The organism is Chitinophagales bacterium, assembly GCA_020636495.1.
Lineage (GTDB): Bacteria > Bacteroidota > Bacteroidia > Chitinophagales > Chitinophagaceae > UBA5543.
In genome coordinates this window covers 2882766-2940436 of sequence record JACJXQ010000008.1, presented here as the reverse complement: position 1 = coordinate 2940436, position 57671 = coordinate 2882766, and the positions used below count along the sequence as shown (strand labels likewise).

Annotated in this window: 58 protein-coding genes (2 of these 58 cut by a window edge); 29 read left to right on the top strand and 29 right to left on the bottom strand. The window is 43.9% G+C overall.

All coding sequences use genetic code 11. From position 1 onward, the window contains the following. A protein-coding gene (locus H6550_13100; GenBank protein ID MCB9047064.1) for a T9SS type A sorting domain-containing protein crosses the window boundary here: on the top strand, positions 1–1988 show its 3' portion. 1777 nt of this gene lie to the left of the window's left edge; the window shows 1988 of its 3765 coding nt (coding positions 1778–3765); its start codon lies off the left edge, out of view; its stop codon occupies positions 1986–1988. A gap of 353 nt (positions 1989–2341) precedes the next feature. On the opposite strand, the gene H6550_13095 is transcribed toward H6550_13100, so the two are convergent. Further along, the gene (locus H6550_13095) at positions 2342–3001 is read right to left on the bottom strand and encodes a DUF4294 domain-containing protein (GenBank protein MCB9047063.1); all 660 of its coding nucleotides are present in this window, start codon (positions 2999–3001) and stop codon (positions 2342–2344) included. A 154-nt stretch (positions 3002–3155) separates the two neighbouring features. On the opposite strand from H6550_13095, the gene H6550_13090 reads away from it, so the two are divergent. The 7 genes from H6550_13090 (at position 3156) to H6550_13060 (ending at position 10797) form a co-directional block, all read left to right on the top strand. After that, complete coding sequence (locus H6550_13090) at positions 3156–3389, top strand: hypothetical protein (GenBank protein MCB9047062.1); 234 nt, start codon at positions 3156–3158, stop codon at positions 3387–3389. Positions 3390–3413: 24 nt separating this feature from the next. After that, positions 3414–3839, top strand: coding sequence for a thiol-disulfide oxidoreductase DCC family protein (locus H6550_13085; GenBank protein ID MCB9047061.1), 426 nt, complete (start codon positions 3414–3416; stop codon positions 3837–3839). 37 nt (positions 3840–3876) lie between these two features. Next, positions 3877–5331 (top strand): hypothetical protein, encoded by a 1455-nt coding sequence (locus H6550_13080; GenBank protein MCB9047060.1) that lies wholly within the window; start codon positions 3877–3879, stop codon positions 5329–5331. Positions 5332–5346: 15 nt separating this feature from the next. After that, positions 5347–6330 (top strand): hypothetical protein, encoded by a 984-nt coding sequence (locus H6550_13075; GenBank protein ID MCB9047059.1) that lies wholly within the window; start codon positions 5347–5349, stop codon positions 6328–6330. A 24-nt stretch (positions 6331–6354) separates the two neighbouring features. Then, positions 6355–7041 (top strand): phosphoribosylformylglycinamidine synthase I, encoded by a 687-nt coding sequence (purQ, locus tag H6550_13070; protein MCB9047058.1) that lies wholly within the window; start codon positions 6355–6357, stop codon positions 7039–7041. A 116-nt stretch (positions 7042–7157) separates the two neighbouring features. Beyond that, on the top strand, positions 7158–9182 hold the full coding sequence (locus H6550_13065; GenBank protein MCB9047057.1) for a thioredoxin family protein: 2025 nt from the start codon (positions 7158–7160) through the stop codon (positions 9180–9182). A 61-nt stretch (positions 9183–9243) separates the two neighbouring features. Beyond that, positions 9244–10797: an FAD-dependent oxidoreductase gene (locus H6550_13060; GenBank protein MCB9047056.1), complete on the top strand. Its 1554-nt coding sequence runs from the start codon at positions 9244–9246 to the stop codon at positions 10795–10797. Here H6550_13060 and H6550_13055 read toward each other — a convergent pair. The 7 genes from H6550_13055 to H6550_13025 all read right to left on the bottom strand — a co-directional run bounded on the left by H6550_13055 (position 10787) and on the right by H6550_13025 (position 15283). Continuing rightward, positions 10787–11251 carry a hypothetical protein gene (locus H6550_13055; GenBank protein MCB9047055.1) on the bottom strand — a complete coding sequence of 155 codons (465 nt, stop codon included), beginning with the start codon at positions 11249–11251 and terminating at the stop codon, positions 10787–10789. The genes H6550_13060 and H6550_13055 overlap by 11 nt on opposite strands. A 79-nt stretch (positions 11252–11330) precedes the next feature. Continuing rightward, positions 11331–11816 (bottom strand): DNA starvation/stationary phase protection protein, encoded by a 486-nt coding sequence (locus tag H6550_13050; GenBank protein MCB9047054.1) that lies wholly within the window; start codon positions 11814–11816, stop codon positions 11331–11333. 131 nt (positions 11817–11947) lie between these two features. Then, positions 11948–12565: a DUF1361 domain-containing protein gene (locus H6550_13045; GenBank protein ID MCB9047053.1), complete on the bottom strand. Its 618-nt coding sequence runs from the start codon at positions 12563–12565 to the stop codon at positions 11948–11950. Continuing rightward, a complete protein-coding gene (locus H6550_13040; protein MCB9047052.1) occupies positions 12525–12920 on the bottom strand; it encodes a diacylglycerol kinase family protein in 396 nt (131 codons plus the stop codon). Before H6550_13040 ends, H6550_13045 begins: the two co-directional genes overlap by 41 nt. Further along, positions 12920–14260, bottom strand: a complete 1341-nt coding sequence (creD, locus tag H6550_13035; GenBank protein ID MCB9047051.1) for a cell envelope integrity protein CreD — start codon at positions 14258–14260, stop codon at positions 12920–12922. The genes H6550_13040 and creD overlap by 1 nt, the downstream gene beginning before the upstream one ends. Positions 14261–14315: 55 nt before the next feature. Continuing rightward, positions 14316–14615, bottom strand: coding sequence for a transcriptional regulator (locus H6550_13030; GenBank protein MCB9047050.1), 300 nt, complete (start codon positions 14613–14615; stop codon positions 14316–14318). An 8-nt stretch (positions 14616–14623) separates the two neighbouring features. Beyond that, on the bottom strand, positions 14624–15283 hold the full coding sequence (locus H6550_13025; GenBank protein ID MCB9047049.1) for a hypothetical protein: 660 nt from the start codon (positions 15281–15283) through the stop codon (positions 14624–14626). Positions 15284–15393: 110 nt separating this feature from the next. Here H6550_13025 and H6550_13020 point away from each other — a divergent pair, with 110 nt between their 5' ends. Further along, a complete protein-coding gene (locus H6550_13020; GenBank protein ID MCB9047048.1) occupies positions 15394–16371 on the top strand; it encodes a hypothetical protein in 978 nt (325 codons plus the stop codon). A 51-nt stretch (positions 16372–16422) separates the two neighbouring features. Here H6550_13020 and sucC read toward each other — a convergent pair whose 3' ends face one another. Further along, on the bottom strand, positions 16423–17637 hold the full coding sequence (gene sucC, locus H6550_13015; protein ID MCB9047047.1) for an ADP-forming succinate--CoA ligase subunit beta: 1215 nt from the start codon (positions 17635–17637) through the stop codon (positions 16423–16425). Positions 17638–17719: 82 nt separating this feature from the next. Then, entirely contained in the window at positions 17720–18640 is a 921-nt protein-coding gene (locus tag H6550_13010) for a DUF72 domain-containing protein (protein MCB9047046.1), read from the bottom strand. Between the two features lie 94 nt (positions 18641–18734). Between H6550_13010 and H6550_13005 the strand changes: the two genes are divergently transcribed. Then, on the top strand, positions 18735–18899 hold the full coding sequence (locus H6550_13005) for a hypothetical protein (GenBank protein MCB9047045.1): 165 nt from the start codon (positions 18735–18737) through the stop codon (positions 18897–18899). A 2-nt stretch (positions 18900–18901) separates the two neighbouring features. Here H6550_13005 and H6550_13000 read toward each other — a convergent pair whose 3' ends face one another. After that, the gene (locus H6550_13000) at positions 18902–19303 is read right to left on the bottom strand and encodes a DUF983 domain-containing protein (protein MCB9047044.1); all 402 of its coding nucleotides are present in this window, start codon (positions 19301–19303) and stop codon (positions 18902–18904) included. A 583-nt stretch (positions 19304–19886) separates the two neighbouring features. Here H6550_13000 and H6550_12995 point away from each other — a divergent pair. Continuing rightward, entirely contained in the window at positions 19887–21542 is a 1656-nt protein-coding gene (locus H6550_12995; protein MCB9047043.1) for a T9SS type A sorting domain-containing protein, read from the top strand. A gap of 36 nt (positions 21543–21578) precedes the next feature. Here the strand turns inward: H6550_12995 and H6550_12990 are convergent, their stop codons facing one another. From H6550_12990 to H6550_12970, 5 genes are all read right to left on the bottom strand, one after another. Further along, positions 21579–21929, bottom strand: a complete 351-nt coding sequence (locus tag H6550_12990; GenBank protein ID MCB9047042.1) for a hypothetical protein — start codon at positions 21927–21929, stop codon at positions 21579–21581. A gap of 176 nt (positions 21930–22105) precedes the next feature. After that, a complete protein-coding gene (locus tag H6550_12985; protein MCB9047041.1) occupies positions 22106–23245 on the bottom strand; it encodes a hypothetical protein in 1140 nt (379 codons plus the stop codon). An 83-nt stretch (positions 23246–23328) separates the two neighbouring features. Then, positions 23329–24981 carry a hypothetical protein gene (locus H6550_12980; protein ID MCB9047040.1) on the bottom strand — a complete coding sequence of 551 codons (1653 nt, stop codon included), beginning with the start codon at positions 24979–24981 and terminating at the stop codon, positions 23329–23331. A gap of 5 nt (positions 24982–24986) precedes the next feature. Then, complete coding sequence (locus tag H6550_12975; protein MCB9047039.1) at positions 24987–28070, bottom strand: tetratricopeptide repeat protein; 3084 nt, start codon at positions 28068–28070, stop codon at positions 24987–24989. 15 nt (positions 28071–28085) lie between these two features. After that, a complete protein-coding gene (locus H6550_12970) occupies positions 28086–30485 on the bottom strand; it encodes a TonB-dependent receptor (protein MCB9047038.1) in 2400 nt (799 codons plus the stop codon). 146 nt (positions 30486–30631) lie between these two features. On the opposite strand from H6550_12970, the gene H6550_12965 reads away from it, so the two are divergent. From H6550_12965 to H6550_12955, 3 genes are read left to right on the top strand one after another with little or no spacing between them, the layout of a single operon-like run. Continuing rightward, on the top strand, positions 30632–32476 hold the full coding sequence (locus H6550_12965; protein ID MCB9047037.1) for a T9SS type A sorting domain-containing protein: 1845 nt from the start codon (positions 30632–30634) through the stop codon (positions 32474–32476). A gap of 51 nt (positions 32477–32527) precedes the next feature. Beyond that, on the top strand, positions 32528–34030 hold the full coding sequence (locus H6550_12960) for an NAD(P)H-hydrate dehydratase (GenBank protein ID MCB9047036.1): 1503 nt from the start codon (positions 32528–32530) through the stop codon (positions 34028–34030). 2 nt (positions 34031–34032) lie between these two features. Beyond that, positions 34033–34614: a class I SAM-dependent methyltransferase gene (locus H6550_12955; protein MCB9047035.1), complete on the top strand. Its 582-nt coding sequence runs from the start codon at positions 34033–34035 to the stop codon at positions 34612–34614. 15 nt (positions 34615–34629) lie between these two features. Here the strand turns inward: H6550_12955 and purD are convergent, their stop codons facing one another. Next, complete coding sequence (gene purD / locus H6550_12950) at positions 34630–35913, bottom strand: phosphoribosylamine--glycine ligase (protein MCB9047034.1); 1284 nt, start codon at positions 35911–35913, stop codon at positions 34630–34632. 120 nt (positions 35914–36033) lie between these two features. Here purD and H6550_12945 point away from each other — a divergent pair, with 120 nt between their 5' ends. The 7 genes from H6550_12945 (at position 36034) to H6550_12915 (ending at position 43274) form a co-directional block, all read left to right on the top strand. Further along, positions 36034–37629: a peptide MFS transporter gene (locus tag H6550_12945; protein ID MCB9047033.1), complete on the top strand. Its 1596-nt coding sequence runs from the start codon at positions 36034–36036 to the stop codon at positions 37627–37629. A 121-nt stretch (positions 37630–37750) separates the two neighbouring features. Then, positions 37751–39292: an MFS transporter gene (locus H6550_12940; protein ID MCB9047032.1), complete on the top strand. Its 1542-nt coding sequence runs from the start codon at positions 37751–37753 to the stop codon at positions 39290–39292. 105 nt (positions 39293–39397) lie between these two features. Further along, entirely contained in the window at positions 39398–40894 is a 1497-nt protein-coding gene (locus H6550_12935) for a peptide MFS transporter (GenBank protein ID MCB9047031.1), read from the top strand. A 112-nt stretch (positions 40895–41006) separates the two neighbouring features. Further along, the gene (locus H6550_12930) at positions 41007–41339 is read left to right on the top strand and encodes a winged helix-turn-helix transcriptional regulator (GenBank protein ID MCB9047030.1); all 333 of its coding nucleotides are present in this window, start codon (positions 41007–41009) and stop codon (positions 41337–41339) included. Positions 41340–41396: 57 nt separating this feature from the next. Then, complete coding sequence (locus H6550_12925) at positions 41397–42239, top strand: arsenite methyltransferase (GenBank protein MCB9047029.1); 843 nt, start codon at positions 41397–41399, stop codon at positions 42237–42239. A gap of 1 nt (position 42240) precedes the next feature. Beyond that, complete coding sequence (locus H6550_12920; GenBank protein ID MCB9047028.1) at positions 42241–42888, top strand: aquaporin; 648 nt, start codon at positions 42241–42243, stop codon at positions 42886–42888. Beyond that, complete coding sequence (locus H6550_12915) at positions 42885–43274, top strand: arsenate reductase ArsC (protein ID MCB9047027.1); 390 nt, start codon at positions 42885–42887, stop codon at positions 43272–43274. Before H6550_12920 ends, H6550_12915 begins: the two co-directional genes overlap by 4 nt. Positions 43275–43313: 39 nt before the next feature. Here H6550_12915 and H6550_12910 read toward each other — a convergent pair whose 3' ends face one another. The 6 genes from H6550_12910 to H6550_12885 form a co-directional block, all read right to left on the bottom strand. Next, positions 43314–43709, bottom strand: a complete 396-nt coding sequence (locus H6550_12910) for a hypothetical protein (protein MCB9047026.1) — start codon at positions 43707–43709, stop codon at positions 43314–43316. 24 nt (positions 43710–43733) lie between these two features. Next, positions 43734–44504 (bottom strand): hypothetical protein, encoded by a 771-nt coding sequence (locus H6550_12905; GenBank protein ID MCB9047025.1) that lies wholly within the window; start codon positions 44502–44504, stop codon positions 43734–43736. Positions 44505–44553: 49 nt separating this feature from the next. Then, on the bottom strand, positions 44554–44955 hold the full coding sequence (locus tag H6550_12900; GenBank protein MCB9047024.1) for a hypothetical protein: 402 nt from the start codon (positions 44953–44955) through the stop codon (positions 44554–44556). Positions 44956–44966: 11 nt separating this feature from the next. Then, positions 44967–45890, bottom strand: a complete 924-nt coding sequence (locus tag H6550_12895; GenBank protein MCB9047023.1) for a hypothetical protein — start codon at positions 45888–45890, stop codon at positions 44967–44969. A 109-nt stretch (positions 45891–45999) separates the two neighbouring features. Further along, entirely contained in the window at positions 46000–46377 is a 378-nt protein-coding gene (locus tag H6550_12890; protein ID MCB9047022.1) for a hypothetical protein, read from the bottom strand. Between the two features lie 100 nt (positions 46378–46477). Next, positions 46478–46924: a hypothetical protein gene (locus tag H6550_12885; protein ID MCB9047021.1), complete on the bottom strand. Its 447-nt coding sequence runs from the start codon at positions 46922–46924 to the stop codon at positions 46478–46480. Between the two features lie 194 nt (positions 46925–47118). On the opposite strand from H6550_12885, the gene H6550_12880 reads away from it, so the two are divergent. Beyond that, on the top strand, positions 47119–47613 hold the full coding sequence (locus tag H6550_12880) for a hypothetical protein (GenBank protein ID MCB9047020.1): 495 nt from the start codon (positions 47119–47121) through the stop codon (positions 47611–47613). Here the strand turns inward: H6550_12880 and H6550_12875 are convergent, their stop codons facing one another. After that, entirely contained in the window at positions 47614–47763 is a 150-nt protein-coding gene (locus H6550_12875) for a hypothetical protein (GenBank protein ID MCB9047019.1), read from the bottom strand. A 361-nt stretch (positions 47764–48124) separates the two neighbouring features. On the opposite strand from H6550_12875, the gene H6550_12870 reads away from it, so the two are divergent. The 7 genes from H6550_12870 (at position 48125) to H6550_12840 (ending at position 53662) form a co-directional block, all read left to right on the top strand. Next, positions 48125–48685, top strand: coding sequence for a hypothetical protein (locus H6550_12870; protein ID MCB9047018.1), 561 nt, complete (start codon positions 48125–48127; stop codon positions 48683–48685). Positions 48686–48791: 106 nt separating this feature from the next. Next, positions 48792–49496, top strand: coding sequence for a hypothetical protein (locus H6550_12865; GenBank protein MCB9047017.1), 705 nt, complete (start codon positions 48792–48794; stop codon positions 49494–49496). A gap of 62 nt (positions 49497–49558) precedes the next feature. After that, complete coding sequence (locus tag H6550_12860; protein ID MCB9047016.1) at positions 49559–50938, top strand: T9SS type A sorting domain-containing protein; 1380 nt, start codon at positions 49559–49561, stop codon at positions 50936–50938. A gap of 35 nt (positions 50939–50973) precedes the next feature. Then, on the top strand, positions 50974–51975 hold the full coding sequence (locus tag H6550_12855) for a tetratricopeptide repeat protein (protein ID MCB9047015.1): 1002 nt from the start codon (positions 50974–50976) through the stop codon (positions 51973–51975). 18 nt (positions 51976–51993) lie between these two features. Continuing rightward, positions 51994–52416, top strand: coding sequence for a hypothetical protein (locus tag H6550_12850; protein ID MCB9047014.1), 423 nt, complete (start codon positions 51994–51996; stop codon positions 52414–52416). Between the two features lie 14 nt (positions 52417–52430). Continuing rightward, on the top strand, positions 52431–53186 hold the full coding sequence (locus H6550_12845) for a hypothetical protein (protein ID MCB9047013.1): 756 nt from the start codon (positions 52431–52433) through the stop codon (positions 53184–53186). A 182-nt stretch (positions 53187–53368) separates the two neighbouring features. Further along, entirely contained in the window at positions 53369–53662 is a 294-nt protein-coding gene (locus H6550_12840; GenBank protein MCB9047012.1) for a hypothetical protein, read from the top strand. A 42-nt stretch (positions 53663–53704) separates the two neighbouring features. On the opposite strand, the gene H6550_12835 is transcribed toward H6550_12840, so the two are convergent. The 5 genes from H6550_12835 to H6550_12815 all read right to left on the bottom strand — a co-directional run. Then, positions 53705–54250, bottom strand: coding sequence for a hypothetical protein (locus H6550_12835; GenBank protein MCB9047011.1), 546 nt, complete (start codon positions 54248–54250; stop codon positions 53705–53707). 102 nt (positions 54251–54352) lie between these two features. Next, positions 54353–55756 (bottom strand): TlpA family protein disulfide reductase, encoded by a 1404-nt coding sequence (locus H6550_12830; GenBank protein MCB9047010.1) that lies wholly within the window; start codon positions 55754–55756, stop codon positions 54353–54355. A 95-nt stretch (positions 55757–55851) separates the two neighbouring features. Further along, entirely contained in the window at positions 55852–56256 is a 405-nt protein-coding gene (locus tag H6550_12825; protein ID MCB9047009.1) for a hypothetical protein, read from the bottom strand. Between the two features lie 66 nt (positions 56257–56322). Further along, a complete protein-coding gene (locus H6550_12820) occupies positions 56323–56724 on the bottom strand; it encodes a hypothetical protein (protein ID MCB9047008.1) in 402 nt (133 codons plus the stop codon). 367 nt (positions 56725–57091) lie between these two features. Beyond that, positions 57092–57671, bottom strand: the 3' portion of a protein-coding gene (locus tag H6550_12815) for an ABC transporter permease (GenBank protein ID MCB9047007.1). The gene runs 164 nt beyond the window's last position; only the last 580 of its 744 coding nucleotides appear in the window; the start codon falls outside the window, past its right edge; its stop codon occupies positions 57092–57094.

Sequence of the window (57671 nt, the reverse complement as noted above, 5' to 3'; positions counted from 1 at the left end):
TCAATGCCGCCGGTACACGCCAGTGGGGTACTTATTACAATGGCACAAGGACATCCTTTACTGCTGCGGCTGTAGCTGACGGGGATATTATAGTAACATCTATGTCGCAAGTTACCGGGTTGGCTACATCTGGCGCTTATCAAACAAGCCTTAATGGCAGCAATGATGGTTTTTGGGCAAGATTCACCCCGACCGGGCAACGTACCTATGCTACTTATTTTGGAGGTAACGGGATTGAAAATGTTAACTATTCTAATGTCGGAAGAAATACTATAGCAATGGCGGATAAATACCTCTATATCTGTGGTTCTGCTGGCAACAGCACCGGGCTTACAACTACAGGGGCGCACCAGCCTGCTGCCAGCGGCTCTGTAGGAGATTTCTTCCTGGTGCAGTTTGAGCTGGAAGATACATTGGTATTTATACCTAAAACCTTTAATGTGCTGCACGCCTGCGCTACAGATACCCTGCATGTACCCTTGGGGGTCACCAGGAATTTCGGCAGCAGTAACAACTTCATAGTACAGCTCAGCAACAGCAGCGGCAGCTTCGCCAGCCCTGTAACGCTGGCTACGGTAAACAGCAATACAGCAGGTACCATAGCCTGCTACCTGCCGGGCTCCATACCCGATGGTACAGGCTATAAATTGCGTGTTATTGCAACGGCCCCGGCTGATACATCATTGCCTTCTGATGTGGATATAGCCATATACCGTTACCCGGCATCCTTTACCTCTGGCAGCAACAGCCCTGTGTGTACAGGCAAAGACCTGCAGCTCAACAGCGGCACCACAACTACGGGTGTGAGCTATGCATGGACGGGTCCCGGTAGTTTCAGTTCATCTTCAGAAGATCCGATGCTGCCCAACTCGACCCTTGCTATGACAGGGGATTATTATATCACAGTGAATAACAATGGTTGTATGGTAAGGGATACGGTAAGCGTTGTAGTAAACCAGACACCAGAGAACGTGATGGCGGCAGGTGGGTCGACATCGTTGTGTACAGGCGATACGCTGAAGCTGACCTCATCGTCCACAACGAGTGGTGTGAGCTATGCATGGACGGGTCCTACTAATTATAATACGCAGCAGGTAAATAAACCCAATGTGCAACTGAATGATGCGGGAACCTACAAAGTAACAGTTACCCTGGGCAACTGTTTTGATACGGCAAGCACAACTGTAACTGTAGACCAATCGGCCACTGTGAATGTAGTGCCATTATCAGGTACATCTGTATGTGCGGGCAGCAATGCTTCATTTGCCTCATTTGTACAGTTTGCAGGTACAGGCCCACAGTTGCAATGGATGATCAATGGTGTGGATGTGCCGGGAGCTACAAACCAGAACTTTAACACAAGTACGCTGAATGATGGTGATAAGGTAAGTATGAAGGTAACCCCTAATACTACGTGCCCAGGAACGAGGGTAAGTAATGATATTCCTATGCAGATCATGCAACTGAAGGCCCCAAGCGCTACCATAACAGCAGATGCGGGACCTTCTTTATTCCCCAACGAGCCGATCAACTTTACGGCTGCAACACAGGATGCGGGAACTAATCCGAAGTACCAGTGGAAACGCAACGGGCAGAGTGTAGGCGGCGCCACGGGCAAAACATGGGGCGCCAATGCTAACTTCCTCACCAATGGTGATAATATCTGCGTACTGATTACCAGCGATTATGCCTGCCCGAACCCCGATACAGCCTTGAGCAACTGCATAAAGCTGGAAATTAGACTGGGCGTGGAGGATATTGTCCGTGACAATAATATCCGTATTTATCCTAACCCGACCAGTGGTACTATTACAGTTACTTCATCTGCCATCATAGAACAACTCATGCTGACCGACCTGCTTGGTCAGCAGGTGCTGAGCCAAACCGGCGGCGGCAAAACAGTTGATGCCGATATGAGCAACCTTGCCGCAGGTGTGTACATCATTAAAGTGAATGGCAGTGTTGCGGGGAGGGTTATTAAGAAGTAAGTCCCCCTATCCCTCTCCCGCCTGGCGGGATGATATTCCGGGGAGACTAAAATAATATCCAGGTTTTTGCGAGCAGAGAAGCATGTCTGAATCAGGATTCACAGGATTGGAGGATTTTATTTTTTTGTGCTGCCCTTTGGATGAGTGGATAAATGCAGCTTATTGCAAGTTCTATGGGGATGTCTCTCTGCGTTCGACATGACGGCTTTGATATGGGCTGATCGGTGCGGTGATAAAACCGACGCAAGGGGAATACACACCCCACCTCATTGCATTCGGTTGCCCCTCTCAAGAGGGGAAGGTAATTGCCTGTCGTTAGTCTCTGCGTTCGACATGACGGCATTGATGGGGAATCATTTCCTCGATACCTTCAGCCGGGATTGCTGCAGGCGGTATTGGTATTCATAACTGTTGTTGGCTTCCAGTTCGCGGACGATCTGTTCTATATCACGATCTTCGCCTGTGGCGTCGTATTCGCGTTTCAGGTTGTGGCTGAATATGAGGGCAATAGACTGGAACACCACGGCAGGTACTCCGCCTTTCAGTTCTTTTACAATATTGAAACAGCTTTTGCCTGTCTGCCTGTCTATAAGTTTTACCAACACATGCCCCTGGCTGATGGTCATGTCTTCCAGTTCGCCCTTAAAGCGCGACCGGAGTTCAAGCTCTACTGATTTCAGGTAATCCTTCCGCCTGCGTTTATCATCGCCAATGGCCAGCAGCATGGAGTCTACGTCTTTCAGCACATCGGCAGCTATAACTGCGTAGGGGTACACTTTATACACATTATGTCTCAGGCGGTCGTATTTGGCTCTTTTTCTCACCCATTTGCGGGGCATTTTGTCTACCACATACACATTGTCCATAAACACCATGGGATAGGTAACCCCGTCTACCACTATACCACCCAGCAGCAGCGTGTCGTTGCCGGAGGGTTGGGCATAGGCTGCCGTGCATCGCAACAACAGGGCGAAGATGAGCAGGAGGCCATATTTTATGGTGCGGAAGCGCATGTATGTTGTAAAATTCCTCAATTTCTACTGAAATATAAGGCATTTATGCTGCCAATATTGCATAAGGATGCGTTAAAATGTGTATTAACAATCCGTGGGATAAGCATATTTCGGGCGATATTATGTTACTTTGTTGTTCAAATCAGAAACTAATATGAAAAAACTATTATTCCCCGCTGTTTTTGCAACTGTATTGTTTGCTGCATGTAATAACAATGCTCCTGCCCCGATGGATGATAACGCTATCCAGGCCAAGGCAGACTCGATCGTAGGTACAAAACTGGATGAACTGAACAAAATGGCTACCGAAGACCTGGACAGGAGGGCTGCTATTGAAGTGAAGCCAATGGCCGACTCAATTGTTGCTGCGAGGAAAGAAGCTAAATAAGCTTTGAACAAAGTGTGAGGGAAGATGAACGACCTGCTGCCCGATAGTAGTGAACGCCCTGTATTATTGTTTGACGGCGTTTGTAACCTGTGTAACGGATTTGTACAGGCCATTATCAGGAATGACAGCAAAAAGCTCTTCAGGTTCTCCTCGTTACAATCCGGAACAGGTGCCAGGGTGCTGCAATACGTATCGCAGGACATGGGTGCTGTTCCGGATAGTTTAATTTTAGTATACAGGGATAAGTATTATTTACGCTCGGACGCGGCGCTGAAAACCGCGCAACTTTTAGGGGGGAAGTGGTTGTTTTTAACCATAGGTTATATATTCCCGAAGTTCCTCAGAAATAAAATTTATGATCTTGTGGCCCGCAACCGGTACAAGTGGTTTGGCCGGCGCGACGAATGCATGGTTCCTACACGGGAACTTAATGAAAGGTTTTTAGATTGAATGCTAATAAATAATGACTTACCGTTAAATTTGAAGCATGAAACTGTATCGTATCACAATCCTGGCAACTCTTTTTTTTATAGCTGCAACTGCGGCATTTGCACAAAAGGTCATCTACTCCCAATACGATAAGTTTGATTTCCGTTCCGGTGAATTCAGCGTTGTAGGTAAGGTAGGCAGCAAGTTGTATGTATACCGCGGCTCATCTGAAGGGTATTACCTGGATGCCTACGATAGTGATATGCAGCGCGTGGCGACAGTTGTTCTGGATTTTATTCCGAGGCGTGCTTTCGGCACCAAATTCGTTACTTATCCCGGAAAGATCATTGTGCTGTACCAGGAGACAGAGAGCGGCAAAGTGATACAACATGCCGCACTGCTGGATGGGACAGGCAGGCTGCAGAAGCCACCGATGGTAATAGACGAGGTGAAAGCCAGTTTCCTGGGCGGCAGGAGCGGCCTGTACAATTACGCCATATCGCAGGACAAGCAACATATAGTAGTATACGGTGCGGGTACAAAGGGCAGTGAGCTGAATACGAAAGTGATATGGCTGGATGCTGAGTTGAATAAACAATCGGAAAGCCTGGCAGACTTTAAGGGCGATAATACGCTGGAGTTTGGCAGTGGTATTGTTGATGACCAGGGCAGGTTCTTTCTTTCGGCCTATACGCCCTATGGCAGCAGGTCTTACGCTGACAGGATATGGTTGTTATCGCTGACGACCGGCAGCAGACAATATGTGGCTACAGAGGTGCCAATGGGCGAGCTGTTTGCTTCGGGCACCTACATGGAGTTATCAAACGATAACGATAAGATATATGTGGGGGGATTTTTTTCAGACCGGAAGAACGGCAATTTTGAGGGGATCATCTATACATATTACGATATAGCAGAACAGGTATTTAAAGAATTCAGGACCATCAAATTTACCGACAAGCTGCGCAACGCCGCCAGCGACAGGAATAAAAAACGTGCTTTCAACGATTTCCAGGTGAGGGAACTGATAGTGCGCAACGACGGAGGCTTTGTGATGATCACCGAAGAGTTCTATGTGTCAACACGCAACAGTTACAACCAGGGGTTTGGTTATTATTCATGGTATTACCCCAGCATGTCGGCATCGGTACGTGAATATAATTATGGCGATATACTGGCTATATCCTGCAGTGGCGATGGCACCCCTGAATGGGTGGAGTTTGTGCGGAAACAACAATATTCGCAGGAAGACGGAGGTTTATTCTCGTCGTATGCGTTGCTGAATACAGGCGGTGCGCTGGGCTTCCTGTTCAACGACTTCAATATGAACCACTCGAGGATACAACTGGCTACGCTGGATGCCAGTGGAAGGTTAAGTATGGATATGCTGGCCGGCGCAGGGCGTGATGCTCCTGACTGGCTGCCAAAATCGGGCAAACAGGTGTCTGCCAAAGAGTTTGTGGTGCCTTGTTTAAAGAGAAATCAAATCTGCTTTGCGAAAGTTGTATTTTAGCACAAAATCGGGTGCGTGTTACAAATAGTCAGGAATAATAATCCCCTTACAGTATTAGTTCTGCTCATATATGCTGTTGCCGTCAACTGGCAGGCGTTATTCTATCCGCAGTTGCCATTTGTGCAGGAGGGCGATTTCCTGTTCCATATCATCACCGGTTTTATGGGGGTGGTATTGTTTCACAGCGCTTTTGGGTTCACTATCCTGGCAGTGGCTATGAACGGCTTACAGGCAATATACCTGAATGCTGTGGCTAACCGGCACAAGTTATTTCATAAACCAACATATGTAACGGCCTTTGTTTATATATCCTTGTGCTCGTTATACGTCGAATTCGGCCGTTTCAGTCAGCCATTGCTTATCAACTGGATATTGATAGCTGTGTTGGATAATATGTTGCAACTTTCGCAGGCACAGAAACCGCGCAAACTTATCTATAATTCAGGATTTCTTATCGGTATTGCGGCCTTACTGTCGTTCCCGGCTATCGTGTATATCCTGTTGTTGCTGGTAGCGCTAGCCCTGCTGCGCAACCTGAACCCCGGTGAGTGGATGGTAGCCATACTTGGTTGCCTGACGCCAGTCTATTTCGCTGCGGGGCTGTTGTTCCTGTTCGATGTGCTGCACTGGTTCCCTGAATGGGTGAACCTGGGTGTCAATCTGCCTGGTACCATCAGTAAGCCTGTCTTCCTGGTAGGAGCTATCATGGGCATGATCATTCTTTTTACCGCAGGTACTTACGTATTACAGAAACAATTGGGGCGAGCCAGTGTTTTTGTGCGCAGGGGGTGGACGGGCATAGCTATGTGCCTGATCTTTTCGATAATAGCGGCTGCAATAACTGATTCCAGCATAAAAATGGCGTGGTTGGTGATAATGCCATCAATAACGTTGATAATAGCTAACGCCTATTATGCCGAAAAGAACAAAGCATTTAGTAATTTTGCATTTTATTTTATGTTGTTGCTGGTTGTTTTCTGTAAACTGGCCGGTGGCTGATCATTTTAAATATTTCTCTAACTGATGAAATTCGGAGTTGTTGTTTTCCCTGGGTCTAACTGCGACAGGGACATGATAAACGCTTTGCAGGACGACCTGAAGCAGGAAGTAGTAACCCTGTGGCACAAAGACAAAGACCTGTCTGCATTTTCAACTGATGACTGTATCATACTGCCAGGTGGCTTCTCCTATGGTGACTACCTGCGTTGTGGTGCCATTGCCCGTTTCAGCCCGCTTATGGAGGCTGTGATAGATTTTGCCAACCGCGGTGGAAAGGTGTTTGGCGTATGTAATGGTTTTCAGATATTGTGTGAGTCTGGCTTGCTGCCCGGCGCACTGCTGTTGAACGACCATCAGAAATTCACCTGTAAGAACGTATATATTAAATCTGCCTCTGATGACAACAGGATAGGTAAGAATGTGGGCGATAAGACCTTGCAGATACCTGTTGCACATGGTGAGGGCCGTTACTACGCAGATGCAACAACCATCGATAAACTGGAAAACAATAAGCAGGTACTGTTCAGGTATTGCGACGTGCAAGGAAATGTAACTGCTGACGTCAACCCTAATGGTGCCATCAATAATATTGCCGGTATCTGCAACGAAGGACGCAACGTGTTTGGCATGATGCCACACCCCGAGCGCGCCTGCAGCAGCGATCTGCACAATATAGACGGCAGGTTGATATTGAGTGCACTGGCTAATTAAACAAGCTACGGCTTTAACATTCTGTAAAGCCTTAGCTAAAGTTTTCATAAAAGGCTGGTACGCCCCAAACCATTAAGACAAACGTAGTTTCTTTAGTAAAGAATAATTGAGTACTGATGACAAAGATCTTGAAAGTAGTTGCCATAGCGTTTTTGAACATTCTTTTTGTATTTGGTGCCAACGCCCAGATACTGGAAGACCCTACCGAATGGAAGTTTGAAGCCCGTAAAGTAGATGGCAATAAATACGACCTGGTATTTCATTGCGATGTAAAGAACAACTGGCATATCTATTCACTGGACCCGGGTGGTGATGGTTCTTTCCTGCCGCCGAGTTTTACGATCAATGAAAATCAGGATATAAAACTGGTAGGCGAAGTAAGGGAAGAGGGTGATATTATTCACGAAACAATTGAAGATATAGGTACGGTACATTACTACAAGAATGTAGACTATATCCAAACGGTAGAACTGGCCAAAGAAGATATGACCATCACGGGTGAGTATATGTACATGACCTGTAATGAAGAGACCTGCCTGCCGCCTAAAACGCTGGATTTTTCTATTAAAGTAGGTAATGGAGGCAATGGTGCCTCTGCCGAAAAAAAAAATGATGAAGCCGTAGTTGATAGTGCCGCGGCAGATAGCGGTAAAGACAAGTCGCTGTTGATGATATTCCTTCTGGCATTGGGTGGTGGTATACTGGCAGTGCTTACACCTTGTGTTTACTCTATGATACCTATTACTGTAAGCTTCTTTACCAAGAGGAGTCCTACCCGTGCCGAAGGTATCAGGAACGCTATCTGGTATTCACTTTCTATCATTATCATATTCACGGTACTTGGTGTGGCAATATCAGCCATATTTGGAGCAGATACGCTGAATGTTATTTCTACACACTGGATACCCAACCTGATATTCTTTGCCATATTCGTGGTCTTCGGTATCTCCTTCCTGGGGGCTTTTGAGATCACTTTACCCTCTTCATGGACGAGCAAGACCGATGCCAAAGCCAATACTAAGAGTTTCCGTGGCATATTCTTTATGGCGCTTACGCTGGTTATCGTTTCCTTCTCCTGTACAGGTCCTATCATAGGGCCGTTGATTGTAGGTGCGGCAAAAGGCGGTTTCCAGGGGCCGATACTGGGTATGCTTGGTTTTTCAATAGGGCTGGCTATGCCTTTCGCATTGTTTGCAGTATTCCCGGGTTTGTTGAATAACATTGCAAAGTCGGGCGGATGGTTGAACCAGGTGAAAGTTACATTGGGTTTCATAGAGTTGATGCTGGCATTGAAATTCCTGTCGAATGCCGACCTGCAGATGGGCTGGAGGTTGCTGGACAGGGAAGTGTTCATCGCATTGTGGATCGTCATTTCTGTACTGTTAGGCCTGTACCTGCTGGGTAAACTGAAAATGTCACACGACGATCAGAACCCTAAGAATATGTTCGGGCAGGAATATGTGTCTATATTCAAACTGTTCCTGGCCATAGCTAGTTTCTCATTTGCCGTTTACATGCTGCCCGGTATGTGGGGTGCGCCGCTGAAAGGATTGAGCGCATTTGTACCACCCATGGGTACACAGGATTTTGTATTGGGAGCAGGTGGTGGCGGTACCGCTCATGCTGGTAATGAAAATGGTGACGGACCGGAAAGGTATGTTTCTGAAATGAAGATATACGAGCCTGAAGTAGCTGTTAAGTTCGGACTGGTAACGTACTATGATTATAACGAAGCGATAGAAGCATCTAAAAAACAACATAAACCAATCATGCTCGACTTTACAGGTATCAATTGTGTGAACTGCCGTAAGATGGAAGGACAGGTATGGTCGGACCCGGCAGTGATGAAGCGCATGAAAGAGAACTTCATTGTGGCTTCCCTGTTTTGCGATGCGCAGAATGTGTATATACCTAAAGATGAGCAGTACTATTCTGAATACCTGAAAAAGGATGTTAAGACGCTAGGACAGCGCAACTCTGACCTGCAGGCAACCAAGTACGGTTCAAACGGACAGCCGCTGTATTACTTTATAGATGCTGATGAGAACCTGTTGGCAGAAAAAGGATATCCGTATATACCGGATCCTGCGGCCTTTGCAGAGCACCTTGATAAAGTGGTTGAAAAATACAACAACGAATAATGATACATTGAGGATGCGGACAGCATCCTCGATTGCTTTTAGGATAAAAACCTGACGCAGTATGATAAAGACCATTTCACTAAAACTAATGCCTCATGAGGCTGCAGACCAAAAGACCGTAAGGTCTGCCATTGCCGTAGAGGCAGGTGTGTCTCCCAAACGAATTACCGGTTACTTATTGCAAAAACGTTCTATTGATGCCAGGGGCAGGCAGCCGCATGTGATATTGCAGTTGCAGGTGTTTATTGATGAAGTAGTGCAAGAGCCTGAAGCCTTTGACCCGGAACTACAGAACGTAAGTAATGCACCACATGTAGTGATAGTAGGTGCAGGACCCGCAGGGTTGTTTGCCGCACTTAAGCTGATAACGCTCGGCTGCAAGCCAATCATATTAGAGAGAGGGAAAGACGTGCGCAGCCGCAGGCGCGACCTGGCAGCTATCAATAAAGAAGGTGTGGTGAACCCTGAGTCGAACTACTGTTTTGGAGAGGGGGGCGCCGGTACCTATAGTGATGGTAAGTTGTACACACGTTCTACCAAGCGTGGTAATGTGCAGCGTATATTGCAGTTGTTCGTGCACTTTGGTGCAGACCCGATCATTATGCAGGAGGCGCATCCGCATATTGGTACGAATAAGCTACCCGGTATCATCACAGCTATGCGTGAGCAGATCATTGCCTGCGGTGGTGAGGTGCGTTTTGATACAAAACTAATAGACATCTTTATAGAGGGAGGTGAAGTAAAAGGTGTGCGCTGTGCTGACGGAACAACTATCAGCTGCAAACGACTGATACTGGCCACGGGCCACTCGGCACGTGATATATATACCTTGTTACATGAAAAGAAGATACTGGTTGAAGCAAAACCATTCGCACTGGGTGTGCGTATAGAACATCCTCAACAACTGATAGATAGTATTCAATACCACTGTACGATAAGAGACGAATATCTTCCCCCTGCCAGCTACTCTGTTGTGGCGCAGGAGTATGGGCGTGGTGTATTCTCTTTCTGTATGTGCCCGGGAGGTATCATTGCCCCTGCAGCAACTAACCCCGGTGAAGTAGTAGTGAACGGTTGGTCGCCATCAAAGCGGAATAACGCCTATGCCAATTCAGGAACTGTGGTAGCGGTGGACGAAAAGGATTATGCTACTTACGGTTTTACAGGGCCATTAGCCGGGCTGCAATACCAGCAGATGGTAGAACAGAAAGCTTATGATATGGGTGGAGGAAAATTAGTAGCTCCCGCACAACGCATGGATGATTTTGCAAAAGGTAGAGTGTCTTCAACTTTACCCGGTTGCTCATATATACCGGGCCTGAACAGTGTATCTCTTAAAGAAGTACTACCTGCTGAAGTAGAACGTGCATTAAGGGCAGCCGTTGTTGACTTCGGGAAAAAGATGAAAGGTTACTATACCAACGAGGCAGTGCTTGTAGCTACAGAATCACGCACCAGTTCGCCGGTGCGTATACCTCGCGATAAGGAAACGCTACAACACATCCAGGTAAAAGGATTGTATCCCTGCGCCGAAGGCGCGGGTTATGCAGGTGGTATAGTCAGTGCTGCTATAGATGGTGAAAGGTGTGCAGAAGCAGCAACTCTTAACCTTTAGGCGTCAGTATCAGGTTGACACCGGGCGTCAGACCTAAACTCACCTCGATACAACTGAATTTGAATGAACCCAGCTTTATCTTGTCCTGGTAGTTATCTGCCGCTATCAGCATCTTTACAATAGGTTTCAGCAGTTTGTTCTCTGAATGTTGTGCCAGTATCTCCTGCCTTCTTTCCGGGCTGGTATCTTTTATCTTTTCAAAATGAAAAGTAAAGGACGGGGGAATACCCATACTCAACTCTATTTCAGAGGTTTTGAAACCTATCTCTTCGATAATAGGAGATAACGAAATAAGGTCATTGTTGTACTTGGTATATTTTTCTTTGCTGGCGTCAGACATGTCTGAGAATTTATCTGCCAGTTTCTCGAGGCTGAATAGATTTTCAAAGCCTTCCATCATTGTCCCTGTTGTCTCAGATACTTTGTCTGAGATCTTAGTGAACATCTCTTTCATAAAAAGGGTGCGCCTTTGTTGTAAGGCGCACCAAATGTATGGTAATTTATTGTTACGTGTATCAGCGTCCCGGAAAAAATTATCCGAGGAATGAATTGTACATCCATACCAGTTTTTCCTGCGCACGAATATAGTCGCTCATCATTGAGTTGGTACCCTCGTCATTTGCATCAGCCGACATGTCGAGCAGTTCACGTTGCATGCCTAACAGCACCTGGAAATCGTTTACGATATGCTCAACGCATTTTATACCATCAGAAACATTGGTATGTTCTTTAATTACAGAGTTCTTGAGGAACGATGTATAAGAGTGGTAAGGTGTTTCACCAATAGTTACAATACGTTCTGCTATTTCGTCTATCTTTAGTATCACGTCGTTGTACAACTCTTCGAACTTGATATGCAGCTCAAAGAATTTCTGTCCTTTAATATTCCAGTGGAAACCACGGATATTCATATAAAATACCTGGTAGTTGGCAAGAAGATTATTCAGCCCATCTGCCAGTTTCTTCGCTTTGTCTGTGTCTAATCCTATCTGATTCTTATTCGCTTTTGTCTTTGCCATAGTTGTTCTTTTAAGTGTACACAAAAGTACGTATTAATGCATCTCAGGAATATCAGTATCATCAATTATCGTGTAATGAGATGTGATAGTATATGTGACCCATGTTACTAACAAGCTGTGCATAATTTTGTTTAATGCAACCTTATCTTTTGTACAAACCTGTACAGCAGAAACATCCATATGCCAAAACTCAGGCTCAATGCCCATGTGTTGATATTCCTGACAGGGTGAACGATATCATGCATGACACTAATGCTCAGCATGTATGGTTGTGCAATGATGTCCCAACTATTCCAGCGTTCAAAACGACCCAGGTAGATACCATAGCCACAAAGCAACATAATGAACAACACCAGTACATGCCTCATCCTGCTCGAGCTGAATTTCTTGAATGTTTTCTCCATATTACTTAACGACAGGAAGCCGAACAGTACACCGTTTGTGGCAGATGAGAACAGGATGAGCAGGTCGAACCACAACGGCACATTTTCCCTGGGCATAAGATGAAACAGGTCTGTAATGATATACATCGAGTTGGGAAAGAACAATAGCCATAAAGCACTGTATATTGTTGTTGTTAGTTTCCTGTTACTGTTCAGCGCTTTTAAGCTGAAGTATAGCGGGACTGCCGCCAGGAATATATTCCATACCAGGAAAGAGAACATCAAAGACGATGTGTATACCACTCTTGCAATAATGAGTAATACACTAAATAACGACAGTGGTATTAACCATGAATACTTTTTCATCTGCTCTTATTGATAAAATGAATACTAAAAAGCCTATAATAACACTCAGGCATGCGGCTATCAGCACTGCACCTGCTGAAACGTCTTTTATAGTTTTTATCTCAGGGTTGTACTCTTTGCCGCACGCATAGTCGCACAGTTTTTCTATGGCAGTGTTGAATGTCTCAGCTATCCATACCAGCCCGATAGCCAAGGCAAGTGCTATCCATTTTATAGGAGTTAGCCCATAAATGATGCCTGCAATGATTACTGCAACAGTAGCCAACAGATGAATCCGTGCATTGAGTTCCAGTATGAGCATATGCCTGATACCTGCAATGGCAAAGGCTACACTTCTTATTCTTGAAATGACCATTAGTTTATTTTTTTAGTTTTTGAAGAGTTATACCAATCAATATTCCTCGAGTAGTACATGACTATAGCCAGTATAATAAACAACCCGATACTACCGAACAGCAATGCATAATCTTTGAGCTGTATCAGGAAGAATACATAGATGTACAGGCTGCTGAGTGCAGCTGCAAATGCAAGCGCTACTTTGTTTTTTGAGAAGATATTTTTGATATACCATGTAATAAGAGATACTGTAGCAGTTGCAGCTATAAGATAGGCTATATTGAAACCTGCATATTCTGAAATGGATAGCAGTAAGGTGTAAAATACACAAAGTGCTATACCTACCAGTATATATTGAAGCAGGTGAACAGATTTCTTCTGAAGCATCTCTATAAAGAAGAAGACCAGGAATGTCAGCGAAATAATGAGTATCGCGTATTTAACAGAGCGTTCCGTTTTTGTGTAATGGTCAGCCTGCTGTATCAGTTTTACACCGAAGGCTGATTTTTGAAAATCAGGCTGAGTATCATCGCTCCAGCATTGCGGGTATCCTCTTGAGGCCTGTAATATTTTCCAGGATGCAGAAAAGCCTGAGTCGGACAGTTTAGGTGTACGGTCTGGCAGGTATTTCCCGTCGAATGCTGGAGTACTCCAGGTCGAGCTTAAATTGACTGTTGTAGTTTTGCCGGAAGGCGTGAAGTATAATTGACCTGTGCCTTTCAGTTTAAGTGTTATTCTGAAATTGGTCTTTTCGTTTGAGTTGAATTTTATGTCTGCACTTAGTGTTTCATCAATGTTCTTGATATATGCCAGTGATGTCTCCAGGTAGGTTGATGTATCAGCCCATTTCAGTTGTGGTTCTTCCTCCAGGCCCCGGGCATCGTTTATACCTACAATGAGTTGAGCATTATTCCAGTCGAGGTCATCTGCTAAGTCATATTTTGCTTTCAGCACAGTTGGATCGAAACTACCTTGAAGCACAAGATCGGAACGGTAGACCGTCACATCATATATACTCCTGTGCCTTATCTCAGGCATCACTTTTCCGTTGATACTTAGCTGCTCCGGCAGTAAGTAAAGAGCCCGTTTACTCCTAACAGTTCCGCCATCTTTATTTTTTACATCCACATAATAGGGTACAGATATTACCGGGCCGGTTATTGTTTGTTCCTTTGCCCACTTATCGCTTATCTCTGCTATTACTTCGTTTTGTCTATGCGCACGCTCCGTTACCAACACCATGATATAGGCTGTTGGTATGAGCATAAGTAGTACAAGGAATCCGATAAAAAGGCCTTTTGCCAGTGTTTTGTGTTTCTCAAAGAATGTTTGAGGCTGCTCAAAATTTTGTTGTTCCATAATTTGTTATTTTTAAAAGTGCTTTGAAGTACAAAGTGAATAAAGCAAAAAAATATTAATTCAGTTTTTTTATGATCTCTTCAAGTGCGTCCAGGTGTAGCCTGAAAGCTTTTTCCCCGTTTTTCGTTATTGAATAGGTAGTATTCGTTTTTCGGCCTATAAATCCTTTCTGTACTTTCACGTATCCGTTCTCTTCCAGTGTTTTCAGATGCGATGCAAGGTTGCCATCGGTTACGTCCAGTATCTGTTTCAGGTCGTTGAAGTTTACCTCATCATTTACGGCAAGGGCACTCATAATGCCAATGCGTATTCTGCTGTCAAAAACCTTATTTAATTGTTGTATCGGGTCTTTCATCATCTCTGTTATCTCTGCTTGATATTGTCGTATCTATTCCACATGATTATGCCGTACAAGATATGCAAAACGCCAAAACCAATAGCCCAGCATGTTAATCCATATCCCGGTATGAACAGGTTGATGCATCCCAGAGCCAGTTCGGACAGTCCCAGGTATTTGATATCAGATACAGTGTATTTACTACCATTCAACAGGGCTAATCCATAAAACACAAGGCATGTTGGCGCAATGTACATTTCATGCCCGTTGCGTAGAAAAATAAGAGAGAATAATCCTCCAGCAGCCAAAGGGACAGCCATATGCCAGAGCATTCTTTTAGAAGCACTGTTCCAGAAGGAGCCACCTGTCTTTTTTGTTTTTTGCCAGGTAAAATAATAGCCACCTGCAACTGCTACTGCCAGCACGCCAATGGCAAGCGCAATGAATTTGAAATTTGCTTCGTTTAATTGTTCGCTGGTTAATACACTGGGGGCAGTACGATAAATGTTATAGTATGCAGTAGGAAGCTCGGACAGCCAAAGATTAGCAATATAAACGCCTATCAGTCCCACACTACCAGCCCACACACCACTCCACCCACTCAGCGTGATGAATTTGGCAGACCGTTCCATAATGTCCCTTATGTCCTGTAAGGTCTGAACGGGTTGTTGATTGATTTCTTCCATAGAAAAGTGCTTTGTAGTACAAAGTAATATTTATTAAATGAGAAATCAAAATAACCGTTGTGTATCTTTGTCTGATTCTTTAGTATATTAAGAAACTTTTAGTATTTGCTTTGCCTGATCCGTCTTTAAATATCTGGTCTGTACTTATACTTCTGGCTGCTTTGCAGGGGTTAGTATTGTCTATTATTATGTGGGCCAGGGATGCCAAGCCGGCTTCTAACCATTGGCTGGCCTTGTTTATCTTCCTGGTGTCCGCCTTTTTTGCGGAGTATGCCTTATCGGTTTCAGATATTCATATCATAGATCCACGGAATGGTTTTATTACCTATCCGTTGCTGTTCTTTATAGGCCCGTTCTTCTGGCTGTATACAAAGCGACAATTCTCACAAACAGATACTTTCAGCGATAAAGACCTGGTGCATTTTATCATACCTACCTGCATGCTGCTGGCCATTACCATCATCAGGCAGATGTCGCCGATAGTGAGTAAGGATGTAAAGTACCTGAGCGTGGCGATACTGATAGCGCATGTGTATATCTATATCTTCTATTCGGGCAGAAAGGTGATAGAAACACGTGCCTTGCTGCGTGAGGTGATGTCTAACACGGCTTTTGATAATAAGCTGCTGGAGATGAAGAAATTCGCGTCCATATTCACTGCATGGACGATCGTGGGACTGGTTGTCATTATCATTCTTACCACGATAAAAACTCATTTTATAGTAGTAGACTGTGTGATGGCACTGGTGACCTCATTTATCATAACATCATTCGGGTATACAGTTGTGATGCGGCATGCAGACTTTAAAGAAGTGCATGAGCTGGACCTGATACCCAAAGTGACCAACAATACTAATAAGACCATTGTACTCTCTAACGATGAGGTGGTGAAGATACAGAAACGGCTGGAGCTGTATTTTAATGACTACGCACCCTATAGGCAGCACGACCTGATGCTGGACGATGTGGCCCGCAAGCTGGATGTGTCTGAGATGCACCTGTCTATTGTCATCAACAGCCAGTACGGGCAGAATTTCTTCGACTTTGTAAATACGTGGAGGAACAGCGGCAAGCCGCCAATAGCATAAAAAAAAGCCACCCGTATAGAGTGGCTTCCTGTATGAGTTTCAACTTATTTATTAGTTCACTGCTTTCTGAACCAGGTCAGCAGCTTCGCTGAGCAGGATAGCAGATTGTACTTTCAGTCCTGAATTATCTATGATATCTTTTGCAGCCTCTGCATTGGTGCCTTGCAGGCGTACAATGATGGGGATGTTGATGTTACCCATGTTTTTGTATGCTTCAACCACACCAGCAGCAACACGGTCGCAACGAACGATACCACCGAAGATGTTGATGAGGATAGCCTTAACGTTAGGATCTTTCATAATGATGCGGAAACCGGCTTCTACCGTTTCTGCATTGGCAGTACCACCTACGTCCAGGAAGTTAGCAGGCTCGCCACCGGCCAGCTTGATCATATCCATAGTAGCCATTGCAAGACCGGCACCGTTTACCATACAACCCACGTTACCATCCAGCTTTACGTAGTTCAGGTTATATTCGCCAGCTTCTACTTCTGTAGGATCTTCTTCGGTTTTGTCGCGCATATCGGCCAGGTCTGCATGGCGTATCAGCGCGCTGTCGTCCAGGCTCAGTTTACAGTCAACAGCTATTATCTTATCATCAGCAGATTTGAACAGCGGGTTGATCTCCAGCATTGCGCAATCCAAACCAACATATGCATTGTACAGGTTGGTAACGAATTTTACCATGTTTTTGAAAGCCGTACCGCTCAGTCCCAGGTTGAAAGCTATTTTGCGAGCCTGGAAAGCCTGTAAGGCCATGTTAGGCTTCACGTGCTCTTTGAATATTTTGTCAGGCGTGTTGTGCGCTACTTCTTCAATGTCCATACCACCTTCGGTACTGTACATGATCACGTTCTCCTGTTTTGCACGGTCCAGCAGGATAGACATATAGAACTCCTGGCGCTCGCTGGGGCCATCGTAATACATATCCTGCGCTACCAGCAGTTTGTTCACCACTTTTCCTGAAGGGCCTGTCTGGATAGTAACCAGTGTGTTGCCCAGTATATTCTTAGCTACTTTTTCTACTTCATCAGCGCTTTTTACCACCTGTACACCGTGTTGTTCAGGAGCCTCTTTGATGGTTCCTTTACCACGGCCACCGGCATGTATCTGCGCCTTTACTACCGCAAATTTGCTGCCTGTATCGGTAGCGATCTGCTTATAAGCATTAACCGCCTCAGTAGCATTGGCCACCGCCATACCTTCCTGAACCGGTACATTATAACGTTTCAACAACTCTTTAGCTTGATATTCGTGCAAATTCATGACTGCAAATATTTTTTAAAATACTGCGCGAAGATAAACCAAAATAGGGAGCTTTTCAGCTGATTTTTGGATATGTTATTGCTTAGAATAATGTGTTGTCGTTCTTTGGTGGTTTCCTCGTTTCATTCAACAACACCGGTGCTTTTAATTTCGTGCCGCAATGTTTGTTTAACTCCTCAATGAGATATTTTATCAGTTCGGGGCTATGCAGCTCTTCATGCTGGTGCATGAAGAAGTAACATGTCTTTAGCCCCTGTGCCATCCATTGTTTGATGCGTTGCACCCACTCGTCAATGCGGGTATAATCAGTAGGGTGGAGGCTGTTGCCCACAAAGCGGATGAAACACTCAGGCGTGGTGAGGTGCATATGCACGCAATCTCTGCGGCCGGTAGCGTCTGTAATTATGGTGCCCCTCTGTTGTTCTCTCAGGAAGTTGTACAGTTCGGTATGATAGCCCCCTTTGTACCAGTCAGGATGCCGTAACTCTACAAACATGTCTATATCATCCGGGAAGGTGTCAATAAAGTTAAAGAGGGTATCTATCTGCTTGGGCGACATCTGTGGGTGCGGCATCAGGAATATTGGGCCAAGGTTGTCTTTGAACTCGACAATTGCTTCCAGGAATTTGCCTGTTTCAAATTCCGCATTCTTCAGTCGCTTTTTGTGTGTGATCACATCCGTGAACTTGGGGCAGAACAGGAAGTTTTCGGGCACCTTGCTTTTCCATTGCCATACATCACTAGGGAATGGCATACGGTAATACACAGCGTTGAACTCGATACAGTTGAATATTCGTGCATAGTGTTCCAGGAAGTCTTTAGGCTTGGTCTTTTTGGGGTAGAGCTTACCCACCCAGTCCGGCCGGCCCCACTTGGCGCAGCCTATATAGAACTTTGTATTGCCCTCAAAAGGTTGCAGTACCTCGCTGTTCACGGCCGGGTCGGGCGGGAGGGTGAAGTCGATCTGTTCCAGTTCTTCGGGAGTTACTTTGCCAAATTCCATGTGCTAAAGTTATTATATTCTGAAAGCCTTAACAGCGCCTTTCCGACTCACTTGGTGAATATTCGTATATTTATATAAATAAACCATTCTTATCATGCATTATGTATTACTTGTAAGGGGCTATGCCGCGCATGATGTACTGCTGTGGGTGATAGTACTGGCGCTGCTGGTAATAGCACTAGGTGGCAGATGGTTGATACAGCGCATCAGCCACTATATCAGGCACAGGCGTACACTTCATTTGTGGCCTTTTAAATAGGTCTACGCCTCAAGGTGCCTGTTGCTCTGGTAGGGCACATACATATACAGGTATAGTACCCGGGAGTAGCGCATTGTCCAGGGCTGGATAAGTGTGACGACCACCGTACTGACTGCCATATAGTAGTACAGGCTGTTATCGAACCAGCTAAGGCCGAAAATGGGCCAATACCACAATATATTCAGGAAGAATACGATCACCGTCAGTGCATAGTTGATGCCGGGGCCGTTGTTGGTCTCGTGTACCATTTTCTGGCCACATACAGCACATTTCTCGTTGAGCAGCAGGCTTTTCCCCAGCGGGAATACGCTTTTATTGACAAACATATCGCCTTTGCGGCAGTTGGGGCATTTCATCATGACCATGCCTCCTATCAACGAGGGTGTTTTGTCTGTTGCGCACATACTGCAAAATTAATTTAAAAATCAAAATGCGAAATATTAAATACAAACAGGGTGATCTGTGTCATTTTGTATCGATATGTATCACGAAAGGTGTCTGAATCAGGATTTTCATGATTTGCAGGGTAGACAGGATCGCTGTGTTTTTTGCAAGATATTGTGTATTTATCTCCGATGTAACAACAGTGCTACTGATCTGCCGGGCGAAATAGCTTTGCTACTTTTGTTGTGAAATACTGCATTCTGAAACCTCAGTATTGATAATCAGTGTGTTGTGGGTGAATTGTTAAGTGTTGTTAAGTGAATAATCATTCTCTTTTGCCTTAACGAGTTCGCAAGCTCAGTTGTTAACCAATCGATGATTCTTTTGGGGCGTTAACGAGTTCGCAAGCTCAGTTGTTAAGTGAATAATCATTCTCTTTTTGCTTGTTTCCATGATGTCAAAGAGCTTGTATCAGCGGGTAGCTGATATTGTACAAATATACGTTAAATTGATGTTTAATAAAAATGTTAGTGTAGAAATATATTTTTCTGGCAAGGAAATTGTATTGCGTAATCAAATATTAACCAGCTAACTTATAAACTAATGAAAAAACTACTACTTCCTTTACTTATACTCTTGGCCTATACTTCAGAGGCACAGTTTCAATTCACGCCTTTTTACCTTGACGCAGATACTAATTCGGGCTATTTGCCAGATTATGGACATACCAAGCCCTATAATTTTGCAGTGGCTGACGACAAATTATTTTTTACTGCTTCTACTGAAGCTATGGGAAGCGAATTGTGGGTAACTGATGGTACGCAATCCGGCACCCATATTACAAAAGACGTATGGCCGGGGAAGGTAAGTGCACGATTATCGTGGGAAGGAGCCATACTAAATAACCGCTATTATTTTACAGCACATGATAGTGCTTACAGCGATGAAATATGGGTTAGTGACGGAACGCAGGCTGGTACCTACCTGGTCAAAGATATTATACTCAATAACCCTTCCAGTCCTTCTAGCTATGTACCCTTAAATAATAAAATATTGTTCTGTGCAAATACTTATAAAGCACCATTGACATGTTGTCGAGAACTTTATTCTACAGACGGCACATCAAGCGGAACATCAGTTGTGAAACAGATATATGGTGGCTACGGGTACTATGGATCACTACCATCGAAATTGACCTTGCTAAATAATATAGGCTACTTTTATGCAAATGACTCATTTCATGGCAGGGAGCTATGGCGGACAGATGGAACTGCAGCAGGGACCCAACTTGTAAAAGATATTACTCCCGGAATAATGAGCACCAGTTTTTCAGGTTTCAAGTCTGCATTAGGGAAGGTGTATTTTGGCATCCATGATACCAGTAAAACGGAATTATGGGTGACTGACGGAACTGCAGCAGGGACACAGAGCATAAAAATACTGGAGCAAAAACCTTATCCCGATCTCCCTGTATTTATAGCAGAAAATAAAGGCTATATCTATTTTACATTGAGACAGTACTTATGGATAACTGACGGGACATCACAGGGTACTAAAATCGTTACCGATAAAAATGGTCAGCAAGTTGCGCTTACATCACCTGCAGCCCAGACTAAGGTAATTTATAACAATAAGCTCTATTTTGCAAATAGCAGTCGTATATATGTAACAGATGGTACTGCTGTCGGAACATACGTAGCTGTTGATCTGAATCTCAAACAAATCTTCAATTCTATTAACTACATGACAGTATATAGTGATTATTTTTTCTTTAAAGCAGAAGATACAAATGGTCACGCGTATTTGTGGTGTACAGACGGGACAGCAGCTAATACGCGTATTGTGCAGCCTCCAGGTTCTAACAGGAACGATCCCCTGCACTATAACCTGGGGATGGCAGTTTTTGATTCGGTGCTGTATTTTGCAGCTGCGTTTGATAATAATGCAACTGAATTATGGTCACTGAGAGATACAGTTAAATACCCGATACATGGTGTAGGCGTAACAGAACCAATGCAGGTTGTTAATGATCTTGAGGTATATCCGAATCCCTCTGACGGACATTTCACCGTTAAAGTTGATAAGGGGTTGAAGGGCGATTGTCAATTAACCGTATATGATATTACAGGTAAGGTAATTGATAGTTATCCAGTTCGTGAAACCATTGAGTTGAATCTCTCAGGATGCGCACCTGGGGGATACATCCTGCATCTGACATCAGGAAAAAATACTGCTACACGAAAAATACTTGTTGAGTGACAACAGGACAGTCCTTGCCATTAAGCTAATGGTTTCTTACGCAGCTTTAGCAGCACGGTTGATGAAGTATTGCTTTTCGCCTTCGATGAGGAGGACACGAACGCTGCGCAAGCCATTATCGTCATAATCCAGCAGGGCCTGAACGGGTTCGTTATCGGCGGGCTTGTAAATATATTCCAGGCCGTCTATCATTACCGTTTTGCCGGTGATGATAATGGAGCCTGATGCTTCTTCGGCTATTACATGTTCAGAACCGTCGGAAAGAAAGGAAATATACTGCATGCGGTTGTAGGCATATGTTTTGCCCCCGCGGCTGAGCATCCTGTACAATATGATGGCCAGTATTGCAGCTATTCCCAGTAATATCGGACGCAGTATAGATTCCACAAAAAAGCATTTAAGTATTTACGAAACGAAAAATACTAAAATTCAACAATAAAGATGTACTAATGAGTTTAATAATTAGTGAGTTATTTACCGTTGAATATTGCAAAGTAAAGTATTTATGGCCTTGTGTAGGTAACGGAACTTTTCCACGCTGTGTTTATAACCTAAAATATTGGTTAATAAACAAATACACCATTGGGGTTAAAGGTGCTGCTGAGTGAGTCGAGTATACGCCCTGTGTCGGATGGTGAAGCTGTAACAGGCATTACCACAAAGTAGTAATCTATATCCTCTTCTATCACCTCGGCCTTGTTGCCGCGCGCCTCCAGCGAGCGTTTACGTTTATATGCTTCATCTTTGCTGTCAAAAGTATTCACCACTACTTTCATGTTTACCTTTTTGCCATCCGGTTTGCTGGCAGGCATCATAGCATTGTTTCCCGTGGCGGGTATGGTGTTGTTGACAACAGGTTTTGATTGTGGTTCTTTCACAGCAGGCTTTTCCTGGACTGCCGGCTGCATAGCTGTTTTTTGAGCAGGTGCTTCCTGAGCAGGAGGCATAACGCTGTCACTTATAGTAGAAGAAGAGTCGGCCATAACAGGCATTTCTTCATTCATAGGTTCCATATCGCCAGAGGTCTCATCTACCGATTCGGGGAAGGTGAGTGGCGGTTGTGCGTCACGTTTTTTTGGCGCCATATAACGCATATAGCCATAATAGGTGCCGCCAGCCATAATTACCAGGAGCAATAGCACAAATATGATACGTGCCCAGTTGAGCCTTTCTTTTGGTTCTGGCTGATGTGCCATATACGAGCGTACCTGCGGCATGGGCGGTGCGCCGGCCGGCATTTGTGTGCCCACCGGTGTGCCTTGCGGTATGTATGACTGGTGAGGTATGGGCGGACGCTCATTGTGTTGCATTGATACGCCCTTTTTAGCGGCTATAGGTGCAGCTTTGTATTGCAGGTGTGGAGACGTGATGAAACCGATGCGCCCGTCCTGCGCCATGAACTTGCCCAGGTGCGGCAGCGCCACTTCATTGCCTGCCTGTAATAATCCTTTGGTCTCCTCGCTGTATTCTTTAAGTGCAGCAGATGCTTTGGTGATGCTGATCTGCTCGTTGGTAGCTATATAGTTGGCCAGCGATTCGTCAACGTTACCGCCGGGTACGATGATGATCTCCTGTGTAGCAGCCTGCAGGTACTGGCCGTCGTAGGTGGCAGCTTTACGCTGCAACTGCAACGTGCCCAGCCCGTTAACGTAGCATTGCTCGTTCTTTAGTAAAAAAAATCCTATGTATTTTGCTACATCCATTATTTACCTAAGATACTGGTTTCCTTTCGGGCTGTAAAATAAAGATCAGGGCTGACATATAAAACTATGAGCAGCTGCTAATTTTAAAATTTAAGCCTCGCACCGCCGAATATATTGAAACCATAGGCATTGTATCCATACCAGCGCTGGTACCTGTTGTTCAGCAGGTTGTTGGCCTGCACGAATATATTAAGACGATCTATTATTTCGTATTCAGCACCGGCACCCATATCCAGTATCGAGTTCAGTTTCAGCGTGCGGTTGTTATTGTCCAGCGCATACAGCTCGTCTATAAACGATATGTAGGCATTGATGGTAAGTTTTTTCATAGGCTGCGCCTGTACATCCCCTGTGAAGGTTACGCCCGGCCTGTGCCATAGTTGAGTATAGGTCTTGTTGTAAAAGTTCATCCATTGGGCATTGAAGCCTATGGAGAATGTTTGTGCTACCTGGTAGCGTATGGCAGCCTGTAACCCAAGCGCATTTACTTTGGGATCGTATATTGCCAGGAATTGTTTTTTGTCTGAAGCTGTATCGTTGATGAACAGGGGCAGGTTGTTGTACTGCCACCAGCTCACACGGCCATTGAAGCTTACGTGTTCGCCTATATTGCTTTTTATGCCTCCGAATATCTCGGTAGTATGGGTTTGTGCCGGTACATAGGCATTGGACATATAGGGATTCAGGGTGGCCATCTGCCTGTAGCTGTTCTGCACCAGGTTGCCCTGCCAGCCAGCATTCATCCTGAATTGCGTGCCCGGCAGGTTGAAGTTCACTTCCACATCGGGCAGCAGGTAGTTCGACTTACCGGTGGTAATGTTGGCTTCGCCTGATGTTGGCGAGATGCCCGCATGGCCGGTGAATATGCCTTGTTTGAACCTTATGCCGGGTGCCAATTGGTAAATATTGTTACTAGCACCGCCTGTAGCCGTATTTTTCAAATTGGTCACCGTGATGTTAGCCGCTACGTATAATTGCAGGTTGCTGTCTATATCATAAGTGACCGGCACATTTGCCCGTACGGTTATCTCAGATGCATTGAATTTGTCACTGAAAGAATAAAAACCGACTTTGGGGCTGAAGGAGAGCTTTTTAGTTTCAGCCTGCTCATCTACCATATTGACGCCAAGGTCTATTAATGTAAAACCTTGCTTTACAGATGCCTCGTTGTAGGTATAAATGTTGTGATCGTAACCGTAGTAATGGTATACATTATTACTGATGCCCAGTTGCGCGTTGAAGGCCCTGCCATTATTATGATAGGTACCGTCTGCCTCTAAACCTGTGAGTGATACCTTCTGGTTGACGATACTGCCTGATTGTGATAAGTGATGCAAGTGGAATGCTGTTTCGTAATTATCTCCTTTGAGGTAAGAACTGCCGGCATCCAGTAATAGTGTAGAACGGTTGCCGCCACCTAATTTTACATAGCTGTCAAAGCCGGGTTCTTCTTTGGTTATCTCCAGCGCCAATGGACGTAATGGTAAGGAGCCATAGGAGTAAAAAAGCGTTTGTTGCGGTACGTTGTATTGCAGGCGTGGGGTAGTAGTGTCAACCGGGGGCAGCGATGGAGCGGGCTCAGGCCTGGGCGCACGTGTCACTTCCGGCTTGTACGATTGAATGATCTCAATTGTTGCACCTTTTATTACCGTGTCTTTGGGAGCAGCCGTTTGCGCCTCCGCTGAACAGGATAGTAAAACCCCCAATATTGATATGGCTATGAGTCTGCCCCGCATGATCGTTATTCCGATAGTTTACTTTTTTTGTTCTCCAGTTGTTTCACCTCTTTCAGCTTTGCATTTGCTTCAGCTTTCAATTCGGGTATCTTACAGTTCTTTACAATACTCTGTAAAGTAGCTTTAGCATTGAAATAGTCTTTTTGTTTCACCAGTATATCGCTGAGTAGCAGATATGACCTTACTACCCAATATTCATGTCCGCCCGACTGCTGTATAGTATTGCCTGCAGCTTCTTCTGCCTCTTTAAATTTGTTTTGATGATAGTATATGTTGGCTATGTTGTAGCGGGCCTCTGCGGCAATGGCACCATTGCCCGAAGTTTCCAGTTGCTTGTACACCGTCAGTGCAGCCTCTTTGTTATTGGCCTGTGCCAGTGCGTTTGCTTTGATGAGCATAGCATTGTCAGCGATGGACGCGTCCAGTCCCGGCATTGAAATCAGGGTATCGGCATAGGCAAGTGCGTCTGAGCTTTCGTCCAGTTTGTAACTGCAGAGCATCAGCCCGTTATAGGCTGCCTGCAGGTTGTCCTGGCTCATGGCCATGTTACGCAGCTCTCCATAATAGCGTTTAGCGCCCTGCATATCTCCCTGGTCGTAAGCAATGATAGCGGCACGGCGTGCACTGTTCTCGGAAAAGTTACTCCATGCGTTTGTCAGTACGAAATCATAACCTTTCAGCGCCTCTTTATATTCTTTCAACTGGTAGTGAGATTCAGCCTTATAGTAATGTGCTTTGGTGATGAATACCCCATTAGGGTATTTTTTTATGTAGTCGCCAAACAGTGTCTGTGCTTTATTCCAGTTGTTGGCCGCATATTGAGTTTCGGCAGTAGCATAGTAAGCAGAGTCGAGCATATTCTCTTCGGCACCTCCCAGGTTGTTGTCTTCCAGCAGCCTGGCATAACCTTCCGGCTGACCTGATTGTATGTATAAGCTTTTCAGCGCGTCCAAAGCTGCCGGACGCTCTTCAGAGGTCGGATATTCAAGTGCGATATGCTTGTAGGCGTCTATTGCCTTCTGTTGATCGCCCGACTGCTGGTAGGCGAAACCTATGCGCATCCATGCTTTTGGCGCCATATTGCGCAGCTCATAAGCTTCTGTCAGCGGCATCATGGTGTTGATGGCAGCGCTGTACCTGTTCTCTTCGATATAGGTGAGGCCCAGCTCGTAGCGTGCCTCGTTAGCATATCTTGATACAGGTACGCTGTTGATGAGGCCGATGAGGAGCTCTGATTTTTGCTTGTTGTTGTCAGACAGGCCGAGTATGATGGCCTTCTGGTATCGTGCGTAATCGGCATCAGCACCATTGGCAGCAATCACCTGATCGTATAGCGCTATGGCTTTCTTGTAGTCTTTCTGCATGAAAACGGCATCAGCCTCGCGCAATATAGAAGCTGCTATGAACACAGTATCTGTTGTATCTGTGTTGAACCTGGCTTTGTTAAAATAATTCTGCGCCTCGCTGAATTGTGACAGCTCCATAGCAGCATAGCCCAATGTTATGTACATACTGCGCGCAGAAGCCGAAGGACTCAGGTGCTCTACCCACATACTATTAGTGTTGCCACGCAGAAAACTGTTGCCAAATTTTATTACCTCATCGTACCGGCCAGCTTTGTATGCAAGGTCCGCTTTCCAGTAGGTGGCGGCATTTTTGTAGGTCAGGTCTGCATTATGTTTCAGCGACATGGTGAGCAGGCTGTCGGCAAAAGCGTTGTTGCCCAACTGCATCTGTTGCATGGCATAGCCATAGGTCACCTTCTGATATATGCGGTTGTAGTTCTCGTCGTGGTGTGCAACGTCTTCCAATGCGCTGTACGCTTCGGCATAGTTGCTGGTTCTTATCAACAGGTCGGACAGAAGGGTCTTTGCCTGGTCGTTGTAGGCCGATGTCGGATAATCGGCCAATAACAGGTTGATATAATATATGGCATCATTATTATAGCCCAGTTCGTAAGAAAGCTTGGCTGCTAACAGCAAAGAAGCCTCTTTTTGCCCGGGGTTGAACGGCATATCGGCACAGATACTGAATGCGTTACGGGCACTTTTTTTATCATTTATTTTCAGGTAACAATCACCCAGGAGATACATTGAACTTTGCGCCAGCGAGTCTCTTGTTTCGCTCAATTGCTGAAAGTTATCAATAGCATCCTCCCAGTCGTCTAATTTGTAATAGCAATAGGCCATTTCGTAGAGGTCTTCTTTACGGATGCGCTCTGTATTATCATAGTAAAACTCAAAATAGGGCAGTGCTTCTTTATAGTCTTTATCCTCGAAGTAGATCTGTGCAGCCAGCAGGTGCAGTTCGTTGTGGTAGAACGACCTTTCGGGTTTGCGTATCAGTCTTAGTGCATCCTGCAATGCTTTGGCTTTATTGCCCTGGAAATAGTGTATCTCTGCTATATAGTACGGAACAATGTTGCTGTATTCTTTTATATGCTCTATACGACTGAAACTGGTCAGCGCGTCAGCATAATTATTCTTGTTGTATGCCAGCAAGCCGTAATAGTAGTTGCCGGCATCATAATACTTTCCTCCTATTTCGCGAACAGATGCCAGTAGCGGTTCTGCCTGGTTGAACTGGCTGTTGTTGAAATAGCAATATGCCAGCTCAAATTTCGCATTGATGATCTCGTCGTTATTCAAGTTGGCAACACCCGCCATTTCGTAATAATAGATAGCATCACTGAACCTGTTCTTTTTGAAGTATTCCTGTGCCAGTGCAAATGCTACACGCTGTTTATAAGCGGGGTTGGCTGTTGTGTTGATGAAATCTATGGCAGTCTGTTCGTTATTGGCCTCGTTGAGTTTCAACGCTGAGGCTGCGATAAAGTAGCGTGCTTTGTCCTTCCGGCTGCTAAATTCCGGGCTTGTTATCTCGGGTGTTTGCTGCAGGAAATGTTTTGCGGTAATTTCGGCACTTTTGTATTGCTGCTGCATGAAAAGTTCTTCCGCATGGAACAGCTGTGCGTTTTGCGGCAGGTAGGGTGTATGCAGTTGTGCTGACGACTGGTTAGCCATCAGCACAATACATGTACATATCGAAAAAAGCCTTTGGGTGATCTTTCTATCCTTCTTGCGTGTCATTCAACTTTTTAAGTGTTAAAAGTTCCATGTCGCATTGATGCTCGGGAACAAAGGTAGTTGAAAAACACGTGTGTTATCAAGACGTTCTATATAAAAGATGTTGTTCCTGTTGTAAACATTTGTTAAACTGAAAGTTGTCTCAATATTAGAGTTCTCGCTCATAGTGAAACGTTTACGTACCGACAGGTCCATACGGTGGTAATACGACAGGCGGCCACCATTTATTTTGTTGTCATAAATGATGCCGATATTGCCGTTCTGGTTCAGGTAGTTGGTAGGTATACCATTCTGCTGAACATTGGTATTCTCGTAGAAACCCTGTGTTTGTGTGAAAGGGAACGGAGAACCGAAGTTCCAGCGGGCGGATATTTCCCAGTCTTTCTTTTTGCCTGCCTGGTAAGACCCCAACAGGTTGATATTCCAGCGCCTGTCGAAAGGTGGTGCGTAAGTTTGTGATTCCGTTACACCGGCGAGGTACGTTTCGCCTGTTACCGGGTTGCGATATGTGGTTACCTTATTGCCGTCCAGTACCAGTGTCTGGTAGGTGATCTTCTGGTAAGAAACTACACCCCACAGGTATATGCGCTTCTGGTTGTAGCGTGCTGAAAGGTCGATACCACTCGCTTTACCATTACCCGCTGTAAAGTCAGCGTCCTGGACACTTACTTTAATGCGGCTCAGTTCAATATTCTGGTAGAAGTTCTTGTACCAGGGCTCCAGGTTGATCTCTACGTTGTTGATGTCTACCTCGATACCTCCCAGTGCGTGGAAAGCCCTTTGCAGGTTGGATTTTACCCTGTCGCCATCGGTGTTGGTAATACCCTGATCCGGGCTGAGGATAAAGCCATTAAAGAAGTTCACTATATCACGGTCGCTCTTTGTACTCAGGATGTTTTGTGAGTATAAACCACTCGCGGCTTTCAGGCGTACGTTCTGTGTGATGTTGTACTTCATGCCGATACGTGGTTCCGGAGTGAATACGTCAAGTGATGAATAGTATTGCATACGGAAGCCCGGCTCGAAGATGAATTTCTCGCCAAAGTTTTTGCGGTACATGGCGAACAGAGAACCCAGTGTATTCCTCCTGTCCAGGGTAGTTGTTAAGCCGAGGGTATTGGCATAGTCCAGTGCAGTATGGAATCCACTTACCTCAAAGCCGTATTTCAGCTGGCTGTAACCCGGGAAGAAGTATGTGAAGTCGATACCACCTTCAAAACCGTCTATAGAGCTGCTTCTCTGTCTGAAAGTAGCTTCGTCGGCACTAATAGCGTATTTGGAATAGGCAAACTTACCATTGATAAGCGCAGAGCTACTGCTGGGTGTGATAACGAATGTAGCACCCGCTCCTGTGGCCTGCCACCCGAATGTGGCGTTCACCATTTTGGTTTTCGGGCTGATACTTTTTGCCTTATCGTCAAAGTTGAAACCGAATATATTCAGTTTACTACCATTGTCTGCATTGATCGTAACTTTACCATACAGGTCGGTAAAGGTGTATGGGAGGCCTGATTTGAACGGTTCGCCAAAGCCTCCGTAGATAGATTTTGAAGTACTCTCGAGGTAGCTGTGTTTTACCGACAGCAGGAAAGTCATGTTAGAGCCGCCCTCTTTCTTGGCTTTCAGTATCGGACCTTCAACCAGTGCCCTGGCCATAATTGGCGATAATGAGAGTTTACCAGCTATGCGGTTCTTGTTACCATCTTTGGTAGTAACGTCTACAATGGCAGAAGTACGGTTACCGTACTGGGCGTTGAAGCCGGCGGTCTGTACATCTACGTTACGTATGGCGTCCGTTTCGAAAACAGAGTATAAGCCAATGGAGTGGAAGGGGTTATAAATAGTGATACCATCGAGTAGTATACCTGTTTGTGTAGGAGAACCGCCACGAATGTATAACTGTCCGCCCTGATCGCCTGTGAAAATAACACCGGGTACTACCTGCAGGTATTGCGCAATATCGGGTTCGCCGCCGGTACTGGGCAGCATTTTCATTTCGCGGGGGGTAACAGTAATGGTACCCGCATTGATCTGCGTAATGCGTTCGGTTTTGCGGGCAGTGATCTCAACACCCTGCAGTTCCATGTCTTTCTGTTGCAGGAATAGTTTTTTGTTGATAATTGCGCCGGGCTTTACCGTAATGGAAGTTTTGAACGTGTCATATCCTATCAGGCTGGTAAACAAAGTATAGGTGCCCGGAGGTACCTGGGAAAGTGTAAAATAACCATTCACATCCGTCTGCCCGCCCATTTTTGTGCCTTCCAGCAATACGTTGGTGAATATCATAGGTTCACCTGTAGATTTGTCGTAAACAAAGCCCTTGATGGTACCTGTCTGCGCGGTAGCAGCATTGATAAACAGTAATAGTGCAAAGGCAAAAAGGCTGATCCTTTTTGGCATGATGGATATGTGTTTCATTGATTATTGTTAAATATCTGCGAAAAATACGCATTTATCCCATGTCCGGGAAGCGACAAAGATAGTAATTACACTATTGTGGCAAAATTGAGTATAATCCTGGTTGTTGCCGATAATATTTGACATAAATTGCCGTTGGTTTTAATATGACTCGTTATACCCTATATCTAATTGGTTTGCTTTTGTGTTTATCATCGCAAGCACAGCAGATGCCCATGTACCACCGGGCTGTTATTCACCTGGATACACCGGCTCTGGGTATGCCACAGTTGGCTGCATTAGGCCTGGAAACAGATCACGGCACATATGATGGCCTTTCTTTCATTTCTGATTTTTCAGAAGACGAGCTGGACCTTGCAAGAAAAAGTGGATTTCAAACTAACATATTGATACATGATGTGTCCTCATTTTATGCTCACCAAAACGATGGCTTTAATTATGCCCGGGCAAAGTCATCATCAGGAGATCGGCCGGAAAATTTTTCACTTGGCAGCTATGGTGGATACTATACATATGAAGAAATGTTGGCGATACTGGACGACATGGCGAAGAAATATCCGACGTTAATCAGCAAACGTATGCAGATAGAGAACTTTACCAGTATTCGAAAAGAACCCCTTTATTGGTGCCGGATCTCTGCACATCCGGAATCAGAACAAAAGGAGAAGCCGCAGATATTATATACCGCATTGCACCACGCCAGAGAACCTGGCAGCCTTTCGCAATTGATATACTTTATGTGGTATTTGTTAGAGCGTTACGAGCATGATAGCCAAATAAAGGATATCATTGACCATACAGAGTTATATTTCATTCCCTGTGTAAATCCGGATGGGTATAGATTTAACATAGCGTCAAAACCTCAGGGGGGCGGGTTATGGCGTAAGAATATGCGTTCCATTAACGGCGTGCTGCATGGTGTAGACCTGAACCGGAACTATAGTTATGGCTGGGGTAGTAATGAGTTGGGATCTTCGGGGAATCTACAAAATCAGACATATCGTGGTGATGCTCCATTTTCGGAGCCGGAAACACAGGCTGTAAAATGGTTTACAGAGGCCCACCATTTTGGAATAGCACTAAACAATCATACGCATGGTAATATGCTGTTATACCCCTGGGGAAATTATTATTCGGGAAACAAACCTAACACCCGAAAAACACCGGACTCTTTACTGTACTACGAATATGCAGAAATCTTCACCAAGTATAATGGCTACAAGTCAGGCGTCTGTTATGAGATGCTCAACTATTATGCGAACGGGGATGCTAATGATTGGATGTATGGCGAGCAAAAAAGTAAGAATAAAATAATTTCATTTATACCTGAGATAGGCTATTCTTTCTACGAAAATATTTCTGACATAGAAGCGACATGTGCAAGAAACCTGTATGCTAATATTGAAGCTGTAAGGTTGCTGTTACCGGTGGCGAAATTATTAAATGCAAAAGTCTCTCTTGACGGTGAAGGTAACCTGGCTTATGAAATAAAGCGCATAGGCCTGGGTGAGGGAACCTATACTGTAAGCCTTTTCTCTGTTGACGGCAAGATGGCGCAAATAAAAGGACCTGAAGTGTATACCAACCTGGAACTCATGGAGATAGCAAAGGGTAATATTGCTTTTTCAATATTACCGGGCATTCGGAAAGGAGACAGGCTGAAATACATATTGGTATTGAACAACGGTATATATGATGATACGTTGACAGGCTCGTTCTGGTATTGCGACAGTCCGGAAGGTTGTCCGCCTGATATATTTCCTGTGCCTGCCAATAAACATATCAAGATTTCAGCATTACAGTTACCTGAAGATTTTCATGCGGATGTTGCTATATATGATATCAGCGGCCGGGTACATACTAAGTTTGAACTGAAAGCTGCAGATGTGCTTAGCATTGATGTGTCCTACCTGGCTGAAGGCGTCTATTTTATCAAAGGTTTCTCTGAAGAATACGGTAATTTCATAAGGAAAGTCACAATTGCACATTAGTTTGCTATTACATTATTCCCTTTGTAATAACTTTACTACATCTTTGTAGCTATGAAAGTATTCAGTGCATCGCAAATACGTGCTTGTGATACCTACACAATTCACGCCTCCAAGATATCTTCGTACGAGCTGATGGAGCGTGCTGCCGGCAAATGTGTAGCATGGATCAACGAAAATCTGGCTGCAGATTCGGTGTTTATCGTTCTGTGTGGTTCGGGCAACAATGGTGGCGATGGGCTGGCCATTACCCGCATGCTGCACAGGCAGGGCTATAATGCAAAAGCATTCTTGCTGAGACTGAGTGATGAACTGACCGAGGATTGCCGGAAGAACTTTGAACGCCTGGCAGGTATTGGAAGCGAACTGGTGGAGATACTACCCGAGGACAGCCTGATAGCAGATGTGCCCAAACATGTGACCATAATAGACGCATTGCTGGGAACAGGGCTGAATCGTCCTGCCGAAGGCTGGGTAGCTGAATTCATAGAACACATAAATGAACTGGGTAACCAGGTGATAGCTATTGACATACCGAGTGGTATGCCGGCAGATAGTATACCTAAGGAGGGGGCTGCCATTATGAATGCATCGCATACGCTCAGCTTCCAGTTCTATAAAAAGGCTTTTATGCACGCTGAGACCGGCAGGTGTGCAGGCAATGTGCATATCCTGGATATAGGGCTATCTGCCAAATTCATATCATCTACCCATACCAGTTTCTATATACAAGGACTTGAGGAAGCGAAGGCCATGTATAAACAGCGCGACAGGTTTGCCCATAAAGGCGATTATGGGCTGGCATACATAGTGGCAGGCAGTAAGGGCATGATGGGAGCTGCGGTGCTGGCCGCAAAAGCCGCATTGCGCAGCGGTGCAGGTAAAGTAAAAACATTAGTACCTGAATGCGGATATGATATACTACAAGTGTCAGTACCTGAAGCCATGTGCGCGGTAAGCGGGGAGACATGTATCAGCCGGATAAAAGAATGGGAACAGGCAACAACAGTAGGTATAGGCCCGGGGCTCGGTACATCAGAAGCAACGCTGAGAACTTTTGCTGAATTTATTACCGCCTGCAAAGAGCCTGTTGTAATAGATGCAGACGGGCTGAATATGCTGGCCATGGAGCCAGACCTGCTGCATAAGATACCTGCTGACAGTGTGCTGACACCACATCCGAAAGAGTTTGAAAGGCTGTTTGGTAAGAGCAAGGATAGTATGTTCATGCTGGAGCTTGCACGCACGCAGAGCATGAAGTATAACCTGTATATAGTGCTGAAAGGACATAATACAGTGATCGTAACCCCTGAAGGTGAATGCTGGTATAACCAGACGGGTAACCCGGGTATGGCCACCGGGGGAAGCGGCGATGTGCTGACGGGTATCATAACGGGCCTGATGTCACAAGGCTATGAATCGTTTGGTGCCGCAAGGCTTGGCGTGTACCTGCATGGGCGTGCCGGCGACTATGCCGCTGCAAAATGGGGTGAGAATGCGCTGACCGCAGGCGATATCATAGATAACCTGGGAAAGGCATTCATGTCAATATCTTAGCTATGAGTAAAGGGTATTATCATTCTAAAGAGTCTGTTGATGAATATATCTCATTAGCAAAAGGATACGATGGTAGCTTCCTTATCAAATTAATGAAGAATTACCTGAAAGAGGGTGCCAGTATTTTAGAGTTAGGGTCCGGCCCCGGTAAGGATGTTGCATTGCTGAACCAATACTATAATGTGACAGGTTCTGATTATTCAGAGGAATTTTTGTCTAGGTTAGCTATTCAGTACCCCGATAATGATTTTTTTCATGCTAACGCTGCAGATATTGATACTGCAAGAAAATTTGATGCGGTGTACAGCAATAAGGTGCTTCATCATTTAACTGATGAAGAACTGGACAACTCTTTGATGTGCCAATATAAAATACTAAACGACAGAGGGGTTGTATGTCACTCATTCTGGGCGGGGGAAGGAGAGGAATATTATGACACGATGTACGTAAACAACCATACTATAGAGGATCTGACAGGTAGGTTTGCACAATATTTCGATATTCTGAAAATAGAATTGTACAAAGAGATGGAAGAGCAGGATTCTATAATAGTAATAGCTCAAAAAAGAAAGGCAGTACGATAGTAAGGCCCTTCTTTTTTATTTGAACTCGTGACCGATATCTGAACGGTAAAATTTGCCTTGGTAGTTTATTTGCTCAGCATTGGCATAAGATGTTGCCAGTGCGTCAGCAATATTCTTTCCATATGATGTAATTGCCAGCACGCGTCCCCCGTTGGTAACAACATGGCCGTCTTTGATGATAGTGCCTGCATGTAGCAGCATGCTGTCTTTCACATTTTCAAATCCTGTCATTACTTTGCCTTTGGCATAGCTGTCAGGGTATCCCTCTGATACCAGCATGACCGTACATGCAGCTTCAGCCTTAAATTTAGCAGCAGCTTCATTCAGTTTGCCGTTGTGCATCAGTACTATCAGTTCTACCAGGTCGTTCTCCAGCCTTGGTATCACTACTTCCGTTTCCGGGTCGCCCATACGGCAGTTGTATTCTATTACATATGGCTCACCATTCACTTTTATCAAGCCAAAGAATATGAAACCCTGGTAGGTCAACCTTTCTTCTTTCAGTCCTTTTACTGTCGGGTCTATGATACGCTCTGTTATCTTTTGCATGAAGGCATCATCCGCAAAGGGTACAGGGGAAACGGCACCCATACCGCCGGTGTTAGGACCAGAATCACCCACGCCGATGCGCTTATAGTCTTTTGCTTCCGGCAGGCGAACATAATTCGTGCCGTCAGTCAACACAAATACAGATAATTCAATACCATCCAGGAACTCTTCTATAACTACTTTCTTACTCGCATCGCCGAAGCGTGCTTCTTTTATCATGGAGTTGAAGGTGGTCAGTGCTTCTTCTGTACTTTGAGCTATAACCACACCCTTGCCCGCAGCCAGTCCATCGGCTTTCAGCACGATAGGCAAGCTGTGTTGTTTGATGTAAGCAACACCTGCATCGTAATTCTCATCAGTAAACTCTTCGTAGCCTGCAGTAGGTACATTGTGACGCTGCATAAACCTTTTGGAGAAAGCCTTGCTACCCTCAAGCTGTGCACCAGCTGCTGACGGGCCAGCAACCATGATGTGCTGTAATTCAGGGTCGTTCTTAAAGAAATCATATATGCCTGCTACCAGCGGGTCTTCAGGACCCGGCACCAGTATGTCTATTTTATCTTCAATGCATACCCTCTTCAATTCTTCAAAGTCAGTAACAGGTATGTTCAGATTGCTGCCATACTGAGCAGTGCCTGCATTACCGGGGGCAATGAATAATTCTTTACACAGCTTGCTTTGACTTAATTTCCAGGCAAGTGTACATTCGCGGCCTCCCGCTCCTAACAGTAAAATATTATATGCTGACATTTGGCAAAATTAAGAAGTTAAAACAGCCTATCCGATACCTTGTTTGAATATTATGGCTATTTTGAGGGCTCGAAATTACTTAATGGGGCTATTCTAAACAGAAAAACTTATCAACTATTTATGAGCGACAACACAAATGTTTCATCCGCCAAACATCCTAAAGGGCTATATGTACTGTTCTTTACAGAGATGTGGGAACGTTTCGGGTATTACCTGATGCTGGGCATATTTTCTTTATATATGCTTGACTCAGTGGAGAACGGAGGTATGGGTTTCAGCCCGGTGCAAAAATCTGATATATATGGCACTTACCTGGGATTGGTATACCTGACGCCATTTATAGGTGGCCTGCTGGCAGACAGGGTGTTCGGTTTTCGCAAATCCGTGATAGCCGGTGGCTTACTGATGGCTGCGGGTTACCTGGGCATGGCTATACCGGGCGGCAATGCGTTTTATATATCATTATTGCTCATCATTTTGGGTAACGGTTTTTTTAAACCCAACATATCTGTATTGGTAGGTAACCTATATAACGATGAACGTTATAACGCCAATAAAGATGCAGGATATAATATCTTTTATATGGGTATCAATATCGGAGCTTTTGTGTGCAACTTCGTAGCGGCTTTTATGCGTATCAACTATGGCTGGGGCTATGCTTTTGGTGCGGCGGGGATAGGTATGCTTATCGGTGTGTTGATATTCATGTCGGGCAACAAGCATATAAAACATGCTGATGTGATGAAGCCTGTACAGAAAGAAGATATGTCACTGGGCAAGATATTTGCCTACGTGTTATTGCCGGTTATTATATGTGGTATCATAGGTTTTACATTACCAGGTAATATTTTCGGTACAGATTCTAATGACGCCTTCCTGTTTGGTTGTATCCCTGTTATCATATTTTATGGTTCGTTATGGGTAAGGGGTAGCAAGGAAGATAAGAACTCTATTGGCGCACTGCTGTCTGTGATGTTTTGCGTTATCATCTTCTGGGCTGTGTTCCATCAGAATGGTGATGCGTTGACGGTGTGGGCAAAAGACTATACTGACAGGGAGATGCCTGAAACTATAGCCAATGTGGCTACTAAAGCTAATATGGCACAACAAGTAACTTACGACCCTGCAAATGTTGAGGGTACTTATTTCGAGAACCTACCTGCAGACCAACGTCCTGCACCTGGTGGCTCGTTATTGTTGTTCTCAACTGAATTGTATCAGTCTATCAACCCGTTTTGGGTGGTGCTGCTTACACCGGTTGTAGTAGGACTGTGGGGATTGCTACGTTCTAAAAAGAAAGAACCATCTACACCTGCAAAAATAGCATTGGGGTTATTCATAACAGGGCTCTCTACCTTAGTGATGGTGGCAGCTGTGTCCAGTATTTCAATGGGTGATGAAAAAGCATCCAGCTGGTGGCTGATAGCATCTTATGGTGTTATTACGTTTGGTGAGCTATGCCTGTCTCCCATGGGATTGTCTCTTGTATCAAAACTCAGTCCGCCAAGGCTTACTGCCCTTATGATGGGTGGCTGGTTCCTATCTACAGCTATTGGTAATAAGCTATCGGGCATGTTATCCGGCCTGTGGGAGAGATTTGATAATAAGGCCAACTTCTTCTTAGTGAATTTTGCCCTGTGTATGGTGGCAACCGTGATGTTGCTCGTCTTGTTGAAGTGGCTACGTAAAGTAATGGCAGAGAAGAATATACATTAAATAAGAGCCTTTTGATATATGGACAGAAAATACCGCCTTGTGCGGTATTTTTTTATGACAAATGTTAATCCCCCCTGATTTTTATTATCTTTCGTAACTCATTTTAAAATTTATCACATCTATGTCGCAACAACACGATGACAAAGAATTAGGAACATCAGGCGATCTGCCGATAAACGAGACGTCAAACGTTCCCGTTACAGGACATCCTCCGGGATTATACTGGCTGTTTTTCGCTGAAATGTGGGAGCGTTTCTGCTATTATGGTATGCGTGCACTATTGGTGCTTTACCTGACCAAGACATTAATGGTAGCCGATGCCAGGACATTTGCGATATATGGTGCATACACAGCGCTGGTTTATGCTGTAACTGTATTAGGTGGAAAACTGGCAGACAGCCTGTTGGGTTATCGTATCGCAGTTATCATGGGTGGTTTCCTGATGGCGTTGGGTGAATTCATGATATTAGGTGGCGGGGAGTTCTGGCTACTGATGGGTATGGCCGTCATTATATCCGGTAACGGGTATTTCAAGGCAAATATATCCAGTATTGTAGGGCGTTTATATGCAGATGGCGATCCACGCAGGGATTCCGGTTTTACTATATTTTATATTGGTATCAACCTGGGGGCTTTCCTGGCAACAACAGTTGTGGCTGAGGTAGGTAACCGACTGGGTTATGAGTATGGTTTTGGCCTGGCAGGTATCGGTATGGTGTTAGGTGCGGTTGTATTTATGTTTGGTCAAAAACATTACGAAGGCCACGGTTTACCGCCTGACAGGGACAAATTGCTGAAACCTGCATTTGGTCCGCTGAGCAGGTTGCATGTGGTCATACTGGCTACGTTGGCTGTTATCCCCGTATTTTATCTTTTGCTGAATAATAGTGCAGCAGTAGGTGTACTACTGGGCCTGGTTGCTGCTATCATGTTGTTCATTCTACTGTACGAAGGTTTTAAAGGCGGTGCTGTACTCAGGGACAGAATGATCATTCTGATATTGTTGATGTTCTTTAATATTGTTTTCTGGGCATGTTTCGAGCAGGCAGGGTCTTCATTAACATTGTTTGCAGACAGGAACGTGAACAGGCATGTATTCGGAACTGAGATTGGTGCCGCTACAACACAATTCTTCAACCCGTTGTATATCCTGATCTTCGGTTCTATTTTCTCGGTAATGTGGGTGAAGCTGTCTAAAATAGGTAAGAACCCGAATATACCTATGAAGTTTGGACTGGGTATCGTTCAACTGGGTTTGGGTTACCTGGTCGTTCAGGCTATGATGCCCTTTGTTGGTGCTGATTATAAAATGCCGTTGCTGACTTTGGTATTCCTGTATATGTTGCATACTACCGGCGAGTTGTTCCTTTCTCCTATCGGTTTGTCAATGGTAACCAAGCTGGCGCCCAAACACATGACCGGTATGGTCATGGGGGCATGGTTCCTGTCTATTGCAGGTGCCAACTATGTAGCCGCTATACTGGCACAACTTACCGGAGCAGGCCATGGTGAAGGCGGAGGTGCCGTAGAAGCATCGGCTGAACAAACTTTACATCAATACGTAGATATTTATACCCAAATGGGTATGATAACTGTGGGTATAGGTCTTGTATTAGTTATACTCAGCAAGCCGCTGAATAAACTGATGCACGGAGTGACATAATTTTCAAACTGTATTTGTTTCAGGTCCCGCCCATGTGGCGGGACTTTTTCTTTTGAAAAAACAATAAATAGCTAACTTGGCGGTTCAATACTTTAAAAACAAGCTATGGCAGAATTACTTGAAGAATCATTAGACCTGAAACGAATACAGGATTTTGAGGGGAAATACCCTAAGCAGTTATGGTACCTGTTTCTTACAGAGATGTGGGAGCGTTTTTGTTTCTATGGGTTGCGGGGTATGCTGGTTGTTTTTATGGTGTCGCAATTGTCTATTGCTGATAAAGAAGCTAACCTGCAATATGGTTCTATACAGGCGTTTATTTATGCTTTTACTTTTATAGGTGGTTTGTTTGCCGATAAAATACTTGGGTTTCGTAAGTCGTTGTTCTGGGGCGGGCTGTTGATGATCATAGGTAGTTTTGTTATTGCGGCATCACCGCAACACTTCTTTTACATAGGTACTTGTTTTACTATTGTCGGGACTGGTTTCTTCAAGCCGAATATTTCCACCATGGTGGGTGAATTATATCACGAAGGTGACCCGCGACGTGATGCAGGTTTTGGGTTGTTCTATTCAGGTATCAACATAGGTGCACTGCTGGGTGGTTTTGTGTGTGTTTATCTCGGTAAATATCATTCATGGAGCCTGGCATTCGGTGCTGCAGGTGTCGTTATGATCATCGGTTTGCTGACCTTCCTGTTCACACAACGGACCATGGGGCCAATTGGTATCTCCCCTTTGAAGGATATGGCACCGGGTAAACGCAGGAGCTATGAGATCGCAGTATTCATTGGTTCGATAGCTGTAATGCCTATCGTTTTACTGATGGTACAAAAAACAGAGTACACGGATTATTTCATGTATACCATTGGCCCACTCACGTTGATATACCTTTTTTATGAAATGATAAAACTTACATCAGAAGAACGTAAGAAGATGGTGGCAGCACTGGTGTTCATTATCTTTTCAATATTGTTCTGGGCGTTCTTTGAGCAAAGCGGAGGTTCGCTCAGCCTGTTTGCTCTTAACAACCTGAAACACAACCTGATCGGCATAGAAGGGGTAGACCCTAATGTCATCAATAATACTGTCAACTCATTGTTCGTTATCATCTTCAGTGTAGTGTTTGGCTTGCTGTGGATATGGATGGCCAAAAAGAAAATAGAGCCAAATTCGGTTGTGAAATTCGGGTTAGGTTTCCTGTTTCTTGGTGGTGCGTTCTATGTGTTCTATGCAACTATATTCTTTGCCGACCCTGATGGTATGACATCGCTTAATGTCTTTACACTGGGCTACCTTGTGATCACTTTCGGTGAGTTGTGCCTGTCGCCTATAGGGTTGTCATTGATGACTAAGCTTTCGCCCAAGAAACTTTGGGGTGTGATGATGGGTATGTGGTTCCTTGCCAGTGCTTACGGACAGTATGTAGCGGGCTTGTTAGGTGCGGGTATTGCCGAGGCGGGCGAAGACGCTACGCGTATGGATAAGTTGGTTACCTATACTGACGGCTATAAACAACTGGGTATATATGCATTGTTGGCAGGTATAGCCTTGCTGGTTATATCTCCTGTTGTGCGCAAGCTGATGGGTAATGTAAAATAAAGAGCTCAGGATACCTTTTTAAAAGCGTCAACATAATTGTTGACGCTTTTTTTTAAAAATTTTTTGAATTGTAAAAGTATTAATCGTAATATTGCAATGAAACGATGAAATGATGGGTTTAACCAAAACAGAATTATTTACTCAGAAGCAGAACGAGCTGGCGGCTATGGCAAAAGCCATAGCGCATCCTGCGCGTATTGCCATATTGCAAGTGCTGGTAAAAAAGAATGCGTGTGTATGTGGTAGCCTGGTAGATGAATTGGGATTAGCACAAGCCACTATCTCGCAGCACCTGAAGGAGTTGAAGAACGCAGGTTTGATACAGGGTAGTATTGAAGGAACCTCAGTTTGTTATTGCATCAACACAAAAGCATGGGTAAAGTATAAGGATTTCTTCAACAGCTTTTTCGCGGATGTAAATAGCTGCGGTCCGGATTGCTGTTGATATATTTTTTGAATGATTCAATCGTAATATTGCAATCAATAAATAAAAACAAATACAATGGCTACAGAACAAGAGTTGAAAGACTTAGTGAAAGAAAAATACAGTGAAATAGCACTGCAGGACAAAGAGACCAATATGAGTTCGTGCTGCGGTGCAGGTGGTTGCAGTACCGAGGTGTACAATATCATGAGCGATGACTATACGCAGATGGAAGGGTACAATGCAGATGCTGACCTTGGACTGGGGTGCGGATTGCCTACCGAATTTGCACAGATAAAAGAAGGTGATACGGTTATTGATCTGGGCAGTGGAGCGGGTAACGATTGCTTTATTGCACGTGCAGCTACCGGAGCTACAGGCAGGGTTATAGGCATTGACTTTACAGAAGCGATGATAGACAAGGCAAGGGCTAATGTCGATAAGCTGGGTTATAATAATGTAGAATTCAGGCAGGGAGATATTGAGAAAATGCCTGTGACAGCTAATGTTGCTGACGTGATAGTGAGCAACTGTGTGCTGAACCTGGTGCCTAACAAGAACAACGTAATAAAAGAGATATACAGGGTGTTGAAACCCGGAGGTCATTTCAGTATCTCTGATGTAGTATTGGTAGGAGAATTACCTGCCAAACTTCGTAATGTGGCTGAGATGTATGCCGGTTGCGTAAGTGGTGCTATTCAGAAAGATGTGTACCTGGAGTTGGTGAAGAACAATGGATTCAAAGAGATAACGCTACAGAAAGAAAAGGCGATCATTATTCCTGATGACATTCTCAGCCAGTATATGTCTGCGGATGAGATAACTGATTTTAAGAACAGCGGTACTGGTATATACAGCATCACTGTATTTGCGAAAAAGCCGGAAGCAGAAGCATGTTGCGCACCGGGATGTTGTGATTAGCATGAGAAAATATGTAGCTGAATTTATTGGAACATTTGCACTCGTGTTTTGCGGCACGGGTGCAATTATCATCAACCAGCAATCGGGCGGGATGGTGACTCATGTGGGTGTAGCCATGACTTTTGGGCTCGTAGTTATGAGCATGATATATGCATTTGGCAATACATCGGGTGCGCATATTAATCCGGCTGTTAGTATTGCATTTGCAGTTGCCGGCAAGTTTAGTAGAAGGGAGATTCTGCCATATATCAGCAGCCAATTAATCGGCGCTGTGATGGCATCATTTACTTTGAAATTTCTATTCCCTGCAAATGAATTATTGGGAGGCACGCATCCTGCAGGTAGCGATATGCAGTCTTTTATTTTGGAGCTATTACTTACGTTTTTCCTTATGCTGGTGATACTGAATGTAGCACATGGAAGTAAAGAGCAGGGTATGTTTGCAGGACTGGCAATAGGAGGGGTAGTTGCACTGGAGGCTATGTTTGCAGGGCCAATATGCGGAGCGTCAATGAACCCCGCGCGCTCTATCGGCCCGGCAATTGCCAACGGGCATTTTAATTCATTATGGGTTTACATTACTGCACCCATTGTTGGGGCGGTAATGGCTATTCCTGTTCATAATTATACTAAAACAATTAACAAATGAAGAAGCTATTATTTGTTTGTATAGAGAACAGTAACCGCAGCCAGATGGCGCAAGCATTTGCATCAATGCTGGGGGGTGATAAAGTGCAGTCTTTCAGCGCAGGTTCACGACCGTCAGGTGTTGTAAATCCTAAAGCAATTACTGCTATGAAAGAGCTGGGTTATGATCTGTCTGCGCACGATAGTAAGTCGGTAGACGATGTGAAAGAATATGCACCCTTTGATGCGGTAGTAACTATGGGCTGTGGTGATGCATGCCCATGGATGCCTGCAAAACAACACATAGACTGGCAGATACCTGACCCACGGAACATGGAGTCGGAAGAGTTCAATACGGTAAGGGATATGATAAAGGGACAGGTTGAGGAACTGATAGCAAGGTTATAAAAAATGAGGCACTCTATTCGGAGTGCCTCATTCTTATGTTTAATCACCTTCAGTAACCGGTACGTTTATTTCGTACGTTTTTTCTTCTGTTATCGCAAAAGGTGTTCCACCAACAACTTTCTGTTCAATATTCGGGTCCCAACCTTCACCATAGAGGTAATATTTGCCTTTCTTCAGGTCTGTAAATGTGGCTACCGGCTTGCCATTTTCCATCACACACTTAACTTCTTCATCGTACGATGAAGGCATATCAGAAGCGTTATATTTCAAGTGTATGGTGCAGCTGTCGATATTGATGTCATGGTGTTTAGGCGTAGCCTTAATAGTGGCTTTCCCACCTTTCCCCGCTATTTCGTCTTCCTGTCTATTGCATGCCGTCAAAGTGATCGCTGCTGCCAGGAAAAGTAATGTTGTTTTATTCAGGATATTCTTCATAATGTTGATTTTAAGCTCTGTTTTTTATTCGTTACCTACAGACATGATGCTGAACATCTTTGCATAATTGTCCGCCATTTTAACCGCCATAGCTCCCGGCATAGTCATAGTGGGGGTCATGGCAATCTTAACAGGGTTGCCGGGGCCAAACCATTTGGCAGCATCTGCCATTACATCTATAGATCCGGCCTGCTCACCTACTACAAGATCAGCGCCAAAGGTCAACGTTACCTCGCGTGGTGTTTCCATGCCTGCCGCTACGCCACCAACATGATAAGTGAATGCATTATCTGTTTCATTACTTTGCGGAGACGTGCCCTCTAATTTAGCTTGTATATAACCTGTGTTCCATGTCCAGAACATATCACCATTTACAGCAGGATCCAGCTCTCCTGTCTGAGCGCCACTTGTATTGCGTGGTACATCTACCCCGATCATGAATTTGATACCGGTATATGTAGCTGCAGGTATATCTTCTACATGAAAGTGATGTGTTGCTGATTTGTTACCCCTCACCAGGTGGTAGCTTTCTTCTTCTGCATATTCTGAGCCGTCACTTTTTATAAACCTGATATTAGTGATCCAATAGTTGAATGTATTAATGGTTACCTGCTCGTTTTGTGATGTTGTATAGTTACCGCTGTTCAAGGCAAGCTCTTCGTTGCCAAAATAATTATTGAACATAAAGTGAACTTCGTTCGATGTTTTCAGTACCGTGCTTTCTTTTTTCTGGCAGGATGTTAATAATAATGCAGCGCCTGCAATAAGAGCGATATTTTTGAATGATAATTTCATGAGTATTAATTTTTTAGATCGTTAAGAATATCAGACTATTAATTTTTGGTTATGGTTGGCTTTCGAAGCCAACGTTAGATATTTTTTGGTTTCCATCGTGGTCTACTACGGCTGTGATAGCCAGGCTTAGTTCCCTTGTTTCAGATAGTGTGTCGCCCCATTTTTCAGCAACAGTTATGTTGTCACCGTGGGTGTGTCCTTCTGCCTCAAACACTACATCTCCTGCATCATCGGTAATTTGTACGATATAGCCATGCATTTGTGTTATGTAACTTATGTGAGCACTGATGTAGACTGTGTCACCTTTTTTATAAATAGTACCTTCCTGCGGGGAGCTGATGTTAATTGTCACCTCATCAGGTTGCGCAGTAACTACTTCCTGTTTCTGGCATGCCGCCAGGCATGTTGCCAGTATTATTGCTGTAATGGCTTTTATTCCTTTGATGTTCATTTCTTTTGTTTTTAAAATAAGAGCATTATTCCAACGTCTATACGTTGCAATGCTTTGATGTATCCGCCACCATAGACCTGTGCCAGGGGCTTGCTGTATTGCAGTTGCAGGCCTATGCTATTGTAATAGGCCTGTACACCTGCTGTGCATGATACTATATAGCCACCGGTCTGTTTATTCAGCCATTTTCTATTGTAGTTATCATAGTCGTGCAGCGCATATTCATAGCGCGCGCCGGCTTGTGGCAGTAGTGATAACTTATTCTTTTGTATCCAGTAGAATCCTGTCAACTGTGCTGTAAACCTGTTGCCGTATTTGTAATTATCCTTATTCGCAGTTGTCAGGTTAAAAGAAGCATCTGCGTTGATACCTGCCTGTTTGTAGCGCAGGGTGTAATTTGCGTTTATGGGTATGTCCCACGAACCTGTGCCTGCCTGCATGTTCGGCAGGCCTTCACGCTCCAGTTGTGTTACGCCCACATAGCTACCTGTTGGAGCTTTTATGCCTGCTCCTCCCTGCAGTCTTTGCCTTACCGGCGATGTAGAGCTGTCAGGTGTTAGGTAAAAGGTATAGTTGGCCAACAAGGTGGCGTCACCCAACCCCTTAGAAGGTACACTATAAGCAGTATAGGTACTTGTGTTATACCTGTAAGGCAGAAAACCGAAGAATTGCCATTTTTTACCTATATAAAGCCTGCCCCAGAGTTGCATGTTCCTGTAATACTCGTTTGAATACTCCACAGGTTTTGTATCGCTTAATGGTATGTGCGTACTCGTAAAGCTGTTGAACTGGTATTGCACCCCCACAAAGTGCCGGTACATTTGTGGTAGCAAGCCCAGGTTCTGGTTGCCGGACGAGCATCCGCATACATCGCATGCTGTAATTGTTGTGCTGCTGCATAATAACAGCATAACACAACCCATCAGATATTTCATTGGATATTATTTACTGATACATTGATCCATACCTGTATTAACAGACGACATTACACAATATTTCATGTGGTGTAAATAATGTTCTAACAGGTATGTAACAGAAAATGGCTCAGCAAACAGGTGGTGGGTGGAAGATATAATAACTGGCTTCGAATGTATACAGGTTATTGTATATGCTGTTTTGAGGAGCTGTTTCGGCAGGGAAAGCTATTGTTGAGAAATTTGCGGAAGAAACAACATATTCCGGTAGTTCAGATTTTACTTTTTTACCGGGTAATTGTTTGTCATTCCGGGTATCATCCACCTTATTGAGTTGTTTTTTCAGGTAACATTTACCGTTACAATGCAGTTGAGGCTTTTCTTTGTTTTCGCATAGTTCCGAGGCTATGTAGTCCTGGTTGGCCTCGTACCAGACAATCACACCCATCTTAGCCACAAACTGGTAGCTGATGGAAACCAAAAGGAATATGGCAAGTAATTGCTTCACTTATTCACAAAGATAGGTATATACGCTCAATTGGTTGGGTGAGCATAAAAAAAACCGCCTGTTATGGGCGGTTCTCTTATATAAAGTTCCGATCGTAATATTATCTCCTGTAGTCGTGGTGATTGGGATTATCCAACTGCAGATACAGGTCATATGTAATTTCAGCAGAGTCGATGATATGGAAGTATGCACCACCATATACTACATCACTACCTTGTTGCAAAGAATAATCGTGGCCAATGGCATAGATATAGTAATCTCCTTGCGTCAGGCTGTCGAACATAGCTGCACTTGATGCAACAGTCATTGAATCGTCGTACATATCCATGCTGGCAGGCATTGTTTTAGCTGCATATTTAATATATACCATACCCGCATTGATGGTTACTTTGTGATGTTGGGGGGTAACTTTTAGTGTGGCACCCAGGCTATCGGTTTTGCCACCCGGCGGTGTGGTTATCGGGTCCAGCACGTCATTCTTTCTCACGCAACCCAGCAAGATCACTGTGGCAAATACACAACCGAGGATATTATATGTAATACGCATAGCTATATAAAAATGTATTGTATTGATAATTAAAGCCCAATTTATAAAAAATCTGTTTGAAAGTATATAATTGACCCTCCAAATTATAATAATCGCCGTGGCCTGCCATTAATTCTTTTTGCAGAAATGACACAAAACTTGCATGACAGTATTTTAATACCTGTATTTTTGCCGTTTTTAGAGACTTTTTTTATATGAATAGACTTTTCCCTGTTTGGATCGGATTATTACTCAGTGTGTTGACCATTTCATCCTGTTGCCATAAGAAGGTGTATTGTACATCTGAAACGCTGGATTTTGCTTTTACGGGGTTCGACAGGAATGAGGTTCGTAATTTCACACTCAGGAGGTTTGCCAAAGACAATCCATGGGGAGAGGTATTGGATTCTGCACAATTTATTTACTACGGGTCTGCAGCTGTAACGCTCAAGCCTGATACCCTGCAATTTTCAGATTACAGAACAATTGGTAACCTGGATGGCATTACATCGGATAATGACTGGGCCATTTACCTACCTGCTACCGGCAAGATATTTTACTTCACAACAATATTTGATGATAATAATAAATCGCAGTTGGTGCGGTGTGGAGATGATAATACAACCTGTAGTAAAGCGATAACGTATTTCTCGATAAATAATGATTGGCAGAGGGGAGATTTCCTTTACCTGCAGAAGGGGCGTTGGTGATTATTTGCTGATAGCAGTTTGAAATACCGGTTTCTTGGTCAGTTTCTCGGCGCGTTGTTCTTTCCTTTTTTCGCGCTCTATAAGAATGAATGCATAAGCCATATATGCTTTAAGCACTATGCCTACCGGGTATGTCATTAATTTTCTCATTGGTTTCAGTTTGATGTTCGTTAGTTTGCTTGTTTTGTGTTTTGTTGTATTGCCATACAAATATGCGACACCAACACCCCTTAAATGAAACTTTTGAAGCTCCTTAACTACTTGTTTATAAGCGATTAACAAGCTGTTAGGAACTGACCGGCGAAAGCCTTGCCGGTAAGGGATTGGCATATGTTGCCGATTTGTAAATGGAGTATTGTCCTCCCGTTAATCAACCGGATTATGCGTACGACACAGCATAACTGATGGTTAAGTATTAACACCGGTAGTAGTTAAAGGCACCTTGTTTGTTAGGAATCAGCCGTTTTCGCTATCATATTTGTGCCGCTAACAATAATAAAAAACACAGCATATGAAAAAGTTATTGACTATTGCGGCTTTGTCGCTTTCAGCATTGAGTGTCAGTGCGCAAAATCAGGCAAATATGGATGCCGCTGCTTCTCAAACAGTAAACCTTTTATTAAGTAATGCCATTGATATTACTTTTACCAGCAATGGTTCTGCTACGGGCCCGGTAGTGAACCTGCAGTTCAATACCGTGAACGACTATGCTAACGGCGTAGAGTCAGCACAACAGGAATTGAAAGTACGTTCTACCAAGAAGTTCAAAATAGAAGTGAAGACCAATACAACCAATTTCACTTATTCCGGCACCACCACGCCTGCACCTACTATGCCTGTAAGCGGTGTATTAGGAATGAAAGTAACCTCCAATTCAACGGGAGGCACGCTTTCAGGCCCATATACAACTACTTCGTTTTACTCGCTCAGGGAGTTCAATCAATTGGTGTTGCTTGATTGCAACCCGGGTTCTAACCAGGCTTTCAGCTTTATGTATAAGGCCACACCGGGATTCGTATATCCTGCTGGTGCCTATGCAATAGATGTTGTATATACTGCTACACAGATATAATTTTACTGTCTATAAGGGATAGAAATAAACCGGGCTGGCTATGTCAGTCCGGTTTTGTGTAATATTGCAATGCTTATCGCCGTGAATTAATTTGAAAACCAAGAGGATGAAAAAGATAATTACCATTTTGCTGTTGATGTGCGGTTGTCATATGTCCCATGCGCAGTTGGATATAGGTGTGGGTGCAGAATTGGGTTTCCCCATGCTTTTTAATAACTATGTAAAAGGGCATAATCATGCCTCAGGTGCGCCCGGTGCCAGGGCTGTGATAAGCTACGCTCCTGAAGAAGCAACATTTTCCGGTTCGATAATTGCCGGGATATCTCCCATGATATTGCCGGTAGAAAGGTTTAATGGGGGGCAGGATGTGTTGTATATGGACTTCCGGAATGCTAATGTTACACTATTGGGCCGCGTAAGGAAAAAGATGAACAATGATGCTGAATTGCTATATGGAATAGGTGTGGGTGCAAATTTCCTGAAAGGCTACAGGGTGCAGATAAGCAAACGTTCTGATAATGACATCAGCAGGATAATTGAAGATTCTTCTCTGTATAACAAAGCAACACTGCCAGCCTTATATCTGAATGTAGAATACATAAGGCCTATGGGACAAGGCTCGAAATTTTATTATGGTATCGGCTTCCAGTTGCATTACATATATATGATGGACCAGGGTAATAACTACCGGGTTGATATAATAGATAAGAATTATCAATATTTTATTCTGCAGCCACAGCTCACGGGGCAAATGATCAACCCTATGTTTTTCCTGAATGTATATTACAGGTCGGGCGGTACAGGCAGGTAGCCTGTTGAATATATTACATTGTTGAGGCTGTGATTTTCAATGATATGTCTATTTTTGAGCAGATGCTTACAATCAGATCTTACGGCAAGCTTATTGTCCTCACAGGTATTCAGATTTTGTGCCTGTTGCCATCTTATGCGCAGCAAGGGCCCAAGTGTGGTTTCGACAGGACCATCAGTACTGTAATGTCAACACATCCGGCTTTTAAAGAGACATATGACAAGGTACGTTCTGGAGAAAGGTATAGTGAAAGAGCAGCTATGAAGACGACAGCGTCTTTAGATAATCCCGTTATCCCAGTGGTGTTCCACATAATACTTACAACAAATCAGCTAAGTTCAATACGTAATACTGTCGGCATTGAGCAAAGACTGGACTCACAATTATCTGTCATCAACAAAGATTTTAATGCACGGAATGCGGATAGTGTGTTGATACCCGGAGGGTTTAAAGCCTTATTTGGCAATGCAGGTGTCAGTTTTGGCCTGGCACATACCGCACCTGACGGATCTCCTACACCTGGTTACGAGGTAAGAATTACAAACCTGCCGGGTTTTGATATAGAGGGGGGATATGGTTCCGGGTTTGGTTTCAGCGGTGCGAAATATACAGCAGGCGGGGGGGCAGACGCTTGGGATCCGGAAAGCTATCTGAATATATGGCTCATCAACCCACTGGACGATGGGAAGGCTACTAATATCCTGGGACTTGCCATACCTACTTATATCGCGGCTGACAACAACGGTATTGGCATGATGGAGAGAGGCATCGTATTGCACTATGGCGCATTTGGCAAAAGGGTATCACCTTTTGATTATTATGTAAAAGACTCGGATGGAGGCAGAACGTTAACGCATGAGATAGGCCATTATTTTGACCTGTTGCATATATGGGGTGACGATAATGGCAAATGCCCTGATACAGGGGGTGAGGATGATGGAATATCTGATACACCTCCGCAGGCATATCCTTCATCTGGCTGTAGCAGCTATCCTAAATATGATGGTTGTGTAAAGACGGGCGATGGTATCATGTTCATGAATTACATGGACTATTCAGCAGATCGTTGCCTGTTGTTGTTTACGCATGATCAGGTAGCCAAAATGAAAGGAACGATACAGCCGGGAGCCGATGTTTATCCACTCACACAACACCCCTGGTTGCTGGCCTATCCTGATACTACGGTTTCTGTTGCACAGAATAATTACACTGTATACCCTAATCCGTCAGAGGACAGGATAAATGTCGTATTCCGTAATCAGCCGATAGGATTGAAAAACATACTTATTACAGATATGGCAGGTAGGGTAGTGGCAGCTGAAGAATATGAACAACAATCGGGGTTCTATACATTCAGTATGGCTGCTGAACAAAGCGGCCTGTATTTCGTTGTGCTGAATTTTGATAGTGGTAAACAGGTGCATAAGGTGTTTGTGCGGTAATTATTCCAAATGACAAATTAGTTAAGTTTGCAGTTATGAAGTTGAATAGGTTGATACTCCCTGCGATATTATTGGTTACTGCCTGTGGCAACGATACGGATACTATTGTGAATGATGACCCGATATTCAGAGAGCCCGCCATTGTTAAGGTGACGGAAGAGATAAAAAAAGACCCTGATAACGCCCGCCTGTATTTTGAGCGTGCTGTAATGCTGGATGGCATGGAGTCGGATAGCCTGGCACTTGTTGATTATAAAAAGGCTATTTCTCTTGATTCAACACGTGCTGAATACTATAGTGCTATCGGCGATATGCTGTTTGAACATAAGGATATGGAAGGTAGTGTGAAATGGATAGGTAAGGCGCTGGAATTGAACCCTAAGGACAGGAAGTCTCATCTCAAGCTGGCAAAAATGTATCTTTTCATTGAGGATTATTCCAAGGCATTGAGTGAGATAAACCTTGTTTTAAGACAGGATGTATACGACCCCGAAGGATACTATCTAAAAGGCATGGTATATAAGAGCCTGAAGGACACAACAAGAGCTTTGTCCAGTTTTCAGACAGCATTGCAGGTAGAACCCTCCTATCGCGAAGCAATGATACAATTGGGTATTGTTTATGGTATGCAGGCAAATCCGTTGGCACTGCAATACTATGATAATGCCTTTAAGCTGGATACTACAGACGTCTTTCCTATCTATGCACGGGGCGTATATTTTCAGGACAAGGGTGATTATGAGTTAGCTAAAAATGAGTACATCAGTGCCATCCTCAAGGACCGTTTCTACACCAGTTCCTATTACAACCTGGGGTATATATATATGCAGCAAGACTCCTTGCAGAAGGCATTCCGCCAGTATGATATCCTGACCAAACTCGACCCCCGCGACCCGGAAGCCTATTTTAACAGGGGGCTTTGCTACGAATTGATGGGTAAAAAAGAAGAAGCGATCATTGACTATAAACAATCGCTTGTATTTGACGAGAGTTATGAAGACCCTAAAGAAGGGCTAAAGAGACTGGCCGGTAAATAAGCATTATCTTTATGGTGTATGCCCGGTATTAAACGGCTGATATTGTCAATACTCTTTGCTCTATTTGCAGGCAAAGCATCTGCACAACAGGCTTTTTCTTTCTGTGCTATACCCTTATACGAAACTATCGAGGTAGAATTATTGGGGTGTGATAAAGCTGTGCTGGACTGCTACAACCTGTATGGCTATAACTATTATAAAAATGGGGATACTCTCTACGGAGAATTTATAGTTCCCAAAGATGAGGATACATTTAAGAACAAGTTAATAGTGCCTGTCAGGCTGGGCAGGGTAAAAGAGTTTTCTATCGGCACGCCGAAGGGCTGCAGAAAGCTGGCCGTAGATGAGGGTATTCAACTAAAGTATACCGACCAGGACGAAACAGTGTTCCTTAATTTCGATCCGGGTATGCCGGACCCTGTGTTTATTCCCTGTAAGTAGTATATTAGTAGTTTATGCAGCTACTTCGAGTCCTGCTTTTGGTATTGGTTCCCATGTTCGGGGTGTTTTTCCCGACAGGGAATATTTTTGCACAAAATTCTAATAAGAGGTCTCACGTAAAAGTAGATGAGACTAAGGATACTGTGATCGTTTACAAAAAGGAAGAGGTAGAACAAGTACGTCCCCACTATGACCCCGCTTCCAGTATGAGAGAAAAGGTAATAGTAATATACCCGAGCGATACAGCTCCAAAGCCCAAACCCAGGCGTATCGATACGGTTATAATACTGAAGAAAGGATTGACAAAAGAGCAGATAGCAGAACGAGAGAAAGACAAGGCTGTCGAGGTGCTCAAGAATAACAATTACTGTAGTTGCGTGAAAATGGATATTAAAGTAGCAACTACCCTGGACTATGCAACATACCTGAGTTATGATTTTATTTTTAAGAATGATTGTAAAATTGATGTTTTCGTAAGCTCTAAACATTTCAGGTTTACTCCTTTCCATACATCAGGGAAACCGGTAAAGGTATTGCGCAAACTGAGTTTTGTGAAAAGGTTCGATCATCCCGATTTTGTAAAGCTAGCTCCGGGAGAAACTTATACATTCAATTATTCTGACGATGCATTTTTTGAGTATGACCTGAAAAGAGGTCAATCTTACAAATTTGTGTTCGAACACCGGAATTTTGGCGAAAGAAGTAAGACCTCTCCTGAAAAGACCTACCTGTGCGGCCAGCAACGCACCCAGCTCATTACGATCAAGTAGATTTTTTTGATTGCTAATAATTGGTTAATTGTTAATAATCAATATGTTAAGTACGAAAATAAAATTTGACTTTGCAAAGTGTTTCCCAATATTTACAGTGAATAAGGGAAAATAAGTGAGAGCGTACACTTGTAAGCAGGTGTAGTTTTTTATTCAAGAACCAAAAATAAAAACACGCTCATATGTACTTTGCAGAAGCCACTGCCATTGTAAACAAATTGCAGAACTACAGGGGGAAGGTGATGAAACCTTTTCATGCCCCTGTACGTAATTTTCTAATTGTTCCCTCTGCACAGGAGGAATTCGACCAGATGTTCAAAAATATGCAGGATAACGGTACGTCATTTTCTGACGCTATTATGCCGTATAAGGATAACGTAACTATCCTTGCCTGTTTTGATGTTTCAAGTGTGGATGGAGCCAATAATTATTGTTATTACGACTATTTTGTTTTTAACAACAATATCAGCATTTAGATTTCAACCATTTTATTCATGAAATAAGGACGAATGTATAACTTACCGTGGCCAGATATATTTGTTAGAGCTGTCTGGTTTGGTATTATGCTGCCTGAAATGAAACGTATCGTTTAATGTGTATTTCCCGTTCTCAATTCTGGAATCAATAGATAGTATTGCTATAAATGTTGTGTCATCAATGACGGTACACCTGGTCAGAGTGTTGGCCTGTCCGCACTGAGACGGACGCCAATTGTTTATGACCATATGTTGGGCGCTATCATTAATAAAATATGCTCCCCAGCCATATTTTGACTGTTGTCGCCATCCGGTGTTGAAATCTGCTTCAAACTGATCAAAGCCTGACATGCTGATCGTATGCATAATGCCATTTCTGTAGAAAATATAAGTTTTATAGATTGGACCATCCCATTCATTATCTTCTACGAAATGATAATAGTACCCATCGGTTCTGAATGTACCAGTATAGGTTGTGGGTTTTAGAGGCATCGGGTCGTCAGGGCAAGCCTTTTTGCAGGAAGAGATAATAGCGGAGAAAATGATCATTAAGCCAAGGAGATACTTGTTAAGGTTCATAAGTGACATGAAACAAAATCTATGCCATATAAATACAGAAAAGGGAAGGCGTGTTATAGAATATTATATTCAATAGCAACACCTGTCCCTCCCGTTCCATAGTGACAGGAACTACTTTACAAGCGCTTCGATAGCTGATATCAGTGCTTCTTCATCGCTTGGTCTTAAGGTTCTGTCCAGTGCAAAATTTCCGTTTTTGTCCACAAGGAAATAGGATGGCACAGACTGTACATGATACAGCCTGGCTATTGTTCCTTCCCAGCCATTGCCATCAATCGCATTGATACCCGGTATCTTATACTTATCAATAGCAGATTTCCAGCTGTTTTTATCCTGGTCTATTGATATGCTCAGGAAAACAACCTTGTCATTTCCGGCAAAGTGTTCGGAGACTTTTTTGGAGTGTGGCAACTCCCTAATGCATGGGGTACACCAACTAGCCCAGAAATCTATGTATACTACCTTACCTTTCAGTTCAGACAGGCTAACAGTTTTGCCATCTGATGTAGTTGCGGTAAAGTTCATTGCTGGTTTGCCTTTACCTGTATTTGTTTTTATGGCTATTGCGTTCTCTATAGGGGCTGAGTATTTACCGTTTGGAAAGTGTTTCCGGTATTTCGAATAAAGGTGTTCAATAGTAGTTAAAGAGTATATTTTACTCATCTGGCATAAGATATTGGCTAATCCGTATTCTGCTGTTTCATGTGGCAATTTTAAGATCATTACCTGCATAATGCTGTCAGCGGTATGCAATTCTGTTTCCGGTGTCGTTTTATTTTTGACAAATTCTCCTCCTATGTAGTTGTACACAAATATTTTATACTCCGGTACCGAAATGTATTCGTCGTTAAATGTTTCCTTGGGTATTTTAGTAAGTATGATATCATCTACATCAGTGCCTTGCCCGTCTTTAGGCTTAAATTGTTTGTGCACTGTAGGATACATCAATTCCAGGTAATAATTGTTGTATACAAATTTGTTTTTCCAGTATTGTTTGAAGTTGTCTGTCAAAGACGATTCTGACTCTATATAGGCAGCCTTCTCTTTCGCCATCATATCCAGTTGTTCTGCAAAGTCTTTTTTCTCTTTTGAGAACATCATTGCTGCTTTTGATGTATAGCTGAATACAGGTCCTTCTTCAAGCACATGCTTCGCACAAAAGTTGGCAATTTCGCTACCATTTCCTGTATACTGTATTGTAGAGTCAAAGTTGGCTGCATCCAGTGTCAGGGTAATTTCACTGCCATTTGTTACAACAAGTTCGGTAGACTGGTTGCCGTGTAAAATATCAACATCCAGGTAGTCATCATCAAAGGAGAGTGTCACACTGAACGCTCCATTCTTGTCCAATGCGATATGTTCTTTGTTGGATTGGAAGCTAAAGAAGTCAGTGATATAGCTGATGTGAATACTGTCAGATATCGGGTTGCTGACCATGCCTTTTAGCACGGCTGTATTGTGTGCGTTGGTACTGAGTGCAAGTAAAGAAAATGCGATTGTCAGAAGCTGTTTCATAACTATATATTAAGTTGTTTATTGAACTCGTTTCAGACGGTGATAAAGTAACCACAGGTTACCTGTTTTGCGATAACCTGCGGTGAGGGTATTTCTTATTGAACTATTTCATAATCTACCTGGATGGTTTTTGTGCCGCTACCGTCGTCAGATATGCTATATGCACCTGCTTTTATGTAGATAGTACTGCCGCCCAGGCCCATTGCATCCACAACACTTTCAGACAGGTAGCTGTCGCCACTGAATTCGAATGAATTACCACTGAATTCGTTGTATTGAGCTGATAAAGGCGTTACTTCGAATGTCAATGCACCGGTTACCTCATTGAAGTTTAAGAATTCGCCGGGAGCACCGGGCAGGTCAACACACATGCCGGGGCCGGGGAAACATCCTCCGAAACAACCCATGATACCCATGTTGAAGTCGATTGGGAAATGTGCTGCGAATGATGAAGCACTAACAGTTACTAACATTGATGCGATTAAGACGATCTTTTTCATAATAATTGATTTTTAAGTTGTACCTACTCTGTTGAACGCTTTTCGGCTTCCGCGTATATAATTGGTTTATTCAAATGCATATGGCAGATGTACTTCAAGAGTGCCATCAGGGAGTGTTGTTACTGAATACGTACCAGCCGGTACATATACTACTTCAGCTCCGAAGCCAAGTGCCTGGGATAAATCCGACGGCAGATAGCTACTTGCAGCGTACTCTACATCTCCCCCGTCAAGCGAGGTATAGAACGCTGATGATGTTGGGACAGTTAATACCAATTCGCTGGCAATAACATCATAGGTCAGTTCACCGTCTCCGGGTGTTCCGTTTGCTGCCACCTGGCAAATACCTTTGTCACCAATGCAGCCACCGTTATTACTCCAATCTCCTTTTTGAAGAGAAACTGAAAATGCTGAAGAGTTATAAGCGGTGCCAGCTACCAGGATCATTGCAACTAATAATTTTTTCATTGTGTTATATGTTTAAGATTCGGCCTCATTTTCAGGGTTTCGGCATGCCCTTTTTTCATGCTGATAAGGTTTATAGGTTAGGGAGAAATATCCGGATATGTCAATTGTGTTGTTTTTTTATGATGATGTAAAATTCCATCAGTTGACAAACAATTTCAATTAGAAAACATCACGTTTTCAATTAGTTATTTAAGATAGGTACACGGTATTTTGTAATGAGAGGTACCCCCATTTTTTAATAAATCAGGTGGAAGATGCTGTTGAATAAGGATTTTGCCGGATGCTATTCTATGGTATTAATATCTGGCATCACACAATTGTCACTGACATGACTGGCAACTATGATGGTTACGCTTTGAAAGCGTTCTTACAATAAGAGAACGGATAATACATAGTCCATCAGCAGGATAAGAATGCAGCTGACGATAACTGAAGTGGTTGAAGCACGGCCTATTTCTAATGCGCCACCTCTTACATTATAGCCAAAGTAGCTTGGAATGATGGTGATAATAAGTGCAAATGTGAAAGATTTGGCCATAGCAAAGAACAGGTTGTACGGCATGAATTCCAACATTAGCCCCTGCCTGAACTCTTCTTCGGTAATAATACTTGAAAAACTACCTGCAATATACCCCCCGAAAATACTGATGGCAATAGATAATGTAATCAGGCATGGCACCATGATTACCGCAGCAATAATTTTAGGTAGTACAAGGTACGTTTTTGTGTTGATACCCATAATCTCAAGGGCGTCTATCTGTTCGCTGACGCGCATATTTCCCAGCTCCGAGGCTATCTTTCCGCCTACAACTCCTGCAAGAACAATACATATTACAGTAGGAGAAAGTTCAAGAATGGTGCTGTCTCTGTTGATCTGTGCTATGACGGGCTTGGGTACCAGTGGGCTGATAAGCTGGTATGCTGTCTGGATAGTCAATACTGCTCCG

Coding starts and splice junctions, on each gene's coding strand:
- H6550_12975 (MCB9047039.1), bottom strand. CDS start 28,070: ATGACACGCAAGAAGGATAGAAAGATCACCCAAAGGCTTTTTTCGATA.
- H6550_12935 (MCB9047031.1), top strand. CDS start 39,398: ATGGCAGAATTACTTGAAGAATCATTAGACCTGAAACGAATACAGGAT.
- H6550_12980 (MCB9047040.1), bottom strand. CDS start 24,981: ATGCGGGGCAGACTCATAGCCATATCAATATTGGGGGTTTTACTATCC.
- H6550_13055 (MCB9047055.1), bottom strand. CDS start 11,251: ATGAAAGAGATGTTCACTAAGATCTCAGACAAAGTATCTGAGACAACA.
- H6550_12945 (MCB9047033.1), top strand. CDS start 36,034: ATGAGCGACAACACAAATGTTTCATCCGCCAAACATCCTAAAGGGCTA.
- H6550_12985 (MCB9047041.1), bottom strand. CDS start 23,245: ATGGATGTAGCAAAATACATAGGATTTTTTTTACTAAAGAACGAGCAA.
- H6550_12910 (MCB9047026.1), bottom strand. CDS start 43,709: ATGAAGAATATCCTGAATAAAACAACATTACTTTTCCTGGCAGCAGCG.
- H6550_13030 (MCB9047050.1), bottom strand. CDS start 14,615: ATGAAAGACCCGATACAACAATTAAATAAGGTTTTTGACAGCAGAATA.
- H6550_13040 (MCB9047052.1), bottom strand. CDS start 12,920: ATGGTCATTTCAAGAATAAGAAGTGTAGCCTTTGCCATTGCAGGTATC.
- H6550_12835 (MCB9047011.1), bottom strand. CDS start 54,250: ATGTCACTTATGAACCTTAACAAGTATCTCCTTGGCTTAATGATCATT.
- H6550_13045 (MCB9047053.1), bottom strand. CDS start 12,565: ATGAAAAAGTATTCATGGTTAATACCACTGTCGTTATTTAGTGTATTA.
- H6550_13080 (MCB9047060.1), top strand. CDS start 3,877: ATGAAACTGTATCGTATCACAATCCTGGCAACTCTTTTTTTTATAGCT.
- purD (MCB9047034.1), bottom strand. CDS start 35,913: ATGTCAGCATATAATATTTTACTGTTAGGAGCGGGAGGCCGCGAATGT.
- H6550_12995 (MCB9047043.1), top strand. CDS start 19,887: ATGAAAAAACTACTACTTCCTTTACTTATACTCTTGGCCTATACTTCA.
- purQ (MCB9047058.1), top strand. CDS start 6,355: ATGAAATTCGGAGTTGTTGTTTTCCCTGGGTCTAACTGCGACAGGGAC.
- H6550_12895 (MCB9047023.1), bottom strand. CDS start 45,890: ATGAAATATCTGATGGGTTGTGTTATGCTGTTATTATGCAGCAGCACA.
- H6550_13025 (MCB9047049.1), bottom strand. CDS start 15,283: ATGGAAGAAATCAATCAACAACCCGTTCAGACCTTACAGGACATAAGG.
- H6550_13065 (MCB9047057.1), top strand. CDS start 7,158: ATGACAAAGATCTTGAAAGTAGTTGCCATAGCGTTTTTGAACATTCTT.
- H6550_12915 (MCB9047027.1), top strand. CDS start 42,885: ATGAAGAAGCTATTATTTGTTTGTATAGAGAACAGTAACCGCAGCCAG.
- H6550_12825 (MCB9047009.1), bottom strand. CDS start 56,256: ATGAAAAAGATCGTCTTAATCGCATCAATGTTAGTAACTGTTAGTGCT.
- H6550_13085 (MCB9047061.1), top strand. CDS start 3,414: ATGAACGACCTGCTGCCCGATAGTAGTGAACGCCCTGTATTATTGTTT.
- H6550_12970 (MCB9047038.1), bottom strand. CDS start 30,485: ATGAAACACATATCCATCATGCCAAAAAGGATCAGCCTTTTTGCCTTT.
- H6550_12860 (MCB9047016.1), top strand. CDS start 49,559: ATGCTTACAATCAGATCTTACGGCAAGCTTATTGTCCTCACAGGTATT.
- H6550_12930 (MCB9047030.1), top strand. CDS start 41,007: ATGGGTTTAACCAAAACAGAATTATTTACTCAGAAGCAGAACGAGCTG.
- H6550_12865 (MCB9047017.1), top strand. CDS start 48,792: ATGAAAAAGATAATTACCATTTTGCTGTTGATGTGCGGTTGTCATATG.
- H6550_12960 (MCB9047036.1), top strand. CDS start 32,528: ATGAAAGTATTCAGTGCATCGCAAATACGTGCTTGTGATACCTACACA.
- H6550_12965 (MCB9047037.1), top strand. CDS start 30,632: ATGACTCGTTATACCCTATATCTAATTGGTTTGCTTTTGTGTTTATCA.
- H6550_13090 (MCB9047062.1), top strand. CDS start 3,156: ATGAAAAAACTATTATTCCCCGCTGTTTTTGCAACTGTATTGTTTGCT.
- H6550_12830 (MCB9047010.1), bottom strand. CDS start 55,756: ATGAAACAGCTTCTGACAATCGCATTTTCTTTACTTGCACTCAGTACC.
- H6550_12880 (MCB9047020.1), top strand. CDS start 47,119: ATGAATAGACTTTTCCCTGTTTGGATCGGATTATTACTCAGTGTGTTG.
- H6550_13010 (MCB9047046.1), bottom strand. CDS start 18,640: ATGGAATTTGGCAAAGTAACTCCCGAAGAACTGGAACAGATCGACTTC.
- H6550_13000 (MCB9047044.1), bottom strand. CDS start 19,303: ATGTGCGCAACAGACAAAACACCCTCGTTGATAGGAGGCATGGTCATG.
- H6550_12940 (MCB9047032.1), top strand. CDS start 37,751: ATGTCGCAACAACACGATGACAAAGAATTAGGAACATCAGGCGATCTG.
- H6550_12885 (MCB9047021.1), bottom strand. CDS start 46,924: ATGCGTATTACATATAATATCCTCGGTTGTGTATTTGCCACAGTGATC.
- H6550_12840 (MCB9047012.1), top strand. CDS start 53,369: ATGTACTTTGCAGAAGCCACTGCCATTGTAAACAAATTGCAGAACTAC.
- H6550_12905 (MCB9047025.1), bottom strand. CDS start 44,504: ATGAAATTATCATTCAAAAATATCGCTCTTATTGCAGGCGCTGCATTA.
- H6550_12925 (MCB9047029.1), top strand. CDS start 41,397: ATGGCTACAGAACAAGAGTTGAAAGACTTAGTGAAAGAAAAATACAGT.
- H6550_12845 (MCB9047013.1), top strand. CDS start 52,431: ATGCAGCTACTTCGAGTCCTGCTTTTGGTATTGGTTCCCATGTTCGGG.
- H6550_12875 (MCB9047019.1), bottom strand. CDS start 47,763: ATGAGAAAATTAATGACATACCCGGTAGGCATAGTGCTTAAAGCATAT.
- H6550_13005 (MCB9047045.1), top strand. CDS start 18,735: ATGCATTATGTATTACTTGTAAGGGGCTATGCCGCGCATGATGTACTG.
- H6550_13095 (MCB9047063.1), bottom strand. CDS start 3,001: ATGCGCTTCCGCACCATAAAATATGGCCTCCTGCTCATCTTCGCCCTG.
- H6550_12870 (MCB9047018.1), top strand. CDS start 48,125: ATGAAAAAGTTATTGACTATTGCGGCTTTGTCGCTTTCAGCATTGAGT.
- H6550_13050 (MCB9047054.1), bottom strand. CDS start 11,816: ATGGCAAAGACAAAAGCGAATAAGAATCAGATAGGATTAGACACAGAC.
- H6550_13060 (MCB9047056.1), top strand. CDS start 9,244: ATGATAAAGACCATTTCACTAAAACTAATGCCTCATGAGGCTGCAGAC.
- sucC (MCB9047047.1), bottom strand. CDS start 17,637: ATGAATTTGCACGAATATCAAGCTAAAGAGTTGTTGAAACGTTATAAT.
- H6550_12855 (MCB9047015.1), top strand. CDS start 50,974: ATGAAGTTGAATAGGTTGATACTCCCTGCGATATTATTGGTTACTGCC.
- H6550_12920 (MCB9047028.1), top strand. CDS start 42,241: ATGAGAAAATATGTAGCTGAATTTATTGGAACATTTGCACTCGTGTTT.
- H6550_12900 (MCB9047024.1), bottom strand. CDS start 44,955: ATGAACATCAAAGGAATAAAAGCCATTACAGCAATAATACTGGCAACA.
- creD (MCB9047051.1), bottom strand. CDS start 14,260: ATGGAACAACAAAATTTTGAGCAGCCTCAAACATTCTTTGAGAAACAC.
- H6550_12850 (MCB9047014.1), top strand. CDS start 51,994: ATGCCCGGTATTAAACGGCTGATATTGTCAATACTCTTTGCTCTATTT.
- H6550_12820 (MCB9047008.1), bottom strand. CDS start 56,724: ATGAAAAAATTATTAGTTGCAATGATCCTGGTAGCTGGCACCGCTTAT.
- H6550_12955 (MCB9047035.1), top strand. CDS start 34,033: ATGAGTAAAGGGTATTATCATTCTAAAGAGTCTGTTGATGAATATATC.